The 57,671-nt window shown below is 60.7% G+C and carries 45 protein-coding genes and 2 tRNA genes (1 of these 47 only partly in view); 11 read left to right on the plus strand and 36 right to left on the minus strand.

Features of this window, described 5'->3' with window-relative positions; genetic code table 11:
• Window positions 1–823, plus strand: partial view of a methyl-accepting chemotaxis protein gene (locus AC2LD7_RS08455; protein ID WP_484597317.1) — the end only. The gene continues 1,154 nt to the left of window position 1, outside the view; 823 of the gene's 1,977 nt are visible here — the last part of the coding sequence; the start codon falls outside the window, past its left edge; its stop codon occupies window positions 821–823.
• Between the two features lie 62 nt (window positions 824–885).
• On the opposite strand, the gene AC2LD7_RS08460 is transcribed toward AC2LD7_RS08455, so the two are convergent.
• The 10 genes from AC2LD7_RS08460 to rnr form a co-directional block, all read right to left on the minus strand.
• Complete coding sequence (locus AC2LD7_RS08460; RefSeq protein WP_484597318.1) at window positions 886–3,171, minus strand: YgiQ family radical SAM protein; 2,286 nt, start codon at window positions 3,169–3,171, stop codon at window positions 886–888.
• A gap of 161 nt (window positions 3,172–3,332) precedes the next feature.
• Entirely contained in the window at window positions 3,333–4,409 is a 1,077-nt protein-coding gene (gene alr, locus AC2LD7_RS08465) for an alanine racemase (protein WP_484597319.1), read from the minus strand.
• A 206-nt stretch (window positions 4,410–4,615) separates the two neighbouring features.
• On the minus strand, window positions 4,616–6,010 hold the full coding sequence (gene dnaB / locus AC2LD7_RS08470) for a replicative DNA helicase (RefSeq protein WP_484597320.1): 1,395 nt from the start codon (window positions 6,008–6,010) through the stop codon (window positions 4,616–4,618).
• Window positions 6,011–6,119: 109 nt separating this feature from the next.
• Entirely contained in the window at window positions 6,120–6,566 is a 447-nt protein-coding gene (rplI, locus tag AC2LD7_RS08475) for a 50S ribosomal protein L9 (protein ID WP_222909458.1), read from the minus strand.
• Window positions 6,567–6,586: 20 nt separating this feature from the next.
• Window positions 6,587–7,480: a hypothetical protein gene (locus AC2LD7_RS08480; protein ID WP_484597321.1), complete on the minus strand. Its 894-nt coding sequence runs from the start codon at window positions 7,478–7,480 to the stop codon at window positions 6,587–6,589.
• Window positions 7,481–7,514: 34 nt separating this feature from the next.
• Window positions 7,515–7,745 carry a 30S ribosomal protein S18 gene (rpsR, locus tag AC2LD7_RS08485; protein ID WP_019340128.1) on the minus strand — a complete coding sequence of 77 codons (231 nt, stop codon included), beginning with the start codon at window positions 7,743–7,745 and terminating at the stop codon, window positions 7,515–7,517.
• A 28-nt stretch (window positions 7,746–7,773) separates the two neighbouring features.
• Window positions 7,774–8,196: a 30S ribosomal protein S6 gene (rpsF, locus tag AC2LD7_RS08490; RefSeq protein WP_484597322.1), complete on the minus strand. Its 423-nt coding sequence runs from the start codon at window positions 8,194–8,196 to the stop codon at window positions 7,774–7,776.
• A 184-nt stretch (window positions 8,197–8,380) separates the two neighbouring features.
• Window positions 8,381–10,549 (minus strand): PAS domain-containing protein, encoded by a 2,169-nt coding sequence (locus AC2LD7_RS08495; protein ID WP_484597323.1) that lies wholly within the window; start codon window positions 10,547–10,549, stop codon window positions 8,381–8,383.
• Between the two features lie 196 nt (window positions 10,550–10,745).
• The gene (rlmB, locus tag AC2LD7_RS08500) at window positions 10,746–11,501 is read right to left on the minus strand and encodes a 23S rRNA (guanosine(2251)-2'-O)-methyltransferase RlmB (RefSeq protein ID WP_484597324.1); all 756 of its coding nucleotides are present in this window, start codon (window positions 11,499–11,501) and stop codon (window positions 10,746–10,748) included.
• Entirely contained in the window at window positions 11,498–14,035 is a 2,538-nt protein-coding gene (gene rnr / locus AC2LD7_RS08505; protein WP_484597325.1) for a ribonuclease R, read from the minus strand. Before rnr ends, rlmB begins: the two co-directional genes overlap by 4 nt.
• A gap of 204 nt (window positions 14,036–14,239) precedes the next feature.
• Between rnr and AC2LD7_RS08510 the strand changes: the two genes are divergently transcribed.
• Together AC2LD7_RS08510 and AC2LD7_RS08515 are read left to right on the plus strand one after the other, a co-directional pair.
• Window positions 14,240–14,326 (plus strand) — tRNA-Leu (locus AC2LD7_RS08510).
• Between the two features lie 103 nt (window positions 14,327–14,429).
• Window positions 14,430–14,516, plus strand: a tRNA-Leu gene (locus AC2LD7_RS08515).
• 187 nt (window positions 14,517–14,703) lie between these two features.
• Here AC2LD7_RS08515 and AC2LD7_RS08520 read toward each other — a convergent pair.
• The 11 genes from AC2LD7_RS08520 to AC2LD7_RS08570 all read right to left on the minus strand — a co-directional run bounded on the left by AC2LD7_RS08520 (window position 14,704) and on the right by AC2LD7_RS08570 (window position 27,708).
• On the minus strand, window positions 14,704–15,999 hold the full coding sequence (locus AC2LD7_RS08520) for an adenylosuccinate synthase (RefSeq protein ID WP_484597326.1): 1,296 nt from the start codon (window positions 15,997–15,999) through the stop codon (window positions 14,704–14,706).
• An 87-nt stretch (window positions 16,000–16,086) separates the two neighbouring features.
• A complete protein-coding gene (locus tag AC2LD7_RS08525) occupies window positions 16,087–17,274 on the minus strand; it encodes an ATP phosphoribosyltransferase regulatory subunit (RefSeq protein ID WP_484597327.1) in 1,188 nt (395 codons plus the stop codon).
• A gap of 285 nt (window positions 17,275–17,559) precedes the next feature.
• Window positions 17,560–18,432 (minus strand): protease modulator HflC, encoded by an 873-nt coding sequence (gene hflC, locus AC2LD7_RS08530; protein ID WP_484597328.1) that lies wholly within the window; start codon window positions 18,430–18,432, stop codon window positions 17,560–17,562.
• Window positions 18,432–19,610: an FtsH protease activity modulator HflK gene (gene hflK / locus AC2LD7_RS08535; protein WP_484597329.1), complete on the minus strand. Its 1,179-nt coding sequence runs from the start codon at window positions 19,608–19,610 to the stop codon at window positions 18,432–18,434. Before hflK ends, hflC begins: the two co-directional genes overlap by 1 nt.
• Window positions 19,611–19,707: 97 nt before the next feature.
• Window positions 19,708–21,009 (minus strand): ribosome rescue GTPase HflX, encoded by a 1,302-nt coding sequence (gene hflX / locus AC2LD7_RS08540; protein WP_484597330.1) that lies wholly within the window; start codon window positions 21,007–21,009, stop codon window positions 19,708–19,710.
• A 12-nt stretch (window positions 21,010–21,021) separates the two neighbouring features.
• Entirely contained in the window at window positions 21,022–21,276 is a 255-nt protein-coding gene (gene hfq, locus AC2LD7_RS08545) for an RNA chaperone Hfq (protein ID WP_168425119.1), read from the minus strand.
• Window positions 21,277–21,363: 87 nt separating this feature from the next.
• Window positions 21,364–22,335, minus strand: a complete 972-nt coding sequence (gene miaA / locus AC2LD7_RS08550; RefSeq protein ID WP_484597331.1) for a tRNA (adenosine(37)-N6)-dimethylallyltransferase MiaA — start codon at window positions 22,333–22,335, stop codon at window positions 21,364–21,366.
• A 105-nt stretch (window positions 22,336–22,440) separates the two neighbouring features.
• Window positions 22,441–24,318 carry a DNA mismatch repair endonuclease MutL gene (gene mutL, locus AC2LD7_RS08555; RefSeq protein ID WP_484597332.1) on the minus strand — a complete coding sequence of 626 codons (1,878 nt, stop codon included), beginning with the start codon at window positions 24,316–24,318 and terminating at the stop codon, window positions 22,441–22,443.
• A complete protein-coding gene (locus AC2LD7_RS08560) occupies window positions 24,315–25,733 on the minus strand; it encodes an N-acetylmuramoyl-L-alanine amidase (RefSeq protein WP_484597333.1) in 1,419 nt (472 codons plus the stop codon). The genes mutL and AC2LD7_RS08560 overlap by 4 nt, the downstream gene beginning before the upstream one ends.
• A 17-nt stretch (window positions 25,734–25,750) precedes the next feature.
• Window positions 25,751–26,221: a tRNA (adenosine(37)-N6)-threonylcarbamoyltransferase complex ATPase subunit type 1 TsaE gene (gene tsaE / locus AC2LD7_RS08565; RefSeq protein ID WP_484597334.1), complete on the minus strand. Its 471-nt coding sequence runs from the start codon at window positions 26,219–26,221 to the stop codon at window positions 25,751–25,753.
• On the minus strand, window positions 26,209–27,708 hold the full coding sequence (locus AC2LD7_RS08570) for an NAD(P)H-hydrate dehydratase (RefSeq protein ID WP_484597335.1): 1,500 nt from the start codon (window positions 27,706–27,708) through the stop codon (window positions 26,209–26,211). The genes tsaE and AC2LD7_RS08570 overlap by 13 nt, the downstream gene beginning before the upstream one ends.
• 190 nt (window positions 27,709–27,898) lie before the next feature.
• Here AC2LD7_RS08570 and queG point away from each other — a divergent pair, with 190 nt between their 5' ends.
• Window positions 27,899–28,972 carry a tRNA epoxyqueuosine(34) reductase QueG gene (queG, locus tag AC2LD7_RS08575; protein WP_484597336.1) on the plus strand — a complete coding sequence of 358 codons (1,074 nt, stop codon included), beginning with the start codon at window positions 27,899–27,901 and terminating at the stop codon, window positions 28,970–28,972.
• A 179-nt stretch (window positions 28,973–29,151) separates the two neighbouring features.
• Window positions 29,152–30,300 (plus strand): aldose epimerase family protein, encoded by a 1,149-nt coding sequence (locus AC2LD7_RS08580; protein ID WP_484597337.1) that lies wholly within the window; start codon window positions 29,152–29,154, stop codon window positions 30,298–30,300.
• A 392-nt stretch (window positions 30,301–30,692) separates the two neighbouring features.
• Here the strand turns inward: AC2LD7_RS08580 and dgoD are convergent, their stop codons facing one another.
• The 11 genes from dgoD to mpl all read right to left on the minus strand — a co-directional run bounded on the left by dgoD (window position 30,693) and on the right by mpl (window position 42,263).
• A complete protein-coding gene (dgoD, locus tag AC2LD7_RS08585; RefSeq protein ID WP_484597338.1) occupies window positions 30,693–31,841 on the minus strand; it encodes a galactonate dehydratase in 1,149 nt (382 codons plus the stop codon).
• A gap of 32 nt (window positions 31,842–31,873) precedes the next feature.
• A complete protein-coding gene (locus AC2LD7_RS08590; RefSeq protein WP_484597339.1) occupies window positions 31,874–32,848 on the minus strand; it encodes a 2-dehydro-3-deoxygalactonokinase in 975 nt (324 codons plus the stop codon).
• A gap of 37 nt (window positions 32,849–32,885) precedes the next feature.
• Entirely contained in the window at window positions 32,886–33,854 is a 969-nt protein-coding gene (gene araH, locus AC2LD7_RS08595; protein ID WP_484597340.1) for an L-arabinose ABC transporter permease AraH, read from the minus strand.
• A gap of 21 nt (window positions 33,855–33,875) precedes the next feature.
• Window positions 33,876–35,390, minus strand: a complete 1,515-nt coding sequence (araG, locus tag AC2LD7_RS08600) for an L-arabinose ABC transporter ATP-binding protein AraG (protein ID WP_484597341.1) — start codon at window positions 35,388–35,390, stop codon at window positions 33,876–33,878.
• 85 nt (window positions 35,391–35,475) lie between these two features.
• The gene (locus AC2LD7_RS08605; protein ID WP_484597342.1) at window positions 35,476–36,480 is read right to left on the minus strand and encodes a substrate-binding domain-containing protein; all 1,005 of its coding nucleotides are present in this window, start codon (window positions 36,478–36,480) and stop codon (window positions 35,476–35,478) included.
• Between the two features lie 147 nt (window positions 36,481–36,627).
• On the minus strand, window positions 36,628–37,446 hold the full coding sequence (locus AC2LD7_RS08610) for an SDR family oxidoreductase (protein WP_484597343.1): 819 nt from the start codon (window positions 37,444–37,446) through the stop codon (window positions 36,628–36,630).
• 52 nt (window positions 37,447–37,498) lie between these two features.
• Window positions 37,499–38,377 (minus strand): SMP-30/gluconolactonase/LRE family protein, encoded by an 879-nt coding sequence (locus AC2LD7_RS08615; protein ID WP_484597344.1) that lies wholly within the window; start codon window positions 38,375–38,377, stop codon window positions 37,499–37,501.
• Between the two features lie 24 nt (window positions 38,378–38,401).
• Window positions 38,402–39,127 carry a FadR/GntR family transcriptional regulator gene (locus AC2LD7_RS08620; RefSeq protein ID WP_484597345.1) on the minus strand — a complete coding sequence of 242 codons (726 nt, stop codon included), beginning with the start codon at window positions 39,125–39,127 and terminating at the stop codon, window positions 38,402–38,404.
• Window positions 39,128–39,625: 498 nt separating this feature from the next.
• Window positions 39,626–39,898, minus strand: a complete 273-nt coding sequence (locus AC2LD7_RS08625) for a YceK/YidQ family lipoprotein (protein WP_484597346.1) — start codon at window positions 39,896–39,898, stop codon at window positions 39,626–39,628.
• Window positions 39,899–40,128: 230 nt separating this feature from the next.
• Window positions 40,129–40,758, minus strand: coding sequence for a flavin prenyltransferase UbiX (gene ubiX, locus AC2LD7_RS08630; RefSeq protein WP_484597347.1), 630 nt, complete (start codon window positions 40,756–40,758; stop codon window positions 40,129–40,131).
• A gap of 149 nt (window positions 40,759–40,907) precedes the next feature.
• Window positions 40,908–42,263 carry a UDP-N-acetylmuramate:L-alanyl-gamma-D-glutamyl-meso-diaminopimelate ligase gene (gene mpl, locus AC2LD7_RS08635; protein ID WP_484597348.1) on the minus strand — a complete coding sequence of 452 codons (1,356 nt, stop codon included), beginning with the start codon at window positions 42,261–42,263 and terminating at the stop codon, window positions 40,908–40,910.
• A gap of 216 nt (window positions 42,264–42,479) precedes the next feature.
• On the opposite strand from mpl, the gene exaC reads away from it, so the two are divergent.
• The 6 genes from exaC to ppa all read left to right on the plus strand — a co-directional run bounded on the left by exaC (window position 42,480) and on the right by ppa (window position 49,992).
• Window positions 42,480–44,000: an acetaldehyde dehydrogenase ExaC gene (gene exaC, locus AC2LD7_RS08640; protein ID WP_484597349.1), complete on the plus strand. Its 1,521-nt coding sequence runs from the start codon at window positions 42,480–42,482 to the stop codon at window positions 43,998–44,000.
• 258 nt (window positions 44,001–44,258) lie between these two features.
• Window positions 44,259–45,707, plus strand: coding sequence for an ethanolamine permease (gene eat, locus AC2LD7_RS08645; RefSeq protein WP_484597350.1), 1,449 nt, complete (start codon window positions 44,259–44,261; stop codon window positions 45,705–45,707).
• Between the two features lie 210 nt (window positions 45,708–45,917).
• The gene (locus AC2LD7_RS08650; RefSeq protein WP_484597351.1) at window positions 45,918–47,312 is read left to right on the plus strand and encodes an ethanolamine ammonia-lyase subunit EutB; all 1,395 of its coding nucleotides are present in this window, start codon (window positions 45,918–45,920) and stop codon (window positions 47,310–47,312) included.
• Window positions 47,313–47,543: 231 nt separating this feature from the next.
• A complete protein-coding gene (gene eutC, locus AC2LD7_RS08655; RefSeq protein WP_484597352.1) occupies window positions 47,544–48,350 on the plus strand; it encodes an ethanolamine ammonia-lyase subunit EutC in 807 nt (268 codons plus the stop codon).
• Window positions 48,351–48,511: 161 nt separating this feature from the next.
• On the plus strand, window positions 48,512–49,324 hold the full coding sequence (locus AC2LD7_RS08660) for a M90 family metallopeptidase (RefSeq protein WP_484597353.1): 813 nt from the start codon (window positions 48,512–48,514) through the stop codon (window positions 49,322–49,324).
• A 140-nt stretch (window positions 49,325–49,464) separates the two neighbouring features.
• The gene (gene ppa, locus AC2LD7_RS08665) at window positions 49,465–49,992 is read left to right on the plus strand and encodes an inorganic diphosphatase (protein ID WP_342407852.1); all 528 of its coding nucleotides are present in this window, start codon (window positions 49,465–49,467) and stop codon (window positions 49,990–49,992) included.
• Window positions 49,993–50,308: 316 nt separating this feature from the next.
• Here ppa and AC2LD7_RS08670 read toward each other — a convergent pair whose 3' ends face one another.
• The 4 genes from AC2LD7_RS08670 to hsdR all read right to left on the minus strand — a co-directional run bounded on the left by AC2LD7_RS08670 (window position 50,309) and on the right by hsdR (window position 57,547).
• On the minus strand, window positions 50,309–52,606 hold the full coding sequence (locus tag AC2LD7_RS08670; protein ID WP_484597354.1) for a restriction endonuclease subunit S: 2,298 nt from the start codon (window positions 52,604–52,606) through the stop codon (window positions 50,309–50,311).
• A complete protein-coding gene (locus tag AC2LD7_RS08675; protein ID WP_484597355.1) occupies window positions 52,603–53,592 on the minus strand; it encodes a virulence RhuM family protein/type II toxin-antitoxin system death-on-curing family toxin in 990 nt (329 codons plus the stop codon). The genes AC2LD7_RS08670 and AC2LD7_RS08675 overlap by 4 nt, the downstream gene beginning before the upstream one ends.
• Before the next feature lie 19 nt (window positions 53,593–53,611).
• Window positions 53,612–55,078 carry a type I restriction-modification system subunit M gene (locus AC2LD7_RS08680; RefSeq protein ID WP_484597356.1) on the minus strand — a complete coding sequence of 489 codons (1,467 nt, stop codon included), beginning with the start codon at window positions 55,076–55,078 and terminating at the stop codon, window positions 53,612–53,614.
• A gap of 102 nt (window positions 55,079–55,180) precedes the next feature.
• A complete protein-coding gene (gene hsdR / locus AC2LD7_RS08685; RefSeq protein WP_484597357.1) occupies window positions 55,181–57,547 on the minus strand; it encodes an EcoAI/FtnUII family type I restriction enzme subunit R in 2,367 nt (788 codons plus the stop codon).
• Window positions 57,548–57,671 lie beyond the last annotated feature (124 nt).

A 57,671-nucleotide genomic window follows, 5' to 3' on the forward strand; every position in this document is an offset into this window, starting at 1 on the left:
GCATGCGCAGGAAGTCACGAGCAGCAGCCGCAGCCTGACGCAAATGAGCAACGATCTTCACTTGGGGGCCAGTCGCCAAACCGGTGATACCGCGCAAATCCGTGACTCCCTAAGTGAACTGGAAGCAACGATCCAGGACGTTGCCAACGGCGCCGGCCAGGCAGCAGAGGCCAGCAGGGCTGCGGGCGAGGCTGTCAGTCATGGGCAGCTAGTCATCAGCCAGAGCCTTGCCGGCCTGCATGGCCTGGTCAACGAGGTGCAGCACAACGCGCTGGCCATTGAGCGTCTGGCGGACGAGACCAGCATCATCGGCAAGGTGCTGACAGTGATCCGCTCAATCGCTGAGCAGACCAATTTGCTCGCATTGAATGCAGCTATAGAAGCGGCCAGAGCCGGAGAACAGGGACGCGGCTTCGCGGTGGTTGCCGACGAAGTACGTACGCTGGCGCAGCGTACCAGCGGTGCCACCGCGGAGATTCAGCAATCGATCGGCAACCTGCAGACGACAGCCCATCAATCCGTTGAGGCTATGCGAGTACAAGTGAGTCATGCCGAAGCCACCGCTGAACTCGCCGAAACGGCCGATCTAGCCTTGAATAAGATCGTCGCCACTATCGGTACTATCGAACACATGGCCGCGCAGATCGCATCGGCCACTGCCCAGCAGAGCGACGCCGTGAGCGAGATCCGCGGACACAGCGAACGTATCCACCAACTGGGCGACAGCAATCTGGAGCATATCGGCCGCGGGCGCGGGCAAAGCGAACAAATGCTGCGTTTGGCCAACGAACTGAACCAGGCGACGCTCGCATTCAAGTGTTAGAGAGACGGCTCGCCGGTCTGAAGCCGGCGCGAGAGAGGAGCTCGCCTCGCGCCGGAGTCGTATTAGCGTGGCGCGACAGGACGCTGTGAAGGCTTGCGGCCTTTCCCAGACGGCTTACCACCGCCGACTTCGGCTTTACGCCGCGCTTCTGCCGCCGCCTTGGCCTGCTCGCGTTTATCCCACGCGTTACCGTCATGGCTACGTGGCGGCAAGCCGTTGTGCTGAGTGAGAATTTTGCCGCCCTGCCCGGCCTTCTTGCTGCCCAGCGGGGTCGAGTTCTTGCGGCGGGCGCTCTGATAGCCTTCGGTTGCCGGCTGATGGGCTGGAATCAGCTGATGCTTGCCGTTGCCGATCAGATCGGCGCGCCCCATACGCTGCAGAGCTTCGCGCAGCATCGGCCAGCCCTTCGGATCGTGATAGCGCAGGAAAGCCTTGTGCAGACGGCGCTGGTCCTCGCTCTTGACGATGGTGACGCCTTCGCTCTTGTAAGTGACCTTGCGCAGCGGGTTCTTACCGCTGTGGTACATCGCCGTGGCACTGGCCATTGGCGAGGGGTAGAAGGCCTGAACCTGATCGGCACGGAAGCCGTTGGCCTTGAGCCACAAGGCGAGGTTCATCATGTCCTCGTCAGTAGTGCCGGGGTGCGCGGCGATGAAGTACGGGATCAGGTACTGCTCCTTACCCGCCTCCTTGGAATACTTTTCGAACATCCGCTTGAACTTGTCGTAACTGCCGATCCCCGGCTTCATCATCATGCCCAGCGGACCACGCTCGGTGTGCTCCGGAGCGATCTTCAGATAGCCGCCGACATGATGGGTGACCAGCTCTTTTACATACTCCGGCGACTCGACCGCCAAGTCGTAACGCAACCCGGACGCGATCAGAATCTTCTTCACGCCCGGCAGTGCACGCGCTTTCCGGTATAGCTCGATCAGCGAACTATGATCGGTGTTGAGGTTCTCGCAGATGCCGGGATACACGCAGGACGGCTTACGGCAATGTATCTCGATCTCAGGGCTCTTGCACGCGATGCGGTACATGTTGGCCGTCGGTCCGCCGAGATCCGAAACCACGCCAGTGAAGCCCGGCAGCTTCTTCATTTCTTCGATCTCGTTAAGGATCGATTCATGCGAGCGGTTCTGGATGATTCGGCCTTCGTGCTCGGTGATCGAGCAGAAGGTGCAGCCCCCGAAGCAGCCGCGCATGATGTTCACCGAGAAGCGAATCATGTCGTAGGCGGGAATCTTCTCTCCGCCATATGACGGATGCGGCACGCGCGCATACGGCGAAGCGAAGACGTAATCCATCTCTTCGGTGGTCAGCGGGATCGGTGGCGGGTTCAGCCAGATATCGTGATCGCCGTGGCGCTGCACCAGCGCGCGGGCGTTGCCCGGGTTGGTCTCCAAGTGCAAGACACGGTTGGCGTGAGCATACAGCGCCGGATCGTTGCGCACTTTCTCGAACGACGGCAGACGTATCACGGTTCTGTCACGCTCGATTTTTGGATTCGGCAACAGCTGAACGACTTTGGCCTCGTTCGGGTCCTCGACCGGGCCTTTTTCCTGCTCGATGGCGCAGGCTTGCAGGTCCTGGGTATTCACATAAGGGTTGATGATCTTGTCGACCTTGCCTGGCCGGTCGATTCGGGTGGAGTCGATCTCGAACCAGCCCTCTGGCGCATCGCGACGAACGAACGCAGTACCGCGCACGTCGGTGATCTGCTCGACCGGCTCACCACGTGCCATCCGCTGCGCCACTTCGACGATGGCGCGCTCGGCATTGCCGTACAGCAGAATGTCGGCCGTCGCGTCCATCAGGATGGAACGACGCACCTTGTCCTGCCAGTAATCGTAATGCGCGATGCGCCGCAACGAGGCTTCGATGCCGCCCAGAACCACTGGCGTGTCTTTGAAGGCTTCCTTGCAGCGCTGGCTGTAGACCAGGCTCGCCCGATCCGGACGCTTACCGGCCTGCCCGCCTGCGGTGTAGGCATCGTCGGAGCGGATCTTGCGGTCGGCCGTGTAGCGATTGATCATCGAGTCCATGTTGCCCGCCGCGATGCCGAAGAACAGATTCGGCTGGCCGAGCTTCATGAAGTCGTCTTTGCTCTGCCAGTTCGGCTGGCTGATGATGCCAACGCGAAACCCCTGGGCTTCCAGCAATCGCCCGATGATTGCCATGCCGAACGACGGATGGTCGACATAAGCATCACCGGTGACGATGATGACGTCGCACGAATCCCAGCCGAGCTGATCCATCTCCTCCCCGCTCATCGGCAGGAACGGCGCCGGACCGAAACACTCGGCCCAGTACTTGGGATAGTCGAACAGAGGCTTGGCAGCGTGCATGGCGATAAACCGGGGCAACGAAAACGGGCGCGGAATATAGCACAAAAAATGATCAGGAAGGCCGAGTGAAGAGCTCGGGTTTGGAGGCTGTCAGTGTTAAGCCTTGCGCCAAATCCGCGTCAAGCTCTAGCTTCGTCCAGCCTCTAGTCTTCTTGCAGGCTTTAAGCGACGTAACGTCGCGGCACCCGTTGTGTCACTTTGGTGAGCAGCTCGTAGCCGATGGTGCCGCAGGCGTGGGCCAGTTCGTCGATGGGCATGCGTGTGCCCCAAAGCTCGACCGAGTCGCCAATGACAGCTCCAGGAACGTCGGTCAGGTCGATTGCCAGCATGTCCATGGACACCCTTCCTGCCAGCGGTACGCGCTGGCCGCGAACCACGACCGGTGTACCGGATGGCGCATGGCGAGGATAACCATCGGCGTAACCGCAGCTGACGGTGCCGATGCGCGACGGGCGCTGCGCCACCCAGGTCGCGCCGTAACCGACGCTTTCACCGGCCGGCACATCGTGCATGGCAATCACCTCGGCCGTCAGCGTCATGGCAGGATGCAGCCCCAATTCGGCGGCACTACGTTCGGCGAAGGGCGAGGCGCCGTAAAGCATGATGCCGGGGCGCAGCCAGTCCATGTGCGCCGGGGCCAGCGTCAACACGGCTGCCGAATTGGCAAAGCTGCGCTGGTCGAAGTCCGTATCCTGCAGCCCTTGATAGCTTTCGAGCTGACGCTCGGTCATCGGATGCATGTGTTCGTCGGCACAGGCGAAGTGGCTCATCAGGTTTATCTCCGCTACCTGAGGCGCCGCGCGCAGCCGCTCAGCCCAATGCTTCAGCTCGGCCGTATCGAAGCCCAGTCGGTGCATGCCTGAATCCAGTTTGAGCCAGACGTTCAGCGATCGCGCCGGCACACAGCCCAGCAGCCGCTTCGCCTGCTCGGCACCCTGCACCGAAACATCCAGCCCCAGCTCCATGGCAGCCAGGCAATCTTCGGCGTCGAAACAGCCTTCGAGCAGCAGCACCCGCGTCTCCGGCGCCTGTTCGCGCACCACACGCGCTTCCTCGACGCTGCACACGGCGAAGCCGTCGGCTTCGCCACGCAAGGCCGCTGTTACGGCCGCCGCTCCATGCCCGTAGGCATCGGCCTTGACTACTGCAAAAGCCCGCCGCCCCGGCGCGCAACGTTTCGCCAGAGCATAGTTATGACGAATGGCAGCCAAATCGACGGTGGCAACAAGGGGACGCATGGATGGCTCCTGTCAGCGAGGGGAAGCGGAATTTTAGGCTGAACAGTTGGAAGCTGGAAGCTGCCTGGAGGCTGGAGGCTGGACAGCATGACCGTGACCAAACCCCGTATAGCTTTTTCCAGCTTTCAACTTTCGGCCTCAAGCTGCTTTTAATCGTCCAGCTCTCAAGCCTCCAGCGCTTTTATCGGCTTTATCGGCTTTTATCCCTATTCATCATCAAATTGGTAGCTGCCGGGCGCCAAGTTCTCGAAACGCGAATATTTGCCGAGGAATGCCAAGCGCGTCGTCCCGATTGGGCCGTTCCGCTGCTTACCTATGATGATTTCGGCGACGCCCTTGTATTCGGTTTCAGGGTGATACACCTCGTCCCGGTAAACGAACATGATGATGTCGGCGTCCTGCTCGATGGCGCCGGATTCACGCAGGTCAGAGTTGATCGGGCGTTTGTTGGGTCGCTGCTCAAGGGAGCGGTTGAGCTGCGAGAGCGCGATAACCGGGCAATTGAACTCCTTGGCCAAGCCTTTCAGCGAGCGGGATATCTCGGAGATTTCGTTGGTTCGGTTGTCGCCGCTGGAGCCAGGGATCTGCATCAGCTGCAAGTAGTCGACCATGATCATGCCGATTTCACCGTGCTCACGCGCCAGACGCCGTGTACGGGCGCGCATTTCTGATGGTGAAATGCCGGCGGTATCGTCGATGAACAACTTGCGGTCGTTGAGCAGGTTGACCGCCGAGGTCAACCGCGGCCAGTCGTCGTCGCTGAGCTTGCCGGTCCGCACTTTGGTCTGATCGATCCGCCCAAGGGAGGCCAGCATACGAATCACGATGGAGTCGGCCGGCATTTCCAGCGAAAAAACCAGGATCGCTTTGTCGGAACGCAGTACAGCGTTCTCCACGAGGTTCATCGCAAAAGTGGTCTTACCCATGGAAGGTCGACCGGCAACGATGATCAGGTCAGCAGGCTGCAGGCCGCTAGTGGCCTCGTCGAGATCGGCGAAGCCGGTCGACAGCCCCGTAATGTCCTCGCCCGCATTGAACAACGAGTCGATCCGGTCGATGGCTTTGACCAGAATGTCGTTGATCCCAATTGGCCCACCCGTATTAGGGCGAGCTTCGGCTATCTGGAAGATCATCCGCTCGGCTTCGTCGAGAATTTCATCCCCGGTGCGCCCCTGCGGCGCATAGGCGCTGTCGGCAATCTCGTTGCTGATACCGATCAGCTGACGCAGCGTGGCTCGTTCGCGAATGATCTGCGCGTAGGCCTTGATATTGGCCACGGACGGCGTGTTCTTTGCCAGTTCACCCAGATAGGCGAGCCCACCGACCTGCGACAGATGACCCTCTTTGTCCAGCTGTTCGGAAAGGGTCACTACGTCGAACGGCGAGTTGCGCTCGGCCAGAACGAAAACAGCGCGGAAGATCAGCCGATGGTCGTGACGATAGAAGTCGCCATCGGAGACCTGATCGAGCACACGCTCCCAAGCATTATTGTCGAGCATCAGTCCGCCAAGCACAGCCTGCTCGGCCTCGATGGAATGCGGCGGCACCTTGAGCGCGGCGGTTTCCAGGTCGTACTGCTGGGGAATGCTGATGTCGTTCATGGCACTCGGAATTCTTGATGTTCAGAAAGACAAAGGGCACGCTCCACTCGCGTGGAAGCGTGCCCGATGTTACCCGTCAGGCACCCGAGGTGCCAGACGATGGCCGGTATCAGCCAGCGATCACGATCAGCTTCACGGTCGCTTCGACGTCGGTGTGCAGATGCACGGCTACGTCGTACTCACCAACCTGACGGATGGTACCGTTCGGCAGACGAATTTCACTCTTCGCCACTTCCACGCCAGAGGCGGTCAGAGCATCGGCGATATCGTGAGTACCGATGGAACCGAACAGCTTGCCTTCATCACCCGCAGTCGCGGTGATGGTGACTTCCAGTTCAGCCAGCTGAGCAGCGCGAGTTTCGGCGGAAGCCTTACGCTCGGCAGCAGCTTTTTCCAGATCGGCACGGCGAGCTTCAAACTCAGCGATGTTCGCTGGGGTTGCAGCAGTAGCCTTGCGCTGCGGCAGCAGATAGTTGCGGCCGTAACCAGACTTGACGTTTACCTTGTCGCCCAGGTTGCCCAGGTTTGCGACTTTTTCCAGCAGGATGACTTCCATTTGAGTCTTACCTCTTTAACTTAACCTTCACCGTTCGCAGGCCCCGCATCGTCATCACGAGATGCCCGACCGCGAAAATCAAACAAGCTGTCGACAATGGCCAAGACGGCCAGTAGCGGATAAATCAATTGCATGAACAGCACCAGCGTGACGTAAAGCCCCACCAGCCAAAACCGCGACATCCGGCTCTTTGCCATCAGCCCATGCACCAGTGCGACACCGGCAAACACCAGCGGAACACTGCAGAGCGGAGCCAGCATCACCATCTGCGCACCCAGACTCGGTCCAAGCAACATGCCCACCAGGAGCATCATCGCCAGCGCCGGCGAAAAACGCAGCGCTCGGAATTCGAGCCCGAAGCCACCCGGGTTGTATAACAGCGCCTGCCAGTACCGCCCGAGCATCAGGCTGAGCAAGGTAGTGATCTGCAGCAGCGCCGCCAACAGACCGGTCAGAACCGGTATCAGCAACGCTCCCAACCGCGCCTGCTCTTCCACTGAAAGTTGCTGATAGGCATCCGACAGCATGTCGGGCAACACTTTCTGCAACTCGGTAGCCAGCGCCGTGATCGGCTCGCCGAAAACCACTCCGAGCGCCCAGGCATACAGCATCCCGAGCCCTACGCTGCAAAGCATCACACGGGACCAGGAGTTCTGGTTGCGCAACAACAGCGCCAACCCGAACGATCCCAGCAACACCAGCAAAGTCCGTGGATCACCGAAGTACCACCAAGCCATTGCCGGCAATACCGCCCAGACCAATACACCCAGCGCGTCATTCAGTCCGCGGCGCAACAACACCAAGCTACCTGCAGCGGCACACAGCCAGAACAACATCGGCAATGCCGCAGAGCCAGCCACTACAGCAATTGCTTGCATACGGCCGCGCATGATGAAGTCAGCCAGGGCGCGCATGCGATCTATCCTTTACTTCTGTCGAACAGTTCGATCAACGGCCGTGGCTGTCGGTGTAGGGCAACAGGGCCAGGAAACGGGCGCGCTTGATAGCGGTAGCCAGCTGGCGCTGATAGCGTGCTTTGGTTCCGGTAATACGGCTAGGAACGATCTTGCCGGTTTCGGAAATGTAGGCTTTCAGTGTGTTGAGATCCTTGTAGTCGATCTCTTTCACGTTTTCTGCAGTGAAACGGCAGAATTTACGACGACGGAAAAAACGTGCCATGAAATAGGCTCCTCAATAGGTCCGTGGATTACTCGTCAGCGTTGTTGTCGCGGCTGTCACTGTCGCTGTCATTTTCGTTGACATTGTCAGATTCAGGGCGATCACGACGCTCGCGGCGCTCGCTACGGTTTTCCTCAGCCTTGAGCATCTCGGACTGTTCAGTCTCGGCTTCGTCGCGACGGATGACCAAGTTACGGATGACCGCGTCGTTGTAGCGGAAGTTATCTTCCAGCTCAGCCAGTGCCTTACCGCTGCACTCGACGTTCAGCATCACGTAGTGGGCCTTGTGTACGTTGTTGATGGCGTAAGCCAACTGACGACGACCCCAGTCTTCCAGACGATGGATCTTGCCACCGTCTTCTTCGATCAGCTTGGTGTAACGCTCCACCATGCCGCCAACCTGCTCACTCTGGTCGGGGTGGACCAGAAAGATGATTTCGTAATGACGCATTGTTGCTCCTTACGGGTTGCAGCCTGCCGCACAACGCGGATCAGGCAAGGAGTGAATGGTATGTATATTGCCTTGCCTGCCAGAGAGGCGCGCAAACGCCTGCCATCCGGGCAAGGGGCGCAATTCTAGAGAAGCCCGACCGACCACGCAAGGCGCTTTGGTGATTATTTGACCAGCCAGGCACTCAGCCGCGACCAGCAGCGAACCGCTCAGCCTGAATGCTTTCAAGCAGGCTTCTGACCTGATGAATGTCGTAGGGCTTGAGCATGGTTCGCAGGTTCTCTAGGCCTTCTTCGCGGGCATCCACGGCGTAACCGGAGGCGATGACGACGCTCAGCGCGGCATCGCGCAGCTTGGCTTGGCGCACCAGTTCGATGCCGCTTATTCCAGCCAGCCCGACATCGGTCAGCAGCACGTCGAAGCGACACTGCTCAAGCCGTTCCAGCGCGGTTTCTGCCGACTCGCAAAGGCTGACCTCGTGACCGAGCTCTTCCATTACCTCCCCGGTAAGCATGCGCAGCGTGGGATCATCCTCGACAAACAGGATCTTCAAGCCACTCCCCTTCTCTGCGGCCTCGGCCGCATCGAACGTTGTCGCAGGCGCCGGATGCCGATCATACCCGCCCACAGTTTCACGTACGCCCACTTCACTCTCTGCGGCGCTGCTCGGCAAATGCACGCGGACCGAAGTCCCGCTGCCCTCTTCGCTCTCCAGCACGACGAAGCCACCGCTCTGCTTGACGAAACCGTAGACCATACTCAAGCCTAGACCAGACGCGTTGGCTTCCTGACGGGTAGTGAAGAACGGCTCGAATGCGCGCTCCAATATTTCAGGGCGCATCCCTTCGCCTTCATCGATAACATTCAGCTCCACGTAAGGGCCGGCCACGATACCTGGCTGCCCGCCAAGTTGCGCAGCATCCAGAGACCGATTGCGCAGACGTATGCACAATGCACCGCCACCTGTCATCGCGTCGCGCGCGTTGACTGCAAGATTTAGAATCGCCGCTTGCAGATTGCCTACGTCAGCGAAAACTGGCCACAGGCCCTGCTGCACATCGATGTCTATCTGCATCGCCCTGCCAAGCGCACCGTTCAGCAATTCGCTCATCTGCCCGAGCAACTCTCCCATATCTACCGCTTGCGGCTGAAGCGGTTGGCGACTGGCAAAAGCGAGCAACTGGGACGCCAGGCGCGCACCTTTCTCCACGCCTCCAACAGCCGATTCCAGACGGCGCTGAGCCGTCTCGTCAGTGCTCAGATTACGGCGCAACAGCTGCAGATTGCCGCCAATGATCTGCAGCATATTGTTGAAATCATGGGCGATGCCACCGGTCAGCTTGCCTACCGCCTCGAGCTTCTGCGACTGCATCAGCGCCGCTTGTGCCACGCGACGCTCGGACTCGCTATGCAGCAATTCGCGCGTGCGTTCGCGAACCAACTCCTCGAGATGCTCGCGATGCTTGCGCAACTCCTGCTGGCTGCGATGCTGCTCGGTCACATCACTTCCCTGCACGAAAATGCCCGACGTTCGCCCATCACGCTCAATGATTGGCTGGAACACGAAGTCGACGTATACCTCCTCCGGCTCAACGTCGGGGCGACGCTGCAGCAGCGCTCGCATGCCCCTGCCAATATAGGGCTCGCCGGTGCGATAAACCTGATCCAGCAGACCAATGAAAGCCTGCCCTGCCAGCTCGGGCAAACCATCGCGCACCGCCCTGCCAAGCAACTGACGATAACCGGTGAGCTGTTGATAGGCCTCGTTGACCAACTCGAATATGTGCTCCGGGCCGCGCAGAAAACAGACAAAGCCCGGCGCTTGAGCGAACAGCTGGCGCAGCTGGTTACCTTCTCTCTGCATCGATTTGGCGCGCGATATGATCGCCGCCTCAATCTGCTGCGGTGACTGACCGGGCTCAGCCGAGCGCAACGAAACCTTCAGCGATTGCAGCTCTGTGATGTCTACCGTGTGCTGCAGGATAGCGGTCACTTCACCCTGCTCATCCAGCATCGGCGTGTGTGTCGCGCTCCAGTAACGGTCCTCGTATATGGCACCGCTTTCAGAGCTAACAGCAATCGAGTAGCGAATTACCGGCAGCGTATCCATCGTCTTAGTGCGCAGCACGCGACCAAAGGATTCAAGCAGCTCCTCGACCCGGGTTGCGTCGGGAAACTGCGGATCAACCGCAAACGCTTCATGTATGCGCCGCCCAACGATATCTTCGAGTGCGCGAGCAGTAAGTTTCAGATAAGCCGAGTTGGCATCCAGGATGGTCAGCTCTCGGTCAAGCAATAGATAGGCGTTCGGTGAAACTCTAAACAGTGTCTCGAAAGACGGACGTTGCGGCATACGACCTCCATGATGGGAGCCTGGCATCGACTGCAATCAATAGCAGGCGCCAGGCTCGCACCCGAACACACACAAATCAAAAACACGATGGAGCCGACCGTACGGCTCAGAACGGACAATTGACCGCTACCGAGGCGATCCGTTTCGGGACAAACGGCAGCTCTGCGGTAGATCGGTGCCTGACGGCACCGCCCTACTAGTCTGCAGTCTTGCCTGCGCGGCGCTGGCGTAGCGCCTCGAACAGGCAGACGCCGGTGGCGACGGATACGTTGAGACTGCTGACACTTCCGCCCATTGGCAGCCGCACCAGGAAATCGCAATGCTCGCGGGTCAAACGCCGCATGCCCTTACCCTCGGCCCCCATCACTAATACGATCGGCCCACTGAGGTCTTGATCGTAGATTTCCCGCTCGGCTTCACCGGCCGTGCCGACGATCCATAAACCACGCTGCTGCAGCTTTTCCAGCGTTCGCGCAAGGTTGGTGACCGCAACCAGCGGAATGACTTCCGCAGCACCGCAAGCCACCTTGCGCACCGTGGCGTTCAGCGTCGCTGATTTATCCTTAGGGATGATTACCGCCAGCGCCCCGGCGGCGTCGGCGGTGCGCAGACAGGCACCGAGATTGTGCGGATCCGTGACGCCATCGAGCACCAGCAACAACGGCGCCCCCTCGGTCCGATCCAGCAACTCCTCGAGCATCGCATCGCCCCAGACCTGACTGGGACTGACATCGGCTACCACGCCCTGATGGACGCCCTCAACCCAGGCATCCATCTCGCGGCGCTCGCACTGGCCGACGCGGACCTTCGACTGCTCGGCCAACTGTACCAACGCCTGGACCCGCGGATCGTCGCGCCCTTCGGCCAGCCAGACCTGCTTGACCCGCTTCGGATGGTGGCGAAGCAAAGCCTCCACGGCGTGCAGGCCGTAGATTTTTTCGAGATCGCTCATGTCTTGGCCTTACGCTGACGCGGCGCGCTGCCGTCAGCCTTGGTGGACGGCTTGCTGGCCGCCTTTGGCTTCGACGAGCTGCGCTTGGGCTTGCCTTTCGCTGGCTTGCTCCCTTTTGCATCGGTGAGCAGCGCCTTTTTCATCTCACGGCTTTTGCGAACCGCGGCACTGACTGGCTCCCGCCCCTTGGAGAACGAGGTATCGGCGCCCTTCTTGCCGCGCCCATCCTTGCGAGCACCGCCTTTGGCATCAATGGAGCCACGCTCGCCAATGCCGATCTTGCTGCCACCGCTGATGAGTTCGAAATCTATCTTGCGCTCGTCGAGATCGACGCGCATCACTCGCACTTCAACACTGTCACCGAGACGGAAACTGCGCCCGCTGCGCTCGCCGGATAGGCGATGGTGCAGCGGATCGAAGTGGTAGTAATCGCCGGGCATGGCGGTCACATGCACCAGACCTTCGACATAGATATCGGTCAGCTCGACGAACAGGCCGAATCCGGTTACCGCCGTGATGACTCCCGGAAAGCTCTCGCCGACCCGGTCTTTCATGAACTCGCACTTCAGCCAGTTCACCACGTCACGGGTCGCCTCGTCGGCTCGGCGCTCGGTCATCGAGCACTGCTCGCCCAGTTGCTCCAGGGCAGCCTCATCGTACGGATAGATGCGCGCTTTGGGCATGCTGGTTGCGCCTTCACGACGCACATGCGCGGTGTCGCGGCGAGAGCGGATCACGCTGCGAATCGCACGATGGATCAGCAGGTCCGGATAGCGGCGGATCGGCGACGTAAAGTGCGCGTAGGCTTCATAGTTCAGACCGAAGTGGCCGTTGTTGTCCGGGCTATAGACCGCCTGACTGAGCGACCGCAGCATCACTGTCTGGATCACGTGAAAGTCAGGACGCCCCTGGATGCGCTCCAGCAACGCCTGATAGTCCTTGGGCGTCGGCCCCTCCTTGCCCTTGTGCAAGGTCAGGCTCAGCTCGCCGAGGAAGGCACGCAGCTTTTCCTGGCGCTCCAGTGGCGGACCATCGTGAACGCGATACAGGCCGGGAATGTCATGATCCTGCAGGAAGCGCGCCGTGGCCACGTTGGCGCACAGCATGCACTCCTCGATCAGCTTGTGCGCGTCGTTGCGTTCAGTGGGTTTGATTGCGGCGATCTTGCGCTCTGCGCCGAAGACGATGCGCGTTTCCTGAGTTTCGAAGTCGATCGCACCGCGGGCATGACGCGCCTTGAGCAATACCTTGTACAGCGCGTACAGCTGCTTGAGGTCCGGCAGCACCTGCGCATACTCACCGATCAGGCGCTTGCCTTCAGCCGAAGACGGCTGCTCCAGCATGCTACTTACCTTGTTGTAGGTCAGCCGGGCATGGGAATGGATGACTGCTTCGTAGAATTGGTAGTCAGTCATCTTCCCTGATTTGCTCAGAGTGATTTCGCAGACCATTGCCAGGCGATCGACATGCGGATTCAGCGAACAGAGGCCATTGGAAAGCTCTTCCGGGAGCATCGGCACCACCCGCTCGGGGAAGTACACCGAGGTGCCGCGCAGCTCGGCTTCCTTATCCAGCGCCGAGCCCACCTTCACATAATGCGATACGTCCGCGATCGCAACGTACAAGCGGAAGCCACCCGAAAAAAGCTTCCAACCGCTAAGCTTCTCGCAATACACCGCATCGTCGAAATCCCGCGCATCTTCACCGTCGATGGTGACGAAGGGCAGATGGCGCAGGTCGACACGCTTGTGTTTGTCCTTCTCTTCCACTTCCGGCTTGAGCTTGGCCGCTTCGCGAACCACAGCGTCAGGCCAGACGTGTGGAATATCGAAGCTGCGCAATGCAACATCGATTTCCATGCCTGGAGCCATGTAGTTGCCGATTACCTCGACCACATCGCCCTGAGGCTGGAAGCGCTGAGTCGGCCAATGGGTGATCTTGATTTCGACGAATTGACCGGGCTTGGCATCCATCGAGCGGCCTGGCGTAACCAGTACCTCCTGCTGGATCTTGGGATTATCAGCCATGACGAAACCGATGCCGCTTTCTTCCTGATATCGCCCGACAATGGTTTCATGAGCTCGGCTGATCACCTCGACGATCGCGCCTTCGCGGCGACCGCGCCGATCGAGGCCGGCGACCCGTGCCAGGCAGCGGTCCCCGTCGAATACCAGACGCATCTGGGCAGGGCTGAGAAACAGGTCGTCACTGCCATCATCAGGGATCAAGAAACCGAAACCATCGCGATGGCCGCTGACACGACCGCAAACCAAGTCCAGCTTGTCAACCGGGGCATAAGCGCCGCGCCGGGTATAGATCAGCTGACCGTCACGCTCCATCGCGCGCAAGCGGCGGCGCAGAGCTTCAATATCGTCTTCGGATACCAGCCCGAACTCCTCTACCAGCTGTTCACGCACCGCTGGCGAGCCGCGCTCGCTCAGGTGTTGAAGAATCAGCTCACGGCTGGGAATGGGGTTTTCGTACTTTTCCGCTTCACGTGCGGCCTCGGGGTCGAGGGATTGCCAATCGGCCATTAAGAGATGTCACCTTTCATTCATTTATAGAGGCAGAACGCCCTATATCTATTGAAGCGCGAAACGCCTGCTGACGGCAGCTTTCGAGCGAATTATTTTTCATCTGCGGGCCTTTACAAGGCATAACCTCGCCCGTATAGTTCGCGCCCACAATGTCTGGTAGACGTTGTAGCATGGAAACGACGAAGTATCATCGTTTGCAGTGCCCAGGTGGCGGAATTGGTAGACGCACTAGGTTCAGGTCCTAGCGATGGCAACATCGTGGAAGTTCGAGTCTTCTCCTGGGCACCATTTATTTGATGAAATTCTTGCGCTTGGCAAGAGTCTCATAGGCACGAGGTTCGTCGGCCTCGACCAGCAATCGACAAAAGTCGGTGAGCAATCATCGCAACGTGCCCAGGTGGCGGAATTGGTAGACGCACTAGGTTCAGGTCCTAGCGATGGCAACATCGTGGAAGTTCGAGTCTTCTCCTGGGCACCACTCTTTTCAGAAAAACCGAGCCACTGGCTCGGTTTTTTCGTTTCTGCCTTTGGAAAAATCCAAGTAGCCGCTGAGCAACAGCACGACAGCGAGAGCATGAACGCCTTGATTCTAAAGGGCGTTCATCCGTCATCAGCCGCAAACAAGAAGGCCGCCCGAGGGCGGCCTTCTTAATACAGACGAGCTGTCAGGCGTAGGGATGACGCAGCACGATGGTCTCGTTGCGATCCGGCCCGGTGGAAATGATGTCGATCGGCGCCTCGACGAGCTCTTCGATGCGCTTGATGTAAGCGCGAGCATTGTCTGGCAGCTCTTCTAGCGTCTTGGCACCGACGGTCGATTCGCTCCAGCCCGGGATTTCTTCGTATACCGGCTGCAAGCCCTGATAGCTGTCTGCATCGGTCGGCGCATCAACCAACACCTCGCCGTTGCGGTCCTTGTAGGCGACGCAGATTCGAATAGTTTCCAGCCCATCGAGCACGTCCAGCTTGGTCAGACAAATGCCCGACACGCTGTTGATCTCGATCGCGCGACGCAGAATCACCGCATCGAACCAGCCGCACCGCCGGGCACGACCGGTCGTAGAACCGAACTCGTGACCACGCTCCGCCAGACGCGCACCGATATCATCGAACAGCTCCGTCGGAAACGGACCGGAACCAACACGCGTCGTATAGGCTTTGGTGATACCCAGAATGTAATCCAGATACAGCGGACCGAAGCCGGATCCGGTAGCGGTACCGCCGGCCGTGGTGCTGGAACTGGTGACATACGGATAGGTGCCGTGATCGATATCCAGCAGCGAGCCCTGGGCGCCCTCAAACATGATTCGCGCGCCCTGCTTACGCAGCTCATGCAGGCGAGCCGACACGTCGGCCATCATCGGCTTTAGGATTTCGGCATAACCCAGCGCCTCATCCAGGGTTTTCTGAAAATCGACAGGCTCAACCTTGTAGAAATTCTGCAGGATGAAGTTGTGGTATTCGAGAAGCTCGCGCAGCTTGGCGGCAAAGCGCTCCGGGTTGAACAGATCGCCAATGCGCAGACCGCGACGAGCCACTTTGTCCTCGTAAGCCGGGCCGATGCCACGACCCGTGGTGCCGATCTTGCCTTCTGAGCGTGACGCTTCGCGCGCTTGGTCCAGCGCTACGTGATACGGCAGGATCAACGTACAGGCCGGACTGATCCGCAGGCGCTCGCGCACCGGCACGCCCTTTTCTTCCAGCTTGGTGATTTCGCGCATCAGTGCATCCGGTGCAACGACCACGCCGTTGCCGATCAGGCATTGCACGTTTGCGCGCAAGATGCCGGATGGAATCAGATGCAGCACGGTTTTTTCGCCATCGATAACCAGCGTATGACCCGCGTTGTGACCGCCCTGAAAGCGAACCACGGCAGCCGCCTGGTCAGTCAGCAGATCGACGATCTTGCCCTTGCCCTCATCACCCCACTGGGTGCCTAGGACCACGACATTCTTACCCATAAATCTTTGTCCTCTTCGGCGAAGCATACCGGTCATGACCGGCGAAAAAACTTGAAAACCAGCCTAGCGCATCCGGCGCGGCCCGCATCAGCGCGCCAGCGGCGCCACAGCCCAGGAATCATCTTTCAGCAGAAGCTGGCGGTCGCAGCCGACGCTCGGCGCCGCATCGCTTTGTTGCCCATCCAAAGCCTGTACGACACGCTCACCCTGCTCGCGCAGCCGGCAGATCGCCTGCCATAACGCCGGATCAGTGCTGCACGGCGCCCAGACACCAACCACAGAAGCCACGAGCTCGGCATTGCCCAGACCGACCAGCGTCTTCAGATCCGTCGAAAATCCGGTCGCCGGTCGCGCACGACCAAAATCCGCACCGATGTCGTCATAACGACCGCCCTGGGCGATCGATTGCCCGACACCCGGCACGAATACCGCGAATACAACACCGGTGTGGTAGTGATAACCGCGCAACTCACCCAGATCGAAGTACAGCGGCAGGGTCGGATACCGCACCGCCAGCTGGTCAGCGATATGAATCAGGCCTTCGAGCGCCTCGCGCACCGCCGCAGGGGCGCCTGCAAGCGTGGCACGAGCAACCTCGAGCGTCTCGCGCCCCCCGCAGAGCCGGGCCAACGCGCGCAGCATGCTTGCAAGCGCCGGCTCGACGTCGGCGGTCAAGGTAGCGATCTCATCCATCGCCTTGCGCTGCAGCGCATCGAACAGTCGCTGCTCAGCATCGCCGGATAAGCCGGCCGCGCGCGCTAAGCCACGGTAGATGCCGACGTGCCCAAGATCCATATGCACTTCAGGCACATCCGCGAGTGCGAGCGTCTCCAGCATCAGGCTGATCACTTCGAGATCACTGGAGGTACTGCTGTCGCCGTAAAGTTCGGCGCCCAGCTGGATCGGGCTGCGTGAGGTGGCGAGCGCTTGTGGCTTGGCATGCAGCACGCTACCGGCGTAGCAAAGGCGGCTAGGACCTTCGCGACGCAAGGTGTGCGCATCCACTCGCGCCACCTGCGGCGTGATATCTGCACGCAACCCCATCTGCCGACCCGACAACGGATCAATGACTTTGAAGGTTTTGAGGTCCAGGTCCTGTCCCGCGCCGGTTAGCAGCGACTCGAGAAACTCCACATGAGGAGTGATGACCAACTCATAGCCCCAACGCTGGAATAGATCCAGCACGCGGCGTCGTGCGGTTTCGATACGCGCCGCCTCGGGCGGCAGCACCTCTTCGATGCCATCTGGCAGGAGCCAGCGGTCTACCGTTGCCATTTCGCCAATCACCTCTCGATACGGCAAGCCTAGTCAAGCAGACGAACACCGGGGCTACAGCCTGAACCGGCCATCGGTCGCGTGCGATTGTGTTTGAACCCTGGCGCCAGCGCCACGCCCCGCAAAGGGGATCAGCATGGCTGACCATGCTCGGATCAGTCTGCTTTCCACAGAGGGCGCAGACGCAAAAAAGCCGGGTTTTCCCCGGCTGGCGGATCATAACAACGTTTTGCCAATGGGTCACCCGGCGGACCGCATCGTCCTGCCGGGTAATTGCCCTTGCGGCTATTGCGCTGTTGCGGATTCCAGGTAGCGGAAGAAATCGCTGTTGGGATCCAACACCAGAACATCTTCCTTATTGGCGAAACTGTCGCGATAAGCCTGCAGACTGCGATGGAACGAGTAGAACTCGCGATCCTGCTCGTACGCAGCAGCATAGATCGCAGCTGCCTGCGCATCACCATCACCGCGCAGCTCCTCGGCCTCACGGAACGCCTCAGCCAGCAGCACACGACGCTGACGATCGGCATCGGCACGGATACCCTCGGCCAATTCCTTACCTTTCGCCCGGTGCTCACGGGCTTCACGCTCACGCTCGGAGCTCATGCGCTCGAATACGCTTCGATTCACCTCGCGAGGTAAGTCGATGCCCTTGACGCGCACATCGACAACCTCGATACCGAGCTCCTGCTGCGCAGCGCGGTTCAGGCTGTTGGTTACCAAGGCCATCAGCTCGTCTCGCTGGCCGGATACCGACTCGTGCAGCGTACGCTTACCGAACTGGTCACGCAGTGCCGCTTCCAGACGGCGAGCGAGGCGCTCGTCAGCGATCTGTTTCATACCGGAGGTGGCTGTGTAGAAGCGCTCAGCGTTGTCGACCCGCCACTTGGCATAGGAATCGACCATCAACGCCTTCTTTTCCAGCGTCAGGTATCGCGCGGTGGACGTATCGAGCGTCATCAAGCGCGCATCGAACTTGCGAACGCTGTTTACGTACGGAATCTTCATATGAAGACCCGGCTTCACATCCGGCTCGACGATACGACCGAAGCGCAACAGCACTGCACGCTCGGTCTGCGAGACGATATAGAAGCTGTTCCACAGAACGATCGCCAGCACCACGCCCACGATAAGAGCCGTCAGGGACTTATTGCTCATTAGCGAACCTCCCTTGTACGCACTTCACGTGGATCGAGCTCCGGCGGAAGACGCGTGGCCTGAGTCGAGGCGGCCGATGCGGGCGCTGCTGAAGATCGCTCGGCGCCATTGCGGCTATTGATCATCTTGTCCAACGGTAAATAGAGCAGATTGTTCTGCCCGCTCTCGCCGGTAACGAGAACCTTGCTGGTATTGCTCATGACTTCTTGGATTGTTTCCAGATACAGGCGCTCGCGCGTCACGTCCGGCGCCTTGCGATACTCGGCAAGCAGCTTGGTAAAGCGATCCGCCTCACCCTGCGCGCGCGAAATCACCGCATCTCGATAACCGCTGGCCTCTTCCAGCATGCGCTGGGCCTGACCACGGGCCTCGGGAATTACGCCATTGGCATAGGATTCGGCCTGATTCTTCTCACGCTGCTCGTCTTCTCGAGCACGAATCACATCATCGAAGGCTTCCTGTACTTCGCGCGGCGCTGCCGCACTCTGAAGGTTGACTTGCGTGACGACAATGCCGGTGCCGTAGTTATCAAGGAAGCGCTGTAGCCGCTCTTCAACCTCGTTCGCCATGGCCTCACGGCCTTCGGTCAATACTTGATCCATCGCTGTCGAGCCCACGACATGGCGCACCGCACTGTCGGTCGCATGCTGCAGCGAGGCTTCCGGATCTTCGACGTTAAGCACGAAGGCCTGCAGGTCGCTGATCTTGTACTGCACCGTTAGCGGTACTTCGATGATGTTCTCGTCTTCGGTCAGCATCTGACCCTGCTTGCTGTAAGAACGCTCACGAGTGACGTTAGCCTGGAACTTGCGATCGAACGGCGGGAAGTAGATATTCAGACCCGGCCCTACGGTTTCGTGATACTTGCCGAAACGCAGCACAACAGCCTGCTCCTGCTCGTCGACGATATAGATCGCATTGAACAGCCAGACGGCAAGCAGCACTACCAGACCGATCCAAACAAGTCCGAAACCGCCACGCCGGCCGCTGCCGCCACCTGACGAGCCACCACCACGTTTCTTGCCACCGAACATGCCGTTAAGGCTGTCCTGCAATTTGCGGAAAGCCTCATCCAGGTCCGGCGGACCTTTCTGATCGCCACCACCGCGACGACCACCGCCACCACTACCCCAGGGATCCTGGTTATTCGAGTTGCCACCCGGCTCATTCCAAGCCATAGCGCTCTCCATTCAGATAAAGCTAAAGGCGCGCCAACGGCGCGCCCACCAATGCTACCGAAAGCCCGGAACAAACGGCTTAAATGCCTCCCGAGCTTTATTGCAAAGTATGTTGATCGAAGAACTGCTCCGCATCGAGGCCTTCACGGCTAATCAGGCGATGCAGCTCAACACGCTGCAGGCGCACATCGAGCAGACTGCCGCCCTCGTCATCATGAGATTCGGATTGCACCGCACCCAACTCGAACAATTGAGCCCGTAGCCGCCCGAGGCGCTGTGGAAGCCGAATCGTCCCCACGAAGAGATCATTGCCGAGCAGTTCGGCGATGGCCTGTTTCAACAGATCGAGACCCAACCCCTGCTGCGCCGAAACCCAGACCCGCTGAGGCACGCCGTCTGCGTTACGCTGAATCTGCGGCTCGATACCTTCGAGCAGATCTACCTTGTTATACACCTCAAGGATCGGCAGTTCATTTGCGCCAATCTCTGCCAACACCGCCAATACCTGCTCAATCTGCTGATCACGCTCGGGCTCGTGCGCATCGATGACATGCAGCAGCAGATCGGCATTACTCGACTCTTCGAGCGTAGCCCGGAAGGATTCGACCAACTTGTGCGGCAGATGCCGAATGAAACCTACCGTATCGGCAAGCACCACGGGCCCTAGATCGGTCAACTCGAGTCGGCGCAAGGTCGGGTCGAGCGTTGCGAACAGCTGGTTGGCGGCGTAGACGTCGGATTCGGTCAGGGAATTGAACAACGTAGACTTACCGGCGTTGGTGTAACCCACCAGCGAAATCAACGGGATATCGGCACGCTGCCGGCCACGACGCGCCTGCTCACGCTGGCCACGGACCTTTTCCAGACGCCGTTTGATCTGACGGATACGCACACGCAGAAGACGTCGGTCCGTTTCAAGCTGCGTCTCACCCGGACCACGAAGACCGATACCACCTTTTTGCCGCTCGAGGTGCGTCCAGCCGCGAACTAGGCGCGTGCTCATATGCTCAAGCTGTGCCAGCTCGACCTGCAGCTTGCCTTCGTGGGTACGTGCTCGCTGGGCGAAGATATCCAGAATCAGGCCGGTTCGATCAAGCACACGGCATTCGAGAGCACGCTCGAGGTTGCGCTCCTGGCTGGGTGTCAGCGTGTGATTGAAAATGACCAATTCGATCTCGCCATCCTTGACGAGATCGTGCAACTCCTCGACCTTGCCGCTGCCGATCAGGAACTTCGCGGAAGGCTGATGCCTGGCCACATTGACGAAGCCAGCGGTTTCAGCGCCAGCAGACCGTGCCAGTTCCTGAAATTCTTGAGGGTCTTCACGCGCCGCTGGATCCTGACCATCCAGATGAACCAGGATAGCCCGCTCACCGCCACCGGGACGTTCGAAGAACAAGGACGGCCCCCTTTAGTCGTTACCCGACTCGGACTGCTCCGCATCGCCGGTCGCGGGCAGACGCACCGGACGCCCCGGAACGACCGTCGAGATGGCGTGCTTATAAACCATCTGGCTGACGGTGTTCTTCAAAAGAATGACGAATTGGTCGAATGACTCGATTTGTCCCTGGAGCTTGATGCCGTTGACCAGATAGATGGAAACCGGAACGCGTTCCTTACGCAAAGTGTTCAGGTAAGGGTCTTGTAGCGAATGCCCTTTTGACATGTGCCGCACTCCTTAGAGGATCTTTTCATTAGTTTTTAAAATCAAACTCGGCTGATCCATCTGAGGATAGCCGGTCAAATTGCAGTGTCAGCTCAATATGGTGAGCGTCTTCAAGTATTTCAATGCTCGCGGCAGATTGTCGCAGGCCGAACTTTCCAGCCAGTGAACCCCCTCCCATCCGCGCAACCAGGTCAATTGGCGTTTGGCCAGCTGTCGGGTCGCGATAACGCCACGCTGAACCATTTCATCCCTTGAGTAGGCACCGTCCAGATAACTCCAGACCTGGCGATAGCCTACGGCACGCATGGAGGGCAGTTCAGGATGCAGATCGCTACGCCTACGAAGTGCTTCGACCTCTTCGACAAAGCCCTGTTCAACCATCGCTACGAAGCGCTGCTCGATACGCTGATGCAGGACCTGCCGCTGCGCGGGCGCAATGGACAACTGCGCGACAGTATAAGGCAAGACGCCGGCGTCTGGCGCGCCCGCTCCGGCTTTTTGCAACCTTTGTCGGGCACGATGCTCGGTCATGCTGACACCGCTGACCCGGTAGACCTCCAGCGCCCTGATGAGGCGTTGAGGATCGTTGGGATGAATCCGCGCAGCCGACTCGGGATCGACCTCGGCAAGCAGGCGATGGAGCGGCACCAGACCCTCTGCCTGCGCCTGAGCCTCCAATTCCATGCGTACTGCAGCATTGGCCGCGGGCATATCGGCCAGACCTTCGATCAGCGCCTTGAAGTAGAGCATGGTGCCGCCGACCAGCAGCGGAATCCTTCCTGAGGCAGAACTTTGCTCCATCGCCGCCAACGCGTCACTGATGAATTCCGCCGCGGAGTAACTTTGCACCGGATCACGGATATCGACCAGCCGGTGTGGAAATTCCCGGAGCAACTCGGCTGAAGGCTTTGCGGTACCGATGTCCATGCCCCGATACACCAACGCCGAATCGACACTGATCAGATCGCAGGGCAACACCCGGGCAAGCGCAAGCGCCAGGTCGGTCTTGCCCGCCGCAGTAGGGCCCATGAGAAAGATGGCGGGGGGAAGCGGGGGCATCGGTGAAATCCGTAAAAAAGGCTGGAGGCTCAAGGCTGAATGAAAAGCGGATCGGCGGCGTGCGCGTCCGGCCTTGAGCCTCCGGCGCTTTTATCGTTTTATGGCTTATCGCCCACGCAAAAATAATTTATCCAGCTCACCCATCCCCATCTGAGTCCAGGTCGGACGGCCGTGGTTGCATTGACCACTGCGTTCGGTCTGCTCCATATCTCGCAGCAGACCATTCATCTCCGGCAAGGTAAGACGTCGGTTGGCTCGAACCGCACCGTGACAAGCCATCGTGCCCAGTAGCTCGTTGAGATGCGCCTGGATACGGTCGCTGGTGCCGTACTCCAGCAGATCGGCGAGCACATCCTGCACCAGCCGCGTTGCCTCGGCCTGCTTGAGCAACGAAGGTATCTGACGAATCGCCAAACTCTCCGGGCCAAGCCGCTGCAATTCGAAACCGAGCATCTGAAACCAGTGAGCATGCTCTTCAGCACAGTCCGCTTCGCGCTGGCTGACAGCAATCGACTCGGGCACTAGCAGCGGCTGGCCGCGCAGCCCTTCGCTGGCCATTGCGGTTTTTAGACGCTCATAGGTGATCCGTTCGTGTGCGGCGTGCATGTCCACCAGCACCAGCCCTTGAGCGTTCTCGGCGAGGATGTAGATGCCCTTGAGCTGCGCCAATGCGTAGCCTAGCGGCGGCACATCATCCTGGCTCTCGGGCAGCGCTGCCGGACCAATCTCGGCCAGCGGCGAAAAAAATTCACGATAGGCACCCTGCGCTTCCGCAGCATTGCCCGCTGGCATCGACCGCGGCGCCTGATAACCGGCGCCCACTCCGCGCCAAGCCGGCTGTTGAGCCTGTGGTTGCTCTAGGATGCTAGCGGCGAGGCTCATCTCGTTCTGCCCGGCGAACTCTCCGGCCGCAAGACCACTTACCTGAATAACCGGCGCAGCACTGGCAGGCGCAGCGAGCTGATCCTCAGGCCGCACATCGCCCAACGCTCGGTGCAAGGTTCCATAGAGGAAGTCATGCACCATGCGGTTATCACGGAAGCGCACCTCGTGCTTGGTCGGATGAACATTGACGTCCACGACCGCCGGATCGACATCGAGGAATAACACGAAGGTCGGATGCCGACCGTTGAACAGAACGTCTCGGTAGGCCTGGCGCACCGCATGCGCGACCAGCTTGTCGCGTACCATACGCCCGTTCACGTAGAAATATTGCAGGTCCGCCTGGCTGCGGGAGAATGTCGGCAAACCGACCCAGCCCCAGAGATGCAGGCCGTTACGCTCGATCTCGACCGGCAGCGCCTGCTCGAGGAAGGCAGGCCCGCACACCGACGCTACGCGCCGCGCACGCGAGGCAGCATCGCTGGCCTGATGCAGCGCCAGGACCACCTTGCCATTGTGCCGCAAGTGAAATGCCACATCGAAACGCGCCAGGGCCAGCCGCTTGATGACTTCTTGCAGATGATCGAATTCGGTCTTCTCGGTACGCAAAAATTTACGGCGCGCCGGCGTATTGAAGAACAGATCGCGAACCTCGACCGAGCTGCCAACCGGATGTGCTGCCGGTTGAACCCGCGCCTCCATATCGCGACCTTCGGTTTCCACCTGCCAGGCCTCCGCGGCGTCGGCAGTACGCGAAGTCAGCGTCAGGCGCGACACCGAGCTGATCGACGCTAGCGCCTCGCCGCGAAAGCCCAGGCTCATTACCCGTTCAAGATCTTCCAGGTCGCGAATCTTGCTGGTCGCGTGTCGGGCCAGGGCCAACGGCAAATCGTCTGCAGGAATACCGCAACCATCGTCACGCACGCGCAACAGCTTCACGCCGCCCTGTTCGACATCTATTTCAATGCGCGTGGCGCCCGAATCCAGGCTATTTTCCAAGAGTTCCTTGATCACCGAAGCGGGCCGCTCGACCACTTCCCCTGCGGCAATCTGGTTCGCCAGCCGCGGGCTCAGCAGCTGAATGCGCGCAGCTTCGGTCATGGCTGCGACGCCAGCGTGGTCGCGGGGATATTCAGCGTCTGGCCGACTTTGATCAGGTCACTCTTCAGGCTGTTGGCATTGCGTAACGCAGGCAGGCTGATCTGATAGCGCTCGGCAAGCAGCGCCAGGCTTTCACCGGAACGCACCACATGCTCGCGCGGGCCGCTGGCGATCTTGCCGGAGTCACGCATCCAGGCGACATAGGTTCCTGGCGGCGGGTTTTCATGGAAAAACTGCCGCACGCCGCTGTGAATCGAACGCGCCAGAGACTGCTGATGGGAAGCGGTCTGAAGCTTGCGCGCCTCGGACGGATTGGAGATGAAACCAGTTTCCACGAGAATCGATGGGATATCCGGCGACTTCAACACCATGAACCCAGCCTGCTCCACCCTGCGCTTATGCAGCGGCGTGATGCGACCCATATTACTCAATACCTTCTGCCCGACATTGAGACTGGAGGACAGCGATGCAGTCATCGATAAATCCAGCAGCACGCCAGCGAGCATCTGGTCTTTGTCGTCGAGGCTGACATTGCCCGCACCGCCGATCAGGTCCGAACGGTTCTCGCTGTCGGCCAACCAGCGTGCGGTTTCCGACGTAGCGCCACGGTCCGACAGAGCGAACACGGATGCACCATAGGCGGCCGAGCGCGGCGCGGCGTCCGCATGTATCGAAACGAAAAGGTCAGCGCCTTTCTTGCGCGCAATCTCGGTACGCTTGCGCAGGGGAATGAAGTAATCACCCGTGCGCACCAGCTCGGCGCGGAAGCCTTTTTCAGCATTGATCTGGCGCTGCAGCTCCTTGGCTATCTGCAGCACCACACCCTTCTCATAAACTTTTCCCGGCCCGATCGCACCGGGATCTTCGCCACCATGGCCGGCATCGATCGCGATAACAATGTCACGCTTGCTCGATGGCAGCGGAGGCAGCTTCAACGCCGGGAGGGTCGGCGAAACCGGCGTGGCAGGGGTGCTCGGAGTAACGGTAGCGGGAACACTGGCGGTGGCTGCCGAAGCATCGGCCTCGTTATCGTACAGATCGACCACGAGGCGATGCCCGTATTGCTGATTAGGCGTCAGCGTAAAGCTCTTGGGAGAGACCTGGGCGGAGAGATCAATGACCACGCGCAGGGTATCGGCATCGAACTTCGCCGCACGCAGACCAGAAATGGGCGTGTTCTTTAGCGGTAGTTGCTCGAACGGCTTCGGCAGATTGCCGCCGTCAACGTCGATGACGATGCGATCCGGCGACGTCAGGGTGAAAACCTTGTGCTGTACCGGGCCGGAGAGATCGAATACCAGGCGCGTATTATCCGGCGCTCGCCATAGACGCACGCTCTGCACGTCGGAAGCAGCCAGGACCTGTACGGCCGCGAGCATTAATGCCAAACCACTTGCCAGCGCGCGCATGCGCATACCCAACCCCATATTGTTCATTGATTACCGATGGTCAGGATGGAACACCAGCCTTCACCGCGCTCGCCCCGTGGCGTCAGGCGCAGCGTACGGCCGGCCCCTTGCGGCGTAATGGTAATGTCCAGGTCAGCCTTTGGCAAAATGCCGGCGCCACGTTCCGGCCACTCTACCAGGCATAGGGCGTCTCCTTCGAAATAGTCGCGAATGCCGAGAAATTCCAGTTCTTCTGGATCGACCAGTCGATACAAATCGAAATGGAACACGCGTGCGCCCGGTGTTTCGTATGGCTCGACCAAGGTAAAAGTCGGACTTTTGACCTTTCCTTCATGGCCGAAACCACGAATCAAACCGCGCGAAAGCGTCGTTTTGCCCGCGCCTAGATCCCCATGCAGATAGATCACACCCCGACCACCGGTCGCACTGGCAATGCGTGCACCGAGCGCCAGCATTACGTCTTCATCTGCGGCGAACAGAATTACTTCCGACATGGCGATTGTTCCTCGAGCAACTCGCGGATGGCGGGAATCAGATCGCCCGCCGCAAGCCCTCGTCCTTGCTCGCCGAGACGCTCACCCGCGACGGCATGCAGCCAGGCGGCCAGGCAAGCCGCTTCGAACGGCGCCAACCCCTGCGCCAGCAAGGCGCCCGCGACGCCAGCCAGAACATCGCCGAGGCCGGCACTGGCCATCGCCGGGTGACCGCGATCACACAGCGCCAGCCGGCCATCACGGTCAGCGATCAACGTTCCCGCGCCCTTGAGCAGCACTGCACATCCGTACCGGCTCGCCAACGCACGGGCCGCGCCGGGACGATCAGCCTGCACATCGGCGACCGCACAGTTCAGTAACCGCGCGGCCTCACCGGGATGCGGCGTCAGCAAACACTCGGTTGGCAATCCGACGGCGCCGGCAGCGAGCAGATTCAACGCATCGGCATCCCACACCTGCGGCACCTTACATTGCGGTGCAAGCGACAATAGGCTGCGACCCCAAGGCGCTTGCCCGAGTCCTGGTCCGATCACCAACACATCAGCACGCTGGGTCAGCGCCGTCAGCGCGTAGGTCGATTCGACACCGCTGCACATGATTTCCGGACGCCGAACCAGCGCAGCCGTCACATGTTCCGGCCGCGTCGCCAGCGTCACCATGCCTGCACCACAGCGCAGCGACGCCTCAGCGCTAAGCAATGCCGCACCGCCGGTACCCAGATCACCGCCGATCACCAGCACCTGACCAAAGCTGCCTTTGTGCGCAGTCGGCGAACGGGGCAAGAGCACCGGTAGATTCGCCGCGGACAACCGCACCGCAGAAGGTTGGATCTGCGCGACGACCGCCACATCGGCTTGCAGATCGTTGAATTCCAGCGCACCCACCCGATCCGGGCCCTCACCCGTAAATAGCCCGATTTTGAGACCGATGAACGACACCGTCAGATCGGCGCGCACCGCTTGCCCGAGAACGCGCCCCGTATCGGCGCACAGACCGGACGGCAAATCGACCGCCAATACCGGCAAGGCGCTTTCGTTGATCGAGCGGATCGCTGCCGCATAAGGTTCTCGGACGTCACCAGATATGCCGGTGCCCAGCAGCGAATCAACCAATACGCCTTGCAGCCTTGCTTCCGGCGCCCACGGCTGGACGGCAACTCCGGCGCTCTGCGCCTCAGCGAAAGCTTGCGCAGCGTTGCCTTGCAAATCCTGCGGCTCGCCCATCGCAAGCACCCTGACCTGACGACCGGCACGCTGCGCAAGCGCCGCGATCAAGTATCCATCGCCCGCGTTATTGCCCCGCCCCGCCAGTACGGTGACGTGCTCTTCATCCGGCCAGCGCTGACGTAGCGCACGCCAGGCCGTGTGAGCCGCGCGCTGCATCAACTCGAAGCCAGACGTTCCAGCAGCGATCAGACGAGCATCGAGCTCACGCACCTGAGCTGAGGAATATAACGAGGTAGGCAGAGTATCGGTGGTCTGAGACATGAATCACCCGAGCGAATATCTGGCAGAATTATACGCATGCGCCTGCCGTGCCGCCTGCGGCGCATCCAGTCTCATGGCAACCGCGCAAGGCGCGATCGGTGGTAAACCAGCAGCGTGCGCTAATGGCCTTCAGCGGGTCGCGCCGCCACACACGACGCCACACGCCACGCACTCTCGAAGATCCGATTCAATGTCCAGCAACGCTCTCGACCCCGCTGCACTCGCCCAGTCCATCAAGGAATGGGGACGTGAGCTCGGCTTCCAGCAAGTCGGTATTACCGGGGTCGATCTGGCTGAGCACGAAGCGCACCTGGAACGCTGGCTGGCGGCCGGCTATCACGGCGAGATGGACTATATGGCTGCCCATGGCAGCAAACGTTCCCATCCGGAGCAGCTGGTTCCCGGCACCTTGCGGGTCATTTCCCTGCGCATGGATTATCTGCCGGGAGATACCCAGATGACACAGCAGTTGGCGCAACCGGACAAGGCTTATGTGTCCCGCTACGCGCTAGGTCGGGACTATCACAAGCTGATCCGCAAGCGCCTGCAACAGCTGGCCGAGCGTATCCAGCAGGTCGTCGGTCCGTTCGGCTTTCGCGCGTTCGTCGACAGCGCGCCGGTGCTGGAAAAGGCCGTGGCACAACAAGCCGGCCTCGGCTGGATCGGCAAGAACACGCTGGTGCTCAACCGCAAGGCGGGCAGCTGGTTTTTTCTCGGCGAGCTGTTCATCGATATTGCCCTGCCTGTCGACGAGCCGACCGCGCGCGATCACTGTGGCAGCTGCCGGGCCTGCCTGGACGTCTGCCCGACCGAGGCGTTCGTCGGCGAGCGCGTACTGGATGCACGGCGCTGCATTTCTTATTTGACCATCGAGCTGAAAGGCTCGATTCCCGTCGAGCTGCGGTCGAAAATCGGTAACCGCGTGTTCGGCTGCGACGACTGCCAGATCGTCTGCCCCTGGAACCGCTTCGCCAAGCCCACCGAGCAGACCGACTTCCAGCCGCGTCACAGCCTGGACAACGCCGAGCTGGCGACGCTGTTTCGCTGGACCGAAGAAGAGTTCCTCAGCCGCACCGAGGGCTCACCGCTGCGGCGGACGGGATACCAGAGCTGGTTGCGCAACCTGGCGGTCGGGCTGGGCAACGCGCCGTCCAGCATTCCCGTGCTGGAAGCTCTGGAGGCGCGCCGCGACGATCCGTCTGAGCTGGTGCGCGAGCATGTGCGTTGGGCACTGGCGCAGCATGAAGCCCGCCAGAACAGCTGACCGCCCCCGGTATCAACGCAAGACAGGCATATCGGTTTGCGTATAACAAACACCCGAATTGGTATTGGGAGGGAATCGCTCAGCTGTCTAGGCTTCAGCCGGCGCAACGCCGCCAAGCATCCGTACAGCCTTGGCGCCGTGCGCTCATGCGAAAAACAACAACAATGTCAGGTGAAGCCATGCAACGCAGCCCCCTACTCAACGGAATTGCCCTGTCTCTTATGATCAGCACACTCGGCGCCCAGGCCGCGGGCCTGTCCAACCAGCACGGCAGCTTCGGCAAGATGCCGGACGGCACGGCCATCGAGAAATACACATTGAAGAACAGCCAAGGGATGGAGGCCGTTGTGATCACCTATGGCGGCGTCCTGCAGTCACTGCTGGTGCCGGACAAGAACGGCAAGCTCGAGGATATCGTGCTCGGCTTCGATGACGTCGACGGCTACATCAAGAACGGCAACGTCTACTTCGGCGCCACCATTGGCCGCTTCGGCAACCGCATCGCCGAGGGGCGCTTCGAACTCGATGGCACGACGTATCAGGTCCCGCAGAACGATGGCAGCAACGCCCTGCATGGCGGGCCGGAGGGCTTCGACAAGCGGGTATGGAAGGCCAAGCCCGCCGACGAGGACGGCTGGGTCGGTGTCGAACTGAGCTATGTGTCGCCCGACGGTGAGATGGGTTTTCCCGGCACCCTGACCACGCATGTGGTCTACAGCCTCAGCGAAGACAACGAGCTGCGCATCCAGTACCGCGCCACCACTGACAAACCCACCGTGCTCAATCTGACCAACCACAGCTACTTCAATCTGGCCGGTGCCGGCAGCCCGAGCGTGCTCGAACAGGTCGCCACATTGCATGCGTCGCGCTACACGCCAGTCTCCAAAAAGTTGATCCCTACCGGCGAGCTGCCCAGCGTCCAGGGTACGCCGATGGATTTCCTCACACCCACCGCCTTCGGCGCGCATATCAAGGAGGATCACAAACAATTGAAATTCGCCGAGCCCAAGGCCGGCGGATTTGATTTCAATTGGGTGCTGGATACCAACGGAGATCTGAGCAAGCTGGCCGCCGAAGTGCTCGACCCCGAATCCGGACGGCGTCTGCTGATGTACACCACCGAGCCCGGTGTGCAGCTCTATACCAGTAACTTCCTCGACGGCAGCATCAAGGGCAAAGGCGGCAAGGCGTACCCGCACTGGAGTGCCTTCACCCTGGAAACGCAGCACTACCCGGACTCGCCCAACCAACCGGACTTCCCGAGCACACGCCTCGATCCGGGCGAGACCTACACCCAGACCACCCTCTACAAATTCCCCAAGCCCTGACGCAAAAGGCCCCGGCAAGAGACTTTCCGCATAGTAACGAGCCAGCAAGTGGTGGGCTGAAGCGGAGCGCCGCCCGGCCCACCCTGCCGCTGCGGGAGCCGGAGCCAAGTACCGTAGGGTGGGCTTTAGCCCACCGGTTCCGGCACGGTGCGGTGGAGGAAAACGGAATGCCTTTGCGCCTCCACTGTTTGCTATTCGGCGTGCGCCTCGGCTCATCCCGCAGCGCTGGCGAGCGTCCGGCCGTTCCACGGTGGGCTAAAGCCCACCCTACGACCTGAAGCCCACCGCACGATATTGCTTGGTCCGGTAGCGTAGGGTGGGCTTCAGCCCACCGGTTCCGGCACGATGCGGTGGGCTGATGGGGAATATTTTCGCCCGCCCCAATCGCAGCCCTACCACTCGGCCACGCTGCCATCTGCATGACGCCAGAGCGGGTTGCGCCAGCGATGGCCGATGCTCGCCTGCTCCAGCACATAATCTTCGTTGATCTCGATGCCCAGCCCCGGCCCGTTCGGTATCGCAACGAAGCCATCCTCATACTCGAATACTTCTCGGTTGCTGATGTAGTCGAGCAGGTCGTTGCCTTGGTTGTAGTGGATGCCCAGGCTCTGTTCCTGAATGAAGGCGTTGTAGCAGACGCCATCCAGCTGCAGGCACGCAGCCAGCGCAATCGGCCCGAGCGGGCAATGCAACGCCAACGCCACGTCGTAGGCCTCGGCCATGCTGGCGATCTTGCGCGTCTCGGTGATGCCGCCAGCATGAGAGGTGTCCGGCTGAATGATGTCGACGTAGCCCTCGGCGAGGATGCGTTTGAAATCCCAGCGCGAATAGAGTCGCTCACCCAGCGCGATGGGCGCGCAGGATAATGGCGCCAGCTCCTTGAGCGCCTCGTAATTCTCGCTGAGCACCGGTTCCTCGATGAACATCGGCCGATACGGCTCGAGTTCCTTGATCAATATCTTCGCCATGGGTTTGTGCACACGACCGTGAAAATCCACGCCTATACCGATGTTCTTGCCCACCGCATCCCGTACGGCCGCCATATTCGCCAACACCGCATCGACCTTGGCGTGGCTGTCGACGAACTGCAGCTCCTCGCTGGCATTCATCTTCACCGCACTGAAACCCCGCGCCACCGCGTCTCGCGCCGCGTTGGCGGTATCCGCCGGACGATCGCCACCAATCCAGGAATACACACGGATGCGCTCGCGCACCCGGCCACCGAGCAACTCGCTGACCGACACGCCGAGCGCCTTGCCCTTGATGTCCCACAGCGCTTGATCGATGCCGGCAATGGCACTCATGAGGATAGGCCCGCCGCGATAGAAGCCGCCGCGATACATGACCGTCCAGAGGTCTTCGACGTTGCGCGGGTCCTTGCCGATTAGGTAATCGGCCAACTCCTCTACCGCGGCGGCGACGCTTTGTGCACGCCCCTCGACCACTGGCTCGCCCCAGCCGGTGATGCCGTCGTCGGTTTCGATCTTCAGAAATAGCCAGCGTGGCGGAACGACCAGCGTGGTAAGGCGAGTTATTTTCATTCGGCAATCTCTAGAAGGTTGCAATCAGCCCGTTAATGGCCAGCGTGGTGTCGAACATGCGGCTCTTCTGCTGCCTCGGCTGCGACCAGCCCAGCCCCCGTGGCGATTTTCCAGAGCCCGGCGGCCGTCGCCTCCGGCGCGAAGCGCAGCGACCCGAATCCGCAATGCTCCAGTGCCCACAAATAGCGGGCGCACAGGGCTGGATTGCCGATGAGGACGATGGACTGCGGCGGCTGCACTTGCAGCAGCGCTGTCATGGCGACCAACTCGTGGCCGATCAGCAGTCCGGACAGATAATCGGGCTGGGCCATGCCGCTGAGTTCGCCGGTCAGCACCAGCGTGCGGCTGCTGAAGATGGTGGCCAACGGGCCACCTTGCCCCTCGCTCGACCTCGCCACGTGCAGGCCGCGCTCGAAGGCCGCAGTGTTGAAGGCGTCACTGATGACCGCCGTGCGCCCGAGAATCGTATGGCCGAGCAGCGCCTGATAGACCTCACCGGTCATGAACGTCTGGAACTGGCTGAGCTGTCCGTCTTCAACCATGACCCACTTGCTGTGGCTGCCCGGCAGGCCGATCAGCAATGGCGCGGCGTGATCAGCATCGCCATCGAGCAGGCCGAACACCTGGGTTTCCTCGCCGCGCATCACGTTGGGCAAGACGCTGCGCTGGATTACCCCCGGCACCAGCCACAGCGGCATACCGTGCGGGCGATCGATCGATAGCAGGACCAGTCCGTCAACACCGAGCGGCGCCTCGGCGTAGCGCGTTTCGCGCCAGCCCTGGGCGCTGCCAATCATGCCGCAGGCAATCATCGGCACCTCGGGACTCGACCGCTGCCAGTCGCCACAGGCCTTTTCCAGCGCGCGTTCGAAGTCGGCCTCACTGCCGTCCAGCTGCATGACGCCCAGCGGCAGGCTGCGCTCTTCCAGCGTTTCGCCGGCCGCACCGAGCCGATAAGCGCGCAGTGAACTGGTGCCCCAGTCCAGCGCGATCAGATGTGTCTTCACGGGTTCTCCAGCGCGCCGGCAAGCGGCGCGATTGGGATCAGCGCTGCTTCAGCCGATCGATGATCACCGCCAGCAACAGAATCGTGCCGCGGATGACGTACTGGTAGAAGGTGTCGATGTTTTTCAGGTTCATCGCGTTTTCGATGATGGCCAGAATCAGCACCCCAGCGATCACGTGACGAATCATGCCGATGCCGCCGCTGAGCGAGACGCCCCCCAGCACGCAGGCGGAGATCACCGTCAGCTCAAAGCCTTGGCCGATCATCGGTTGGCCCGACGTCATCCGCGACGCCAGTATCACGCCGGCCAGCGCACCGATCAGGCCGTGCACGGCAAAGATGATGATCTTGGTGCGGTCAACGCTGACGCCCGCCAGCAGCGCCGCTTCCTGATTGCCGCCGATGGCCATGGTGTTGCGGCCGTAAGTGGTGTAGTTCAGCAGCCAACCGAAAAACACGAAGCAGACGACGGTGATCAGGATGGGCACCGGCACACCGAACAGGCTGCCATTGCCGAACAGGAAGAAGTCCTCCTGCATCACCCCGACGGCCTTGCCGTTGGAGAAGATATAGGCCAGCCCGCGCACGATCTGCATGGTCGCCAGCGTCGCAATCAGCGCGTTGATACGCAGCTTGGCGATCACGATGCCGTTGATCAGTCCGACCACCAGCCCCATCGCCAGCGCCGCAGCGACGCCGATGAACACGCTCTCGGTATCGCGCATTACCACCGCGGCCACCACGCCAGCGCAGGCAATCACCGAGCCGACCGAAAGGTCGAAGTGCCCGGATGCCAGGCAGAACAGCATGGTGCAGGCAGCGATGCCGACGGTCGAAATCGCCAACCCCAGGCCGCGCATGTTCAACGGCGAGAGGAAGTTGTCTATGAAGATCGCCGACAGCACGAAGATGCCGAGCGCGGCCAATACCATGACCCAGTCATCGAGAAAGCGGCGCATATTGAGGCCTTGCCGCGGTGCGGCCAGGGCGTTTTGTTGAGCAGACATAGAGCACCTCATCATTGTTGTTCAACCGCGCGAACGCGGGAGTGCCAGTTGCAGCAGGCGGGACTCATCAGCCTGCTCGCGCGGGAGCTCGCCAGTAATCGCGCCCTCGCTCATCACCAGGATGCGGTCGGAAATACCGATGACTTCCATCAGGTCGCTGGAAACGACGATCACCGCGATGCCGCTCGCCGCGAGGTCATGGATGATCTGGTAAATCTCGGCCTTGGCGCCGATGTCGATACCGCGGGTGGGCTCGTCGAGCAGCAACACCTTCATCGGCATCGACAGCCAGCGACCGAGGATCACCTTCTGCTGGTTGCCGCCGGAGAGGTAAACGATCTGCTGATCGGGCGACGGCGTCTTGATGTTCAGTGCGCGGATCTGCCGGTCGGCGTTGTCACGCTCCCAGCGCCCCTGCACCAGGCAGCCGAGCCGCGCGTTGCGGCCGCGCGCACCGATGTTGATGTTCTCCGCCACACTGCCCAGCGGCACGATGCCTTCTTTCTTGCGGTCCTCCGGGCAAAGCAGGATTCCCGAGGCGATGGCGTCGCGTGCCGATTTCAATTTCAGCGGCTGACCATCGAGCTGCACCGTTCCTTCCTTGTGCGGGGCCAGCCCGGCGAGCAAACGCAGCAGCTCGGTACGCCCGGCGCCGACCAGACCGAAGAAGCCGAGCACCTCGCCACGGCTGACCGAGAAACTCACCGGTTCCTGCAGGCCGTGGCCGAGCAGGCCGTCGACGCATAGGGCCTCGCCCTGCTGCTCGCGGGGCCGATAGTTATAGATGTCCTGGATATCGCGGCCGACCATGCAGGTCACCAACTGGTCGTGGGTCAGCTCGCTCATGTCATCGAAGGTGCAGACGAAACGACCGTCCTTGAACACCGTGACCGCATCGCAAATGCGAAAAATCTCTTCCATCCGATGCGAGACGTACAGGACCACTCGCCCCTCGTCCCGCAGCCGCCCGATGATCGCCATCAACCGCTCGATCTCGCGGGCGGACAGGCTGCTGGTGGGCTCGTCGAAGGCAATGACATGGGCCTTGCGCGACATGGCCTTGGCGATCTCCACCAACTGGCGCTGCCCCAGCGACAGACTGCCCAGACGTGCGGCCGGATCGATCTCATCGGCCAGACCCTTGAGCAACTCACTCGCCTGACGCTGCATCGCGCGACGATTGACCAGCCCAAAGCGCGAAGGCATATGCCCGAGCATCAGGTTCTCCGCCACGCTCATTTCCGGCACCAGGTGCAGCTCCTGGTGAATCACCGCGACGCCGCTGGCGATGCTTTCGCCGGCGGACCGGAAAGCCAGGGTACGCTCGCCGATCTGCAGGTCGCCGCTGCTCGGCTGATAGGCGCCGCCCAAGATCTTCAGCAACGTGGATTTGCCGGCGCCGTTCTCACCCATCAAGGCATGCACGGTGCCGGGTTGAGCCACGAAGCTGATCTCCGAAAGTGCACGCACGCCCGGGAAGTTCTTGCCGATGCCATTGAAACGCAGGCTGTCGCCCGAATTGACTTGTTGAAGCATGGAGCGTCTCCACGCTCGCCCGTTCGACCGGGCGAGTTCGATGCTGAAATCGGCCTGGGATCAGGCCTCCCGCGAACGGATCGGCTTATTTCCAGAGGCCGATCTTTTCCAGCTCTTCCTGAAAATTCTCGCGGGTGATCAGGGTGACTTCGTCCATTGCCGTGTACTTCGGTGGCTCTTTGCCGGTGGTGACCCACTCGTACATCATCCGCGCGGTTTCGTAGCCTTCGATGTGCGGACTGGGCAGCATCGAGCCGTAGAAGCCGCTGTGGTCCTTCTTCAGCTCACCGATGGCGTCGGTACCGTTGATGCCGATGCCGATCACGTTCTCGGCGCTGAAGCCGGCGCTTTCGGTGGCGCGCACGCCGCCCAGCACGGTGTTGTCGTTCATGCCACCAATGATCAGGTTCTTCGCGCCGCGCGGTAGCTTCACCAGCGCCGAGGTGGTGGCGTTCATGCTGCCCGGCACGTCGAGGGTTTTCTGCGGGGTATAGAGGATATGGTCTTCGGGGAAGCCGGCCTTCTTCAGGGCGTCGACCGAGCCGTCGGTGCGCTTCTTGCCGGTGTCGAGTTCGTTGTAGGTATTGATCACCGCATAGGTGTCGCTCCAGTCCCAGCCGCGCTTCTTGGCTTCTTCGGCCATGGCCGAACCCTGCTTCTGGCCCACTTCGAAGGCCGCCATGCCGAGATACGGCACGTCTTCCATGAACTGGCCCTTGGCATCGACGAAGCGATCATCGACGGCCATGACCTTGAGATCGTTGAACTTGGATTTGGCGACGATGGCCGGGCCGAGCGCCACGTCTGGAGGGCAGATGACGAAACCCTTGGCGCCATTGGCGGCGAGGCTGTCGATGGCAGAAAGGGTTTTCTCGCCGTCCGGTACGGCGATCTTGAGCAAGGTGAAACCGTGCTCCTTGGCGGCCTTCTCGGCGAATGCCCATTCGGTCTGGAACCAGGGCTCCTCGGGTTGCTTGACCAGAAAGCCGATCTTGACCTCGTCTTCGGCCAGGGTCGCACCAGCGAAACTCATCGCGCCGACAGTTAACGCCGCACAGCAAAGCGAACGGATTCCGAACGAACGGAACATAGCTACCTCCATTATTTTTATTGAATAGCTTTCATTGACTAGCTTGTTATTGACTCATCAGGTGTTCAGCCCTGATACGTCACCACCGAATGCGTGCTGGCGGCTTGCCGCGGGGCTGCCATCAGCCCGCTGCAACGACTCCCTGGCTCAATCGTGGTAGAGCACCGAACGCCCGCCATCGATGGTGATGCAGGCGGCGTTGATGAACGGCGCCTCGTCGGTGGCGAGAAACAGCGCGGTCATCGCCACCTCGATCGGCTGGCCGATGCGTCGCGGCGGATGCATGTCGAAAGCGCGTTGTCGCTCGGCGTGCGGATCGGCAAAGTCGTTCCAGTAGTCGACGTTGAGCTGCGTCTCGATATAGCCCGGCGCGATGGCATTGACGCGAATGCCCTTGGGCGCGTATTCGATGCCCAGCGCGCGGGTCAGCCCGAGCAATCCGTGCTTGGCGACCGGGTAGGGAAAGCAGCCGGGAATGATGTTGGTCGAGTGCACCGAAGCGATGTTGATGATGTTGCCGATGCCGCGCTGCACCATGTGCGGCAATGCGGCCTTGCAACCGAACCAGACGCCGTCCAGGTCGATGGCGAAGCAGCGCCGCCAGTCTTCTTCGGTCATTTCCAGGGGATCACGGAAGACGTTCACTCCCGCGCAATTGACCAGCACATCGACCTGGCCGTAGTGCTCCAGCGCCAGGCCGACCAGCGCTTCCAGCTCGGCAGGCTGGGTGACGTCGGTTTTCAGCGCGCACACTTCACCGCCCCGCTCGCGCCAGCCGGCGGCGACCCGCTCGGCTTTTTCACCTTGAATGTCACCAATCACGACCTTGGCCTGCTGCGCCTGGAAGCAGGCGACGATGGCCTCGCCGATGCCCTGGGCGCCGCCGGTGACGACCACGACTTTGCCTTTCAGGCGTTCGCCACGCTGGGGTTCGGGTGTCGCTGGCAGAGTGAGCGGTGCGGCCATTTGAACAACTCCTTTGACGAATGTTGGCCGCCAGGCGGCCGGAAAGATGGGGTCAACCAGCGAAGCGTGTACAGGACAGCCCGACGATGCCGACATCAGCCATCAGCACCGCGCCGTCCAGCTCGGTCGACGCCTCGCCCGGCATGGCCGAGGTCACATACAAATGGGTCAGATTCGGCCCGCCAAATACGCAGCTAGTGGGATGGCTGACGGGCAGCTCGACGATGCGGTCGAGGCAGCCGTCGGGCGCGAAACGCAGCAGGCAATGCCCGCCCCAGCGCGCATTCCAGACGTAGCCCTCGGCATCCATCGCGGAGCCGTCGGGCACACCGCGAGAATGGGGACCGGCCCAGGTTTTCCGGTCGACCAGATGCCCGTCATCAGCGACGCGGTGGCAGTACAGCGATTCATCCAGCGTGTCGCCGCAGATCACGCGGTCACCCGCCTCGCTCCACAGCAGCGTATTGACGATCCCCAGATCGCTGAGCAGCTGCGTGACCGAGCCATCCGGGTCGACCCGAAACAGCCCGCCGGAACGCCGGGTGATTGGCAGGTCGCCGCCATCGTCAGCAATGTTGTTCTGCATAGTGCCGAGCCAGAGCCGCCCCTCGGCGTCGCAGCGCGCCTCGTTGGCACGATTGCCGGGCGTGCCGTCAGCGATGCAGAGCCTTTCGAGGTCGGGCTTGGCCTCAGCGGAGGCGAGATCGAGGCGATAGACACCGCTGGCCAGAGTCACCAGCGCATCACCACGCTGGCAGGGAATAAACGCCGATACCGGCTCGGCCAGCTGCCATTGCCGGTAGCCATCAGGGCCCAGTCGACAGGCCAATCGACCGACGATATCGGCCCAGTAGAGCGTCTGATCCAGGACATCCCAGAAGGGACCCTCGGCCAGCGAGTAGCGTTGTTGCGAGATGGGCAGCCATTGCATGGTCGCACTCCGCTTTCATTGTTTTTATGGCGCAGTCCGCTCGCCGCGTAATACGACCAGCTCCGGGTAGTGGCGTGAAATGGTCAAGGCGGCGCGTTCGATCAAGGCCATGCACGCCCAGACGCCCCGCGCGCCATCGCGACTGGCGATGGCGTCGGCGATTTCCTTGTGCAACGGCAGGGTCAGCCCGAGCTCATCAGGGACCGTGGAGGACACCTCGAACGACACCGCCAGCAAGGCGCCCAACGCCGGCACCATGCGCTCGATGAACTGGTTGTGGCTGGCCGCCAGCACCGCCTCGTGGAAAAGCTTGTCGGCGTGGTTGTACGTATCCTTGTCGGCCAGCGAGGCGGCGAGCATCTGGTACGCGGCCTGGATTTCAGCGATCTGCTGTGGCGTGGCGCGCTCGCAGGCCCAGCGCACCGCAGTCGGCTCGATGGTGCGGCGCAGGTCGAGCAGGTCCATCACGAAGCTTTCCGGCAGCCCGTTCTCGGCCAGCCAACCCACGACCTGAACGTCGAAAAGATTCCAGGAGCGTACGGGGGTGACCCGTGTGCCGACCTTGGGCCCGACGTCGAGCATGCCCTTGGCCACCAGCGTCTTGATTGCTTCACGGATCACCGTGCGGCTGACACCCAGTTCTTCGCAGAGACCGGCCTCGACCTTCAACGCCTCGCCCGGCCGGACCTTGCCCGAAGCGATCCAGGAGCCCAGCCAGTCCACTGTTGCGCTGTGATAGTTGTTCGACATGCGAGCCTCTGTGCGGCTGCCATTGGTTCCACTGAACCCTATCATCATATGATTGGCTGTCAAATTTGATCGTCCAAATTTCTTTTCGAATCGCCCGAACGGTCTATTAGCCGCCATGCGAGCGGCCGGAACCGGCCACGCAATACGGGGCAATAATGGCGAATCAGCAGGCCATTGGGGGGGGCGCACGGCGCCCAGCAAAGCGCGAACGCGCCGTACGCAGCGACCCTGCGAAAACAGGCTGATCGCAGAACAGATCATATGAATAGATAGCGGACAGATGAATGCCTTCGCTGGCGGTCACGATCAGGCCCGACCTCATCGTCTTCCCTCTCTTTTCTTATTCTTCGTGGTGGCCAAGGCGGCTTCTGCACGCACCACTTTAAGAACCGCCGTGCGCGCTGCCTAATGACAGCCACTGATCTGGTGATAACCGTTTCTTATCGGCGAGGGATTACTGGCGCGAGGGCGAGGGCAGGTTTGGCGCAGGCTGGAGGGTTAGAGACCACCTTGCACGTTCAACCCGAGCCCGAGGACGGCAGCGAGCGAGAACGGCAATAGAAGGGTGTCGAGTAACGCGCTGGCAGGCAGATCGAGTACCGCATGCGTCGGTGCTTCGGCACCAAAACGTTCCAGCGGACAGCAGCCGCCATTGAGGCTGTACCAGTTCAGGCGAGTGCCGGAATAGACGATAGGCGCGCCGGGCTTTGCGGCATCGAGGGTACGCACCGTGGCGCAGCCGGGCAGTAGCAGGACGGCCAGGAGCGTCAAGTAAAGTCGCACCGTTCGCCCGCTGCTGCGTGGATTTGACGGGCGTTCGGTGTCGTCTGACAGACAGTTCCAATTGAACACGTGAAGCACCTCGTTCAGCAGTCTTCGTGGGCCGGGTCGGGCCGCGCAGATGCAACCATCAATCCGCCGCGATGGGCTCCGCCTGCGCGGCCCGACCCATCCTACAAATGAACGCGGCGCGAATTACTGCGCTCCTTCATCTTGCATGTTCAGTCGTCGCTGACGATATGGTGCTCGCCCCAGCGCGGCAGCATGTCCTGGGGAATGTTGAGCAGATTGAGGATCCGCGCCACGACGAAATCAATCAGGTCATCAATGGTCTGGGGTTGATGATAGAAGCCCGGCGAAGCCGGCAGGATGGTCACGCCGAGGTTCGACAGCTTGAGCATGTTTTCCAGATGAATGCTCGAATACGGCGCCTCGCGCGGCACCAGAATCAGCTGGCGGCGCTCCTTGAGGGTGACGTCGGCGGCGCGCTCGATCAGGTTGTTACAGGCGCCCGCGGCAATCGCGGAAAGGGTTCCGGTGGAACAGGGCACCACCACCATCGCCGTCGGCGCGCCGGAGCCGGAAGCTGGTGGCGCCATCCAGTCTTCCTTGGCGAACACACGGATCTGCCCAACCGCAGCCCCGGTGTATTCCGAGAGAAAAGCCTGCATGGCCTGTGGCTTGGCGGGCAACACGACATCGGTCTCGGTGGCCATTACCAGCTGTGCAGCCTTGGAAATCAGGAAGTGAACCTCGCGGTCTTCCTGGATCAAGCAGTCAAGCAGGCGCAGGCCGTATTGCGCACCCGAGGCGCCTGTCATGGCCAGTGTGATGCGTTCCGGTCCGCTCATTTATCTGTTCCCTTGTTGTCGTTTTTGGTGGGCTGAAGCCCACCCTACAAGAGCCGACGCGCTACTCAGGTCGTAGGGTGGGCTTCAGCCCACCATTGCCGCCCGCATGGAACAACAAGTCCAACAGAGCCAATCGCGCCAGCACCCGCTCACGGCTGGCGCAACGCCTCGGCCAATTTCGTGTGCAACCCACCAAAACCGCCATTGCTCATCACCACCACCTGGGTGCCCGGCGTGGCGTCGGCTTTGACCTTGGCGATAATCGCTTCCAGCGAATCGCACACAGTTGTCGGCACTGGCGAGCCGGCGACCGTCGCGGCCAGATCCCAGCCGAGGTTGGCCGGCGCGTACCAGATGGCCTGATCGGCCAGCGCCACGGATTCGGCCAGACCCTCGCGGTGAGCACCGAGCTTCATGGAATTGGAGCGCGGCTCGATCACCGCGATGATCGGCGTAACGCCGACGCGCTTGCGCAGCCCGTCGAGGGTGGTGGCGATAGCGGTCGGGTGATGGGCGAAGTCGTCATAGATGGTCACGCCGTTGACCTCGGCGACCTTTTCCATGCGCCGCTTGACGCTGCGGAATTCGCTCAGCGCCTCGGCGCCCTGCTTTGGCAATACGCCAACATGACGTGCCGCCGCGAGCGTCGCCAGGGCGTTGTTGACGTTGTGTTGGCCGGTCAGCTCCCAATCCACCACGCCTTGCACCGCGCCATCGAAAATGACCTCGAAACGTGATCCGTCGGCGCTGAGCAGATTCGCCTGCCATTGGCCGCCCTCTCCGGTGGTCTGCACCGGTGTCCAGCAGCCCATGCCGATCACGCGCTTGAGCGCTTCTTCGGATTGCGGATGGATAACCAAACCTTCGCTCGGCACGGTGCGCACCAGGTGGTGGAACTGGCGCTCGATTGCCGCGAGGTCAGGAAAGATATCCGCGTGGTCGAATTCGAGGTTATTCAGGATCGCCGTGCGTGGGCGGTAATGGACGAATTTGCTGCGCTTGTCGAAGAAGGCGCTGTCGTACTCGTCCGCCTCGACCACGAAAAACGGCGTGCCGCCCAAACGCGCCGAGATACCGAAATTCTGCGGCACCCCACCGATTAGAAAGCCCGGACTCATGCCGGCGTGTTCCAGCACCCAGGCGAGCATGCTGCTGGTCGTGGTCTTGCCGTGCGTACCGGCGGCGGCCAGGACCCAGCGCCCTTGCAACACGTGATCAGCCAACCACTGCGGCCCGGACACATAGGGCAGGCCCTTGTTCAGCACGTACTCCACGGCTGGGTTGCCTCGCGACAGCGCATTGCCGATCACCACCAGATCCGGTGCCGGTTCGAGCTGGCTCGGCTCGTAACCCTGTGTCAGCTCGATGCCCTGGGCTTCGAGCTGGGTGCTCATCGGTGGATAAACATTGGCATCGGAGCCGGTAACGCGATGGCCCAGTTCCTTGGCCAGCACCGCCAGCGAACCCATGAAGGTGCCGCAGATGCCGAGAATATGAATGTGCATGAATGACCTCTGAAAAACGCCGCGCCGGCAGACATGAGAGGCGACTCCAGTCGCGATCGCCGACACCAAAAACTGCGCGGCAGATTAGCACAGCGATAGCGCCAGCAGCCCCGCCACGGACCACCACCACACGTCGCCTCGCCAACCGACGAACGGGCGTTGATCTACGCTCAACCTCAGTAGTCCCAACATAATTTCAAGACCCGGAGACCTACCATGCGTTACGCCCATCCTGGCAGCGACGGCGCTGTCGTTTCCTTCAAATCCCGTTACGGCAATTACATCGGCGGCCAGTTCGTCGAGCCGGTAAACGGCCAGTATTTCACCAATCTCTCCCCGGTTAACGGCCAGCCCATCGCCGAATTTCCGCGCTCCGATGCGGCGGATATCGAGAAGGCGCTGGACGCCGCCCATGCTGCTGCCGACGCCTGGGGCAAAACCTCCGTGCAGGCGCGCTCGTCGATCCTGCTGAAGATCGCTGACCGCATCGAACAGAACCTCGAACTACTCGCCGTCACCGAGACCTGGGACAACGGCAAGGCGGTGCGTGAAACACTCAACGCCGACATCCCGCTCGCCGCTGATCATTTCCGTTATTTCGCCGGCTGCATCCGCGCCCAGGAAGGCACTTCGGCGGAAATCGACGAACACACCGCCGCCTACCACTTTTATGAGCCGCTGGGTGTGGTCGGGCAGATCATCCCCTGGAACTTCCCGATTCTGATGGCGACCTGGAAGCTCGCTCCGGCGCTGGCCGCCGGCAACTGCGTGATATTGAAGCCGGCCGAGCAGACACCGTTGGGGATCACTGTGCTGATGGAGCTGATTGGTGACCTGCTACCACCCGGCGTGCTCAACGTGGTGCAGGGCTTCGGCAAGGAAGCTGGCGAGGCATTGGCCAGCAGCAAGCGCATCGCCAAGATCGCCTTTACCGGCTCTACCCCGGTGGGTTCGCACATCATGAGCCTGGCCGCTGGCAACATCATCCCGAGTACCGTGGAACTGGGCGGCAAGTCGCCGAACATCTACTTCGAAGACATCATGCAGGCCGAGCCGATCTTCATCGAGAAAGCTGCCGAAGGGCTGGTGCTGGGCTTCTTCAACCAGGGCGAAGTCTGCACCTGCCCATCGCGTGCGCTGGTTCAGGAGTCCATCTACGGTCCCTTCATGGAAGCGGTGATGAAGAAAGTCTCGCAGATCAAGCGTGGCGATCCGCTGGACACCGACACCATGGTCGGTGCACAGGCCAGTCAGCAACAGTTCGACAAGATCATGTCCTACCTGGACATCGCCAAGCAGGAAGGCGCCGAAGTGCTGACCGGTGGCGGCGTCGAGAAACTCGAAGGCAGCCTGGCGACCGGCTATTACATCCAGCCGACTCTGCTCAAGGGCACCAACCAGATGCGCGTGTTCCAGGAGGAAATCTTCGGCCCGGTGATCGGCGTCACCACCTTCAAGGACGAAGCTGAAGCCCTGGCCATTGCCAACGACACCGAATACGGCCTCGGCGCGGGCGTCTGGACCCGCGACATCAACCGTGCCTATCGCATGGGCCGCGCGATCAAGGCCGGGCGCGTCTGGACCAACTGCTACCACCTCTACCCCGCGCATGCGGCGTTCGGTGGTTACAAGAAATCCGGTGTCGGGCGCGAGACCCACAAGATGATTCTCGACCACTACCAGCAGACCAAGAACCTCTTGGTGAGCTACGACATCAATCCACTGGGGTTCTTCTAGCACCCACGATGCGCTGAAAAAGTGCCCGCCCGCGCCGAATGGCGTCGGGCTGGTGCGATTGTGTCTTGCTCTCGACCCGTTGCGCCCCGCAATCACCGGCCCGCCGCGAAGGCACAGCGCTTGCTATAGGGTTTGTTGACGTTTCGCCGCGGCCGGGGCAATCCGGTGATGCTATTTGAAGCAACAAAGCGGCGCGCTGCGAAACGTCAACAGACCCTAAGTTCCTGCCGTACCCGAACCCATCAGAGGATGATTCCCATGGCTCTCGAACACAGCAGTGCGACACCCCCGACCCACGCCATCGATTTCGAAGCAGTTGGCAGCACCTATTTCCAGGAACGCGAACTGAAGAAAGGCGCCGCCGGTTGGGTGCTGCTGGTCGGTCTCGGCGTCGCTTACGTGATTTCCGGCGACTACGCCGGCTGGAACTTTGGCCTCGCCCAGGGCGGCTGGGGCGGACTGTTCATCGCCACGCTACTGATGGCGACCATGTACCTGTGCATGTGCTTTTCGCTCGCCGAACTGTCCTCCATGATTCCCACCGCAGGCGGCGGCTATGGTTTTGCCCGTAGCGCCTTCGGCCCGCTGGGCGGGTTTCTCACCGGCACGGCGATCCTCATCGAATACGCCATCGCGCCGGCGGCCATCGCCGTGTTCATCGGCGCCTATTGCGAGTCGCTGTTCGGCATCGGCGGCTGGGCGATTTACCTCGCGTTCTACATCATCTTCATCGGCATCCACATCTTCGGCGTTGGCGAGGCGCTGAAGCTGATGTTCGTCATCACTGCGATCGCCGCGCTGGCGCTGGGCGTGTTTATCGTGGCGATGGTGCCGCACTTTTCGGTCGACAAACTGCTGGACATCGCACCGACCACCGCTGCTGGCGCCAGCAGCTTTCTTCCCTACGGTTACGTTGGCATCTGGGCGGCGATTCCCTATGCGATCTGGTTCTTCCTCGCGGTGGAAGGCGTACCGCTGGCGGCCGAGGAAACCAAGAACCCGCAGCGCGACATGCCGCGCGGGCTGATCGGCGCCATGCTCATTCTGGCCGCCTTCGCTGGGCTGATCCTACTGGTCGGCCCCGGTGGCGCGGGTTCCAGCACCATGGTCGAATCCGGCAACCCGCTGGTCGAGGCGCTGACCACCGCCTACGGGTCGTCGACCTGGATGAGCGGTTTCGTCAACCTCGTCGGTCTGGCCGGCTTGATCGCCAGTTTCTTCTCGATCATCTATGCCTACTCGCGTCAGATCTTTGCGCTGTCCCGTGCCGGCTACCTGCCACGCAAGCTGTCGCTGACCAATAAGAACAAGGCGCCGGTCATGGCGCTGGTGGTGCCGGGCATCGTTGGCTTCGTGCTGTCGCTGACCGGCCAAGGCGACCTGCTGATTCTAGTGGCGGTGTTCGGCGCGACCATTTCCTATGTGTTGATGATGGCGTCCCACATCGCCCTCCGCCTGCGCCGCCCAGAGATGCATCGCCCCTACAAAACACCCGGCGGCATCGTCACGTCCGGCGTTGCATTGGTGCTGGCGTGCATCGCAGTCGTCGCCGGTTTTCTGGTGGATCCGCGCGTGGTAATCGCCGCAGCGGTCATCTACGGCATCTTCATCGCCTATTTCGCCATGTATAGCCGCCACCATCTGGTCGCCGGCACACCGGAAGAAGAGTTCGCGGCGATCGAGAACGCTGAAGCATCGCTTAATTAGCAAGCTACGGACCTAGTAGGGTGGGCCGGGCGGCGCTCCGTTTCAGCCCACCGAACCGTGCACTTTGTTGGTGGGCTGAAGCGGAACGCCGCCCGGCCCACCCTACGAAGACCGAAGCGCGAGCGTCGAAAGTCAGGACGCCGGCAAAGCGGACCGAGCTCACAACCGAGGCCGCTGTTAACGCAGCAATACCGACGCGGGAGACGGATCATGGCGGGATACACCCACAGCGTAGGCGGCACCACTTGGCGCTTCGACAGCCTGCGCGAGGTGATGGCCAAAGCCAGTCCGGCGCGCTCTGGCGACTTTCTCGCCGAAGTCGCGGCGGGCAGCGATGCCGAGCGCGTCGCCGCGCAGATGTGCCTGGCGCAGATCCCGCTCAAGCGCTTTCTCGACGAAGCGCTGATCCCTTACGAAACCGATGAAGTCACCCGCCTGATCATCGACAGCCACGACGCAGCAGCCTTCGCCTCGGTTAGTCACCTGACCGTCGGCGATTTCCGCAACTGGCTACTAGGTGACGGCGCCGACGAAGCCGCGCTGAAAGCTTTATCACCTGGCCTGACGCCGGAAATGGTCGCCGCCGTCTCGAAGATCATGCGCGTGCAGGACCTGATTCTGGTGGCGCAGAAAATCCGCGTGGTCAGCCGATTCCGCAACACCATCGGCCTGCGCGGGCGCATGTCCACCCGTCTGCAACCCAATCATCCGACCGACGAAGCCGCCGGTATCGCCGCGAGCATCGTCGACGGCTTGCTCTACGGCAATGGCGACGCGGTGATCGGCATCAACCCGGCCACCGATAGCACGGCCGGCATCTGCGAGCTGCTGAAGATGCTCGACGCCATCATCCAGCGCTACGAGATCCCGACCCAGGGTTGCATCCTCACTCACGTCACCACCTCCATCGAGGCGATCAACCGCGGCGCACCGCTGGACCTGGTGTTCCAGTCCATCGCTGGCACCGAGGCGGCCAACAGCAGTTTCGGCATCAACCTCGCCGTGCTGCAGGAAGGCTACGAAGCGGGCCTGTCGCAGAAGCGCGGCACGGTCGGCGACAACCTGATGTACTTCGAAACCGGCCAGGGCAGCGCCCTGTCGGCCAACGCGCACCATGGCGTCGATCAGCAGACCTGCGAAGCGCGCGCCTACGCCGTGGCTCGCAAATTCAAGCCGCTGCTGGTCAATACCGTGGTCGGCTTCATCGGCCCGGAATACCTCTACAACGGTAAGCAGATCATTCGCGCCGGGCTGGAAGATCACTTCTGCGCCAAGCTGCTCGGCGTGCCCATGGGCTGCGACATCTGCTACACCAACCACGCCGAAGCCGATCAGGATGACATGGACGTGTTACTGACCCTGCTCGGCACCGCCGGCATCAACTTCATCATGGGCATCCCCGGCTCCGACGACGTAATGCTCAACTACCAGACCACTTCCTTTCATGACGCGCTTTACCTGCGCCAGCTGCTCGGTCTGAAGCCAGCACCGGAGTTCGAAGAGTGGCTCATGAAAATGCAGATCCTGCAGCAAGACGGCGGCCGGCTGCGCATGGGCGAACAGCTCCCGCCGGCGTTCCGCCAGGCGTTGGAGCGAATGGCGTGACGAGCGGGCACACGGCGGAAAATCGCTGCGCCGGGCAGCTTTTCGTAGGATGGAATCGCCGGAGGCGCTTCCATCGTTTACCGCGAAGGAGTTACTGCTATCGCTACGCACCGTATACGCACCCACCCACTCAAACGTCGGATTACGCCTTCGGCTAATCCAAGCTACACACACCATAGCTTCCGCACGACGACCATTGATCTTTGTATTTGAACGACAGCCGAGGTAGCCATGCCCGACCGCTCGCCAATCGTTACCAACCCCTGGGCCCACCTGCGCCAGCTCACCCCCGCCCGCATCGCCCTGGGCCGCGCGGGCACCAGCCTGCCAACCGACGCCCAACTGGACTTCCAATTTGCCCATGCCCAGGCGCGCGACGCCGTGCACCTCATCCTCGATACCGGGGACCTCGCCGCACAACTCGAACAACGCGGTCACCGCTGCCTGCAACTGCACAGTGCTGCCCCGAATCGGAACACTTACCTGCAACGCCCCGACCTCGGTCGACGGTTGAACGAAGAATCAGCCGGACTGCTGAGCGACCACGCACAACAGCACAAAGCGGGCTACGACCTGGCCATCGTCATCGCTGATGGCCTGTCCGCACTTGCCGTGCAACGTCACGCCCTGCCGCTGTTCCAGCGCATCGAGGAGCAGATCGAAAAGGACGGCTGGAGCCTCGCGCCAATCAGCCTGGTGCAGCAGAGCCGCGTCGCGCTTGGCGACGAAGTTGGCGAACGGCTCAAGGCGAAAATGGTGGTGATGCTGCTCGGCGAACGCCCCGGCCTAAGCTCGCCGGATAGTCTGGGGCTGTATTTCACCTACGACCCGAAAGTCGGCCGCACCGACGCCGACCGCAATTGCATTTCCAACATTCGCCTGGAAGGCCTGAGCTACAACCTCGCCGCGCACCGCTTGATCCATCTGATGCGCGAGGCCAGTCGACGTCAGCTCTCGGGCGTCAAGCTGAAAGACGAAGCGGAGGTACTCAGCCTGGATGGCGGCACGCCGAAAGCTGGAAACTTTCTGCTCGGTTGAGCCGCGAGCGCTCCCAACAGAAGCCTGCCGGCAGGCGAGCCGCGCAATGTGCGCTTTAGCCAGTCCACTTCAGCAGCGTGACGCCTTATGTTACGGCCCGACCGCTTGCTGACTTCCGGCGCCCCGCTTAAGGTTGTCGGCCCCAGGATGGAACCCTTCCCATGTGGTCATTTCGCGATTGGCGTCGCAAGCGCACCCTCGCCCGTCTCGCCATCGAGCCCGCTCTCTGGCAAAGCGTTCTAAATGGCCTGCCGATCCTCGACGGCCTGAGCCTTGAGGAAACCGAACGCCTTCGTGACCGCAGCCTGTTATTCCTACACGCCAAGCGACTGACCGCCCTGCCCGGCGTCGAACTGCAACTGGCGGATCGTCTGCGGCTGGCCGCGCAAGCTCAGCTGCTGTTGCTGCATCTGGCCGATCTGGACTGGTATCAGGGCTTCCACGAAATCGTCATTTACCCGGATGACTTCCACAGCCCGCAAAAGCACCGCGACTCGGCGGGTGTAGTGCATGAATGGGACGGCGAACACAGCGGCGAAGCCTGGCTGCAGGGTCCGGTGATCCTGGCCTGGCCAGGCGTACAGGAAAGTGGCGACTGGGAAGGCTACAACCTGGTGATTCATGAGCTTGCGCACAAGCTCGACATGCTCAACGGTGACGCCAATGGCTTGCCGCCGTTGCACCGAAACATGCGCATCGACACGTGGGCGCGGGTGATGCAAACCGCCTACGACTCGCTCAACGCGACGTTGGATGCCAACCCCGATGCCCACACAGCCATCGATCCCTATGCCGCCGAGAACCCGGCCGAGTTCTTTGCCGTCACCAGCGAGTATTTCTTCAGCGCGCCCGACGTGCTGCACGAGACCTATCCGGAGATTTACCAGCAACTTGCGACCTTCTATCGCCAGGATCCGTTGACGCGCTTGCAGCAGTTGCAGCACAGCCATCCGCAATACGTGGAACCTCATTGACTTCGGATCGTCGAATACGCGCAACACCCCGCCAGCAGCGGTCCGCCACCGCTGGCATGGCAAAACGCCCGACACTGCGCCTATAATCGCGCCCACTTTTTTCGCCCCAGGCCGCCTCGGCCGACCACGGAGCAATGTCAATGAGCTACAGCAAAGTCCCGGCCGGCAAAGACCTGCCAAACGATATCTACGTCGCCATCGAAATCCCGGCCAACCACGCGCCGATCAAATACGAAATCGATCACGACACCGACTGCCTGTTCGTCGACCGTTTTATGGCCACGCCGATGTTCTACCCGGCCAACTACGGCTTCATCCCGCATACCCTGGCTGATGATGGCGACCCGCTCGACGTGCTGGTCGTGACCCCTTACCCGGTTGCCCCAGGCTCCGTCATCCGCTGCCGCCCGGTCGGCGTGCTGAACATGACCGACGAAGCCGGCGGCGACGCCAAGCTGATCGCCGTCCCGCACGACAAGCTGACCCAGCTGTACAAGGACATCAAGGAATACACCGACCTGCCGCCGCTGCTGATCGAGCAGATCAAGCACTTCTTCGAAAACTACAAGGATTTGGAGAAGGGCAAGTGGGTCAAGGTAGAAGGCTGGGAAGGCGCCGACGCCGCCCGCGCCGCCATCATCAAAGCTGCCGAGGCTTATCAGAAGTAAGCCGAAGCACTGAAGAAAAGCCGGCCACAAGCCGGCTTTTTTATGCCTGGCGTTTTTGCCCGACCTCGCCAATCCTCAATTCCATGCGGCTTACAACCAATACCGCTATCAAATGCGTCATTCCCGAAGCGGCTGTCATTGCTCGTCGAACAATAAGCAACGCTTTATCGCAGCAGCTATATGCCTGACATTGTCGAAGCTGTGAATCGTCCATGTCAGGGAGTTTCCGGATCAAAATCGCTGCGGATGACAGCGCTCGCTGCGTGGAAGCCCGGTTCTATTGGTTTGCTTCCCAGGCTATCAGCACCGGCACTTTTTATTCGAAACCCGGCAAGGTGAGCGTGCCACCGATGGTGCGCTTCCCGAAACCGCTCGGCGTCAGAAGGCTGTGCTTCTTCATCTCGGCGAGCACTGCCAGCCATTCGGCCCTGGTGAAGCGCAGCTTGGCATCGTTCCAGCGGTGCATGACCTCAGCCACGATAGCTTCATCGGTAACCGGGTGGCCTTCGAGGATAAAGTCGTTCCAGGCAGCGTAGAGGGTCACGGTCATTTCGCAGCGATCTGTATCCCAGCCCCGCATCAGCGCGATGACCTGCTCGATAGTGGCGCGCTCGGCGGCTGACCAAGTGCTTTCATACGCCTGCCGATGCTGGCCTGCTTTTGCAAGCGGCCGATAGGCATGACCAACGGTGTCGCGCTCGATGCGCTCATACCACTGCTGCGCATGCATTCCGCCCTCAGCCTGATCCATCAGTTGACGATCATGCGGACCGGCCACGTTGCGCAGATAGCTGCCTTGGATCGCGCCGAGTTTGGCCGTGTGTTCGGCGAGGTAAATGACTTTCTGCAGCTTGCGCTGACCGAAGGTGCGCTGGCCATGCAGCTGATGGGTGATTTCAGCGGCGAGCAAGGTGATAGCGACTTTGCGATTTGAAGTATTTGGAATCTGCCGGCTATCGTCGGCCACGGCCTGCTCGACCAGCGCGGTAGCCAGCTGTTCGTTAATCTGACGAGCCTGGGTCAGGCGGGCTTTTAGTTGATCGCAGATAGCCATGAGCTGATTGAGCTTGGTGACAATGCGGTATTGCTCGGCCTCAGGCGGCAATAACAATGGAATCCCATTCATCTTGGCCTGATTCATTTTTGGCTGAGCCGTACCAGTGACATAAGGTTTCAAATCGATGGAATTTAAATAAAGGCAAACGTATAAAAGCAGAGACTCGCTAAGCCCATCCAGAACATGAGCGTGATTATTTACCCAGTACTTACCCCGTGCCATAAACGCAATGGGAGTGCTGCGATTAATTAGATTTGCACCGTCCTCGCCCACGAGCAGGAGCGGCTTATCAAATAGATAATTATCAATTTTGTCGATAACACCGGACGCACCATAGTAATCGTATGCTTTAGCACGCCCTTCCCGCTCGGCCCGTGACACAGGAACTCTCTCTCCATCCCGGCAGACTGTTACTTCGCCAATGGTTGAGAGGGTCCAGCCTTCAGGCATGTTAATTTCCGCATCATGGCTATTGATCATCTCTTTTGCCTGTCGCCGGTGGTTCTGGGCGGCCAACCTTGCCTTCTCTTCCGCAATGCGTTTAAGCAGCTCACTGGCCGGCTTATCATTGGGATCTTGCGGCACCAGCTTGCCCATCACGGCCAGCTGCAGCAGGGTTTGTTTGAAAGCGCTAATGCTGGATTCGGTGGTGAATAATGTGTGGAAGTGCTCGGCCAGACGCTGCCAGCTGGCGGAGAAGTCCTTGGCATCGGCGGCCTGAGTCAGGCTGCCCAGCAGCGCCTGCACCAGCTGGGCGTGGGCGCTTTCGGCGCCGATCTGCTGGGCTTCCAGACGGTCGCACAGGGCCATCAGCTCATCGACTTTGGCGACGATGCGGTTTTGCTCGGCGACCGGCGGTATAGAGAGCATAAGCTGAGTTGATTGGCTTAAGTACAAGCACGGCTGTGCGCTCTGCTTCACTCCCATCCAGATAGATCGCTGAACTCCCGGTGACTTTAGAGCTAGTGCTAAATAATCAGCGCTAGCTACCAAGGGTTTAATGAGCGTAACGCTTCGAACAATCACCATTTCTTTATTTGTCGGAATAACAGTGAGCCTCCCAAGAGTCGCGCCAACCGACACCATCATGATGTCGCCCTGCTCGGGGTGGCATCGTTCCCAACACTTCTCTGCTACAGAGCGCTCCACGAAATCAGTCGCCGCATAGTCCATGTATCCATCACGGACATTCTTTGCTGTGACTAGCGGAATTTTGGACTTATCTGCCGTCCGTGGAGGAGTTAGGTGTTCACCGTCAGTAACTTGCTTTGAAATGTCGCCAAGGCGAGCCCACTCCCATCCAACTGGCAGCTCAAATGGTTTTCCCTCGGCCGAAATATCCGCCAATTGCTTCTGCTTCTTGATCTTCCCCTCTGCCACCAACCGCGCCTTCTCTTTGGCAATCCGCTTAAGCAACTCACTGGCCGGTTCATCACTGACATCTTGCGGCACCAACTTGCCACGCACCGCCAATTCCAGAATCAGCTCGCGCAGCTTTTTGATGCCATTGGGCGCACCGGCCAGCAGCGGCAGGTTATCGGTCAGCAGAGCGGTCATGGGCGATTTTCCGGAGCAAGCATGTTCATGATCAGGCGGATCAGGGTGTCTTTCTGTGCGGGGGCGGATTCGGCGACCAGGAGGGTCAGCGCTGCAAGGCCGGTGTCGTTGATTACGGCGTTGCCCTCGGCATCGAGCAGGCGGCCGTTGCGGTGCAGGAAGTCGACGAAGAGGTAGGCGCCACTGCGTTTGTTGCCGTCGGCGAAGGGGTGGTTCTTGACCACGAAGTACAGCAGGTGCGCGGCTTTGCTTTCCAGGCTCGGATAGGCCGGCTCGCCGAAGACGCTTTGCTCGAGGTTGCCGAGCAGCGCAGCCAGGCCATCACCACGTTCCCGGGCGAACAGGTCGCTGGCTTCGCCACGGGCCATCAATTGCGCTTTGAGCTCGGCCAGTTGCCGGCGCGCCTGGGTTGCGTCGGGCAACTCACCACCGGGGCTACCCATGGGCTCGGTAAGCAGGCCTTCGTCGTAGCGTTGCAGCCAGAGGAATGTCTGTGTATAGCGGCTGACGATTTCCACCAGGCCGCGCCCACCGTCTTCGCCTAATTCTGGCGTGCGGGCGGCCTTGCGCACCAGTTCCAATGCCGCTTCCAGCTCGCGGGCGTTGGCCTCGAAGCGTTCGCGGTTGAGGGTATAGCCGTGCGTGAGATGCTGCTTGAGCAGCGCAGTGGCCCATTGGCGAAATTGCACCCCACGCCGAGAATTCACCCGGTAGGCCACGGAAATGATGGCGTCCAGGTTGTAGTGCTTGAGCGTGCGCTGGACCTGTCGTTTGCCTTCGGTGCGAACTGCTAAGAAATCCTTAGTAGTTGCCGAAGAGTCCAACTCGGCATCGCGATAGATATTGCGCAGGTGCATCAGTATGTTTTCCGGCGTCGAGCCGAGCAGCTCGGCCAGCTGCCGCTGGGTCAGCCAGACCGTTTCCTGTGCCAGTGTGACGCTGATGCCGCCGTTGTCACTTTCGTAGATAGCGATCTCATTGCTCATCGTCGTCTTCCCTGAGTGTTCATGGCCGCTCCAGCGCCTCGGACAGCACGGCTTTGAGCTGATCACGCAACTCGCTGATCTCGCCTTGCAGCCGGGCGTAGTCGCGCAGCAGCTGGTCCGGGTCGTGGCTGATCTGCTCGCCGACATGGGGGTTCTTGCAGTCGAGGTTCCAGTTGCGGGCTTTCAGCTCATCCAGGCCGACTTTCCAGGCAAATTCGTTCTCCACCCGTGCGGCGAAGCCATCGGCCTCGCTGCCCCACCAGCCCTCTTCCACGGCGAATTCTTCGATGCGCATGGGGCGCGTCTTGGAGTAGTTTTTCACGCCGGCTGGATACTGGTGCTCGTAGAACCATACCTGTTTGGTCGGTGTGCCTTTGGTGAAGAACAGCAGGTTGGTCTTGATGCCGGTGTAAGGGTTGAACACGCCGTTGGGTAGGCGAACGACAGTGTGCAGGTTGCACTCGGTGAGCAGCTTTTCCTTGATGCGGCTCTTGATGCCTTCGCCGAACAGGAAGCCGTCGGGCAACACCACCGCAGCGCGGCCGCCGTCTTTCAGCAAATGCATGATCAGCACGAGGAACAGGTCTGCAGTTTCCCGAGTGCGGAAGGCAGCCGGAAAGTTGTTTTCGATGCCGTCTTCTTCCATGCCGCCGAACGGCGGGTTGGCGACGATGCAGTCGACCCGCTCCTTCGGCCCCCAGCTGATCAGCGGGCGGGCCAGGGTGTTGTCATGGCGGATTTGGTTCGGCACTTCAATGCCGTGGAGGATCATGTTGGTGGTGGCCAGCAGATGCGGCAGCGGCTTCTTCTCCACGCCGTGGATGCTGGCCTGCAGTACCCGTTCGTCCTCGGCGGTTTTTACATAGCGGCTGCGTTTGTGCTCGATGGTGCAGGTGAGAAAGCCGCCCGTGCCGCAGGCCGGGTCCATGACCTTCTCGTCCAGCTTGGGATCAACCATGCGCACCATGAATTCGGTGACCGGGCGCGGAGTGTAGAACTCACCCGCGTTGCCGGCGTTCTGCAGGTCGCGCAGCAGTTGTTCGTAGAGGTTGCCGAACTCATGGCGTTCCTGCGCCTTGTTGAAGTCCACGCCCTGCTGGATCTTGTTGATCACCTGGCGCAGCAGCTGGCCGGACTTCATATAGTTGTAAGCGTCTTCGAACACGCTGCGCACCACAAAGGCGGCTGGCGTGTTGCTGTACTCGTGCAGGTTCTGCAGTTGCGGGAACAGGTTGTTGTCGATGAAATTTTTCAGCGCATCGCCGGTCATGCCTTCCGGGTCGGCAGCCCAGGTGCGCCAGCGGCAGCTTTCAGGAATGGGAGACTTGTAGTTGTCGTCCATCAGCTCCCATTCCAGCTCGCGATCATCGAAGATCTTGAGGAACAGCAGCCAGACCAGCTGGCCGATGCGCTGGGCGTCGCCGTCGACACCCACGTCTTTGCGCATGATGTCCTGGATGGATTTGATGGTGGAGCTGATGGACATAACGAGTTCTCGGCGGGGTACGACAAAACGGGGGGATTGTAAGCGGTTGAGTGGCTGCGGTGGATAAGGCTGCGCCGTTGTCCACCCTACGGCAAAGCAGCGCTAGCCAGTGTAGAGCTCGTCTTCAAGCTCATGGACGGCTTGGTTGTAGCCGGCCTTGCCGCCAAATGCCTTGATCAGTTCGATGGGCGCGCCGATCTGGTTGAACGGATCGAGCTGGAGGATCTTGATGTCCTCGATATGCTCGACGCCGGTGTCGGCGTATTTATCCAGCAACGCTTCCAGCACCTGTCGGGCCGCACCGGAGTATTTGGCGAAGTAGTTGCGCTTTTTCACCTGCTCGGCACGCTCGCGGCGTGACAGGGCGGGCTGATCGAAGGCCACGTGGCAGATCAGGTCGAACGGGTCCAGCAGCTTGCCCTGCTTCTTTTCCACCTCTTCGGCCAGCGCTTCCCACATCACTCCTTGAGCAGCCAGTTCATCAATGATCGCCCTCTTCTGCTCGGCATCGGTCCAGCGCCGGAGGAAGTCATCCAGTGAAGCGAATTGCTTGTGCACGCATGTGCGGGTGTAGTCGTTCAATGATTCGGTGATCAGTCGGCCGTCCGGGCCGTAGTACTGCACGCGCTCGGCGATGACGTAGATCGGGAGGTTGTCGATGACGTATTTGATGCGTTTCTTGCCCTCACCCGGATCTTGGATTTCGTCACCTTCGGGCAGCCAATCGCCACCGTCAATGATGCCGTCCTCATCGGTCAGGGGATCATCCGGCGGCACGGGTGAGTCATCACCCTCCGGACTGTAGATCACCACCGGATCGCCATCGAACCCAGGATCGGCAAACAGCTCGGTGGCCTTCTTGAAGTCCATGATGGTGAACCAGTATTTGCCGAAATCCTCGTTGATGCGGGTGCCGCGGCCAATGATCTGCTTGAATTCGGTCATCGACTTGATGTGCTGGTCGAGCACGATCAGCTTGCAGGTCTGGGCATCGACACCGGTCGTCATCAGCTTGCTGGTGGTGGCGATGACCGGGTAGCGCGCCTCCGGGTCGATAAAGTTGTCCAGCTCGGCCTTGCCTTCCTGATCGTCCCCGGTGATGCGCATGACGTACTTGCGGTTTTCCGCCACGCGCTCGGGATTGAGGTTGACCAGCGCCTGGCGCATACGCTCGGCGTGGTTGATGTCATCGCAGAAGACGATGGTCTTCTGGAACGGATCGGTGGCCTTGAGGAATTCGGTCACCTTTTGCGCCACCAGTTGGGTACGCGCTTCGATGACCAGGGTGCGGTCCATGTCCTTGAGGTTGTAGATGCGGTCTTCGATCAGCTCGCCGTTCTTGTCGAGCATACCCTTGGGCGGGCGCCAGCCTTGCAGGTCCTTGTCGAAGTCGATGCGCACCACTTTGTACGGTGCGAGAAAGCCGTCTTCGATGCCCTGCTTGAGCGTATAGCTGTACACCGGCTCACCGAAGTAGGTGATGCTGGACACCTCTTTGGTTTCCTTCGGCGTGGCAGTTAGGCCGATGTGGGTAGCACCCGAGAAATAATCGAGAATTTCGCGCCAGGCTGAGTCCTCGGCGGCGCTGCCACGATGGCATTCGTCGATGACGATCAGGTCGAAGAAATCGCGAGAGAACTGCTTGTAGATGTTCTGTTCTTCCTCGGCGCCCGTCACCGCCTGGTAGAGCGACAGGTAGATTTCGTAGGAGGTGTCGATCTGCCGCTTGGCGATCTTCGTCATCGCCGCGCCGAAGGGCTTGAAGTCGTTGTTCTTGGTCTGGTCAACGAGGATGTTGCGGTCGGCCAGAAAGAGGATGCGTTTCTTCTGCTTCGACTTCCACAGCCGCCAGATGATCTGAAAGGCGGTGTAGGTCTTGCCGGTGCCGGTGGCCATGACCAGGAGGATGCGATCCTGCCCTCGAGCGACAGCTTCAACGGTGCGGTTGATGGCATTGGTCTGGTAGTAGCGCGGCATGCGGCCTGAGCCGTCGTCGTAGTACGGCGCCTCGGCTCTCCGCCTGGCATCGCCTTCCAGGCCCTTCCAGCGGCAGTAGCGTTGCCAGAGTTCGGCGGGACTGGGGAACTGTTCGAGGCTCAGCTCCGTTTCGATCTGATCCCCCGTGCCACTGCGATCGTGAAACAGGAAGCCATCGCCGTTGCTGGAGAACACGAACGGTACGTCCAGCGCCTCCGCGTAGCCAAGAGCCTGCTGCATGCCCGAGCCAAGGGAGTGCTTGTTGTCCTTCGCTTCGATCACGGCGATCGGCAGGCTCGGCTGGTGGTAAAGAATGTAATCCGCTCGACGCGACTCGCCGCGGCTGTGCAACTTGCCGCGCACGATGATGCGTCCTTTGGTGAAGCTGACTTCTTCACGGACCTGCTTGTGGATATCCCAACCCGCGATGACAATTGCCGGCGTGATGAATTTGCTGCAGATATCCCGCTCGGATAAAGACTTCTTGTCCATGCGTCAGTCCCAAAAACGATACCAATACGGAAGCCGTAGCAGAGGCAATACGTGCCCGAGCCAAACAGTAGGAAAAATCGGTTAAGCGTTGCATGAAAGAGCGCGCTTAAGGCCATCCTTGATG

The organism is Stutzerimonas sp. (genome assembly GCF_982611455.1).

Coding starts and splice junctions, on each gene's coding strand:
- araH (WP_484597340.1), bottom strand. CDS start 33,854: ATGTCTGCTCAACAAAACGCCCTGGCCGCACCGCGGCAAGGCCTCAAT.
- mutL (WP_484597332.1), bottom strand. CDS start 24,318: ATGACCGAAGCTGCGCGCATTCAGCTGCTGAGCCCGCGGCTGGCGAAC.
- AC2LD7_RS08560 (WP_484597333.1), bottom strand. CDS start 25,733: ATGCGCATGCGCGCGCTGGCAAGTGGTTTGGCATTAATGCTCGCGGCC.
- AC2LD7_RS08620 (WP_484597345.1), bottom strand. CDS start 39,127: ATGTCGAACAACTATCACAGCGCAACAGTGGACTGGCTGGGCTCCTGG.
- AC2LD7_RS08525 (WP_484597327.1), bottom strand. CDS start 17,274: ATGGCAACGGTAGACCGCTGGCTCCTGCCAGATGGCATCGAAGAGGTG.
- AC2LD7_RS08650 (WP_484597351.1), top strand. CDS start 45,918: ATGGCGGGATACACCCACAGCGTAGGCGGCACCACTTGGCGCTTCGAC.
- ubiX (WP_484597347.1), bottom strand. CDS start 40,758: ATGAGCGGACCGGAACGCATCACACTGGCCATGACAGGCGCCTCGGGT.
- rpsR (WP_019340128.1), bottom strand. CDS start 7,745: ATGGCACGTTTTTTCCGTCGTCGTAAATTCTGCCGTTTCACTGCAGAA.
- hfq (WP_168425119.1), bottom strand. CDS start 21,276: ATGTCAAAAGGGCATTCGCTACAAGACCCTTACCTGAACACTTTGCGT.
- exaC (WP_484597349.1), top strand. CDS start 42,480: ATGCGTTACGCCCATCCTGGCAGCGACGGCGCTGTCGTTTCCTTCAAA.
- AC2LD7_RS08520 (WP_484597326.1), bottom strand. CDS start 15,999: ATGGGTAAGAATGTCGTGGTCCTAGGCACCCAGTGGGGTGATGAGGGC.
- dgoD (WP_484597338.1), bottom strand. CDS start 31,841: ATGAAAATAACTCGCCTTACCACGCTGGTCGTTCCGCCACGCTGGCTA.
- AC2LD7_RS08580 (WP_484597337.1), top strand. CDS start 29,152: ATGCAACGCAGCCCCCTACTCAACGGAATTGCCCTGTCTCTTATGATC.
- rpsF (WP_484597322.1), bottom strand. CDS start 8,196: ATGCGTCATTACGAAATCATCTTTCTGGTCCACCCCGACCAGAGTGAG.
- AC2LD7_RS08680 (WP_484597356.1), bottom strand. CDS start 55,078: ATGTCCATCAGCTCCACCATCAAATCCATCCAGGACATCATGCGCAAA.
- hflC (WP_484597328.1), bottom strand. CDS start 18,432: ATGAGCAATAAGTCCCTGACGGCTCTTATCGTGGGCGTGGTGCTGGCG.
- hflK (WP_484597329.1), bottom strand. CDS start 19,610: ATGGCTTGGAATGAGCCGGGTGGCAACTCGAATAACCAGGATCCCTGG.
- queG (WP_484597336.1), top strand. CDS start 27,899: ATGTCCAGCAACGCTCTCGACCCCGCTGCACTCGCCCAGTCCATCAAG.
- rlmB (WP_484597324.1), bottom strand. CDS start 11,501: ATGAGCGATCTCGAAAAAATCTACGGCCTGCACGCCGTGGAGGCTTTG.
- mpl (WP_484597348.1), bottom strand. CDS start 42,263: ATGCACATTCATATTCTCGGCATCTGCGGCACCTTCATGGGTTCGCTG.
- eutC (WP_484597352.1), top strand. CDS start 47,544: ATGCCCGACCGCTCGCCAATCGTTACCAACCCCTGGGCCCACCTGCGC.
- AC2LD7_RS08660 (WP_484597353.1), top strand. CDS start 48,512: ATGTGGTCATTTCGCGATTGGCGTCGCAAGCGCACCCTCGCCCGTCTC.
- ppa (WP_342407852.1), top strand. CDS start 49,465: ATGAGCTACAGCAAAGTCCCGGCCGGCAAAGACCTGCCAAACGATATC.
- AC2LD7_RS08670 (WP_484597354.1), bottom strand. CDS start 52,606: ATGACCGCTCTGCTGACCGATAACCTGCCGCTGCTGGCCGGTGCGCCC.
- AC2LD7_RS08615 (WP_484597344.1), bottom strand. CDS start 38,377: ATGCAATGGCTGCCCATCTCGCAACAACGCTACTCGCTGGCCGAGGGT.
- alr (WP_484597319.1), bottom strand. CDS start 4,409: ATGCGTCCCCTTGTTGCCACCGTCGATTTGGCTGCCATTCGTCATAAC.
- hsdR (WP_484597357.1), bottom strand. CDS start 57,547: ATGGACAAGAAGTCTTTATCCGAGCGGGATATCTGCAGCAAATTCATC.
- AC2LD7_RS08605 (WP_484597342.1), bottom strand. CDS start 36,480: ATGTTCCGTTCGTTCGGAATCCGTTCGCTTTGCTGTGCGGCGTTAACT.
- araG (WP_484597341.1), bottom strand. CDS start 35,390: ATGCTTCAACAAGTCAATTCGGGCGACAGCCTGCGTTTCAATGGCATC.
- AC2LD7_RS08570 (WP_484597335.1), bottom strand. CDS start 27,708: ATGTCTCAGACCACCGATACTCTGCCTACCTCGTTATATTCCTCAGCT.
- eat (WP_484597350.1), top strand. CDS start 44,259: ATGGCTCTCGAACACAGCAGTGCGACACCCCCGACCCACGCCATCGAT.
- dnaB (WP_484597320.1), bottom strand. CDS start 6,010: ATGAACGACATCAGCATTCCCCAGCAGTACGACCTGGAAACCGCCGCG.
- AC2LD7_RS08610 (WP_484597343.1), bottom strand. CDS start 37,446: ATGGCCGCACCGCTCACTCTGCCAGCGACACCCGAACCCCAGCGTGGC.
- rnr (WP_484597325.1), bottom strand. CDS start 14,035: ATGGCCGATTGGCAATCCCTCGACCCCGAGGCCGCACGTGAAGCGGAA.
- tsaE (WP_484597334.1), bottom strand. CDS start 26,221: ATGTCGGAAGTAATTCTGTTCGCCGCAGATGAAGACGTAATGCTGGCG.
- AC2LD7_RS08675 (WP_484597355.1), bottom strand. CDS start 53,592: ATGAGCAATGAGATCGCTATCTACGAAAGTGACAACGGCGGCATCAGC.
- miaA (WP_484597331.1), bottom strand. CDS start 22,335: ATGCCCCCGCTTCCCCCCGCCATCTTTCTCATGGGCCCTACTGCGGCG.
- AC2LD7_RS08460 (WP_484597318.1), bottom strand. CDS start 3,171: ATGCACGCTGCCAAGCCTCTGTTCGACTATCCCAAGTACTGGGCCGAG.
- AC2LD7_RS08480 (WP_484597321.1), bottom strand. CDS start 7,480: ATGCGCGCCCTGGCTGACTTCATCATGCGCGGCCGTATGCAAGCAATT.
- rplI (WP_222909458.1), bottom strand. CDS start 6,566: ATGGAAGTCATCCTGCTGGAAAAAGTCGCAAACCTGGGCAACCTGGGC.
- AC2LD7_RS08495 (WP_484597323.1), bottom strand. CDS start 10,549: ATGCCGCAACGTCCGTCTTTCGAGACACTGTTTAGAGTTTCACCGAAC.